The organism is Staphylococcus sp. T93 (assembly GCF_016743875.1).
Lineage (GTDB): Bacteria > Bacillota > Bacilli > Staphylococcales > Staphylococcaceae > Staphylococcus > Staphylococcus aureus.
Window position 1 is genome coordinate 2,133,844 of the sequence record NZ_CP068247.1, and the last position, 57,671, is coordinate 2,191,514.

At 33.2% G+C, this 57,671-nt stretch carries 52 protein-coding genes and 5 pseudogenes (1 of these 57 running past the window's edge); 22 read left to right on the forward strand and 35 right to left on the reverse strand.

The window, feature by feature from the left end:
- The 5 genes from asp2 to JG553_RS10590 form a co-directional block, all read right to left on the reverse strand.
- Positions 1–1,413, reverse strand: partial view of an accessory Sec system protein Asp2 gene (asp2, locus tag JG553_RS10570; RefSeq protein WP_001137474.1) — the 5' portion only. 156 nt of this gene lie to the left of the window's left edge; only the first 1,413 of its 1,569 coding nucleotides appear in the window; its start codon is at positions 1,411–1,413; its stop codon lies beyond the left edge, outside the window.
- Positions 1,403–2,956 carry an accessory Sec system protein Asp1 gene (gene asp1 / locus JG553_RS10575; RefSeq protein WP_000873197.1) on the reverse strand — a complete coding sequence of 518 codons (1,554 nt, stop codon included), beginning with the start codon at positions 2,954–2,956 and terminating at the stop codon, positions 1,403–1,405. Before asp1 ends, asp2 begins: the two co-directional genes overlap by 11 nt.
- A gap of 10 nt (positions 2,957–2,966) precedes the next feature.
- Entirely contained in the window at positions 2,967–4,178 is a 1,212-nt protein-coding gene (gene secY2, locus JG553_RS10580) for an accessory Sec system protein translocase subunit SecY2 (protein WP_000916119.1), read from the reverse strand.
- A gap of 129 nt (positions 4,179–4,307) precedes the next feature.
- Positions 4,308–11,123 (reverse strand): serine-rich repeat glycoprotein adhesin SasA, encoded by a 6,816-nt coding sequence (gene sasA / locus JG553_RS10585; RefSeq protein WP_000044533.1) that lies wholly within the window; start codon positions 11,121–11,123, stop codon positions 4,308–4,310.
- 544 nt (positions 11,124–11,667) lie between these two features.
- A complete protein-coding gene (locus tag JG553_RS10590) occupies positions 11,668–12,360 on the reverse strand; it encodes a flavin reductase family protein (RefSeq protein WP_001109879.1) in 693 nt (230 codons plus the stop codon).
- 235 nt (positions 12,361–12,595) lie between these two features.
- Here JG553_RS10590 and JG553_RS10595 point away from each other — a divergent pair.
- The 3 genes and pseudogenes from JG553_RS10595 to JG553_RS10605 form a co-directional block, all read left to right on the forward strand.
- A pseudogene (locus tag JG553_RS10595) lies at positions 12,596–13,054 on the forward strand (hypothetical protein); the annotation flags it as partial.
- The gene (locus JG553_RS10600; RefSeq protein ID WP_001260013.1) at positions 13,041–13,343 is read left to right on the forward strand and encodes a hypothetical protein; all 303 of its coding nucleotides are present in this window, start codon (positions 13,041–13,043) and stop codon (positions 13,341–13,343) included. The pseudogene JG553_RS10595 and the gene JG553_RS10600, both read left to right, overlap by 14 nt.
- Before the next feature lie 153 nt (positions 13,344–13,496).
- A complete protein-coding gene (locus tag JG553_RS10605) occupies positions 13,497–13,856 on the forward strand; it encodes a hypothetical protein (protein WP_000603480.1) in 360 nt (119 codons plus the stop codon).
- Positions 13,857–13,940: 84 nt separating this feature from the next.
- On the opposite strand, the gene JG553_RS10610 is transcribed toward JG553_RS10605, so the two are convergent.
- The 7 genes from JG553_RS10610 to icaR all read right to left on the reverse strand — a co-directional run bounded on the left by JG553_RS10610 (position 13,941) and on the right by icaR (position 19,389).
- Positions 13,941–14,552 carry a flavin reductase family protein gene (locus tag JG553_RS10610; protein WP_000287917.1) on the reverse strand — a complete coding sequence of 204 codons (612 nt, stop codon included), beginning with the start codon at positions 14,550–14,552 and terminating at the stop codon, positions 13,941–13,943.
- Positions 14,553–14,630: 78 nt separating this feature from the next.
- A complete protein-coding gene (locus tag JG553_RS10615) occupies positions 14,631–15,107 on the reverse strand; it encodes a peptide-methionine (S)-S-oxide reductase (RefSeq protein WP_000301926.1) in 477 nt (158 codons plus the stop codon).
- 2 nt (positions 15,108–15,109) lie between these two features.
- Positions 15,110–15,610, reverse strand: coding sequence for a GNAT family N-acetyltransferase (locus JG553_RS10620; protein WP_000244278.1), 501 nt, complete (start codon positions 15,608–15,610; stop codon positions 15,110–15,112).
- A 234-nt stretch (positions 15,611–15,844) separates the two neighbouring features.
- The gene (locus tag JG553_RS10625; RefSeq protein ID WP_000565310.1) at positions 15,845–16,612 is read right to left on the reverse strand and encodes a tyrosine-protein phosphatase; all 768 of its coding nucleotides are present in this window, start codon (positions 16,610–16,612) and stop codon (positions 15,845–15,847) included.
- Positions 16,609–17,301, reverse strand: a complete 693-nt coding sequence (locus JG553_RS10630; protein ID WP_000185864.1) for a polysaccharide biosynthesis tyrosine autokinase — start codon at positions 17,299–17,301, stop codon at positions 16,609–16,611. The genes JG553_RS10625 and JG553_RS10630 overlap by 4 nt, the downstream gene beginning before the upstream one ends.
- 16 nt (positions 17,302–17,317) lie before the next feature.
- Positions 17,318–17,980: a Wzz/FepE/Etk N-terminal domain-containing protein gene (locus tag JG553_RS10635; RefSeq protein ID WP_000659675.1), complete on the reverse strand. Its 663-nt coding sequence runs from the start codon at positions 17,978–17,980 to the stop codon at positions 17,318–17,320.
- A gap of 848 nt (positions 17,981–18,828) precedes the next feature.
- Positions 18,829–19,389, reverse strand: a complete 561-nt coding sequence (gene icaR / locus JG553_RS10640) for an ica operon transcriptional regulator IcaR (RefSeq protein ID WP_000653261.1) — start codon at positions 19,387–19,389, stop codon at positions 18,829–18,831.
- A gap of 163 nt (positions 19,390–19,552) precedes the next feature.
- On the opposite strand from icaR, the gene icaA reads away from it, so the two are divergent.
- The 4 genes from icaA to icaC are packed head-to-tail and all read left to right on the forward strand — an operon-like array spanning position 19,553 to position 22,968.
- The gene (gene icaA / locus JG553_RS10645) at positions 19,553–20,791 is read left to right on the forward strand and encodes a poly-beta-1,6 N-acetyl-D-glucosamine synthase IcaA (protein WP_001159430.1); all 1,239 of its coding nucleotides are present in this window, start codon (positions 19,553–19,555) and stop codon (positions 20,789–20,791) included.
- The gene (icaD, locus tag JG553_RS10650; protein WP_000240580.1) at positions 20,755–21,060 is read left to right on the forward strand and encodes an intracellular adhesion protein IcaD; all 306 of its coding nucleotides are present in this window, start codon (positions 20,755–20,757) and stop codon (positions 21,058–21,060) included. The genes icaA and icaD overlap by 37 nt, the downstream gene beginning before the upstream one ends.
- On the forward strand, positions 21,057–21,929 hold the full coding sequence (icaB, locus tag JG553_RS10655; RefSeq protein ID WP_000877317.1) for an intercellular adhesin biosynthesis polysaccharide N-deacetylase: 873 nt from the start codon (positions 21,057–21,059) through the stop codon (positions 21,927–21,929). Before icaD ends, icaB begins: the two co-directional genes overlap by 4 nt.
- Positions 21,916–22,968: a polysaccharide intercellular adhesin biosynthesis/export protein IcaC gene (icaC, locus tag JG553_RS10660; RefSeq protein WP_000723836.1), complete on the forward strand. Its 1,053-nt coding sequence runs from the start codon at positions 21,916–21,918 to the stop codon at positions 22,966–22,968. The genes icaB and icaC overlap by 14 nt, the downstream gene beginning before the upstream one ends.
- Positions 22,969–23,414: 446 nt before the next feature.
- Here icaC and lip1 read toward each other — a convergent pair whose 3' ends face one another.
- The 16 genes and pseudogenes from lip1 to JG553_RS10745 all read right to left on the reverse strand — a co-directional run bounded on the left by lip1 (position 23,415) and on the right by JG553_RS10745 (position 39,592).
- Entirely contained in the window at positions 23,415–25,457 is a 2,043-nt protein-coding gene (lip1, locus tag JG553_RS10665) for a YSIRK domain-containing triacylglycerol lipase Lip1 (RefSeq protein ID WP_000842036.1), read from the reverse strand.
- Between the two features lie 720 nt (positions 25,458–26,177).
- Positions 26,178–26,357 (reverse strand): hypothetical protein, encoded by a 180-nt coding sequence (locus JG553_RS10670; RefSeq protein WP_025175201.1) that lies wholly within the window; start codon positions 26,355–26,357, stop codon positions 26,178–26,180.
- A gap of 192 nt (positions 26,358–26,549) precedes the next feature.
- A pseudogene (hisF, locus tag JG553_RS13355) lies at positions 26,550–27,937 on the reverse strand (imidazole glycerol phosphate synthase subunit HisF).
- Positions 27,934–28,638, reverse strand: coding sequence for a 1-(5-phosphoribosyl)-5-((5-phosphoribosylamino)methylideneamino)imidazole-4-carboxamide isomerase (gene hisA / locus JG553_RS10685; protein ID WP_000571736.1), 705 nt, complete (start codon positions 28,636–28,638; stop codon positions 27,934–27,936). Before hisA ends, hisF begins: the two are co-directional and overlap by 4 nt.
- Complete coding sequence (hisH, locus tag JG553_RS10690) at positions 28,631–29,209, reverse strand: imidazole glycerol phosphate synthase subunit HisH (RefSeq protein WP_000635623.1); 579 nt, start codon at positions 29,207–29,209, stop codon at positions 28,631–28,633. Before hisH ends, hisA begins: the two co-directional genes overlap by 8 nt.
- Positions 29,206–29,784 (reverse strand): imidazoleglycerol-phosphate dehydratase HisB, encoded by a 579-nt coding sequence (hisB, locus tag JG553_RS10695; protein WP_000640266.1) that lies wholly within the window; start codon positions 29,782–29,784, stop codon positions 29,206–29,208. Before hisB ends, hisH begins: the two co-directional genes overlap by 4 nt.
- Complete coding sequence (locus JG553_RS10700; protein ID WP_000639183.1) at positions 29,753–30,766, reverse strand: pyridoxal phosphate-dependent aminotransferase; 1,014 nt, start codon at positions 30,764–30,766, stop codon at positions 29,753–29,755. The genes hisB and JG553_RS10700 overlap by 32 nt, the downstream gene beginning before the upstream one ends.
- Before the next feature lie 15 nt (positions 30,767–30,781).
- On the reverse strand, positions 30,782–32,032 hold the full coding sequence (gene hisD / locus JG553_RS10705) for a histidinol dehydrogenase (protein WP_000930643.1): 1,251 nt from the start codon (positions 32,030–32,032) through the stop codon (positions 30,782–30,784).
- Positions 32,025–32,639, reverse strand: a complete 615-nt coding sequence (hisG, locus tag JG553_RS10710) for an ATP phosphoribosyltransferase (protein ID WP_000944149.1) — start codon at positions 32,637–32,639, stop codon at positions 32,025–32,027. The genes hisD and hisG overlap by 8 nt, the downstream gene beginning before the upstream one ends.
- Before the next feature lie 17 nt (positions 32,640–32,656).
- A complete protein-coding gene (locus JG553_RS10715) occupies positions 32,657–33,475 on the reverse strand; it encodes an ATP phosphoribosyltransferase regulatory subunit (RefSeq protein WP_001065590.1) in 819 nt (272 codons plus the stop codon).
- A gap of 304 nt (positions 33,476–33,779) precedes the next feature.
- Positions 33,780–34,904, reverse strand: a complete 1,125-nt coding sequence (locus JG553_RS10720) for a polysaccharide deacetylase family protein (RefSeq protein WP_000549223.1) — start codon at positions 34,902–34,904, stop codon at positions 33,780–33,782.
- Between the two features lie 117 nt (positions 34,905–35,021).
- Positions 35,022–35,519, reverse strand: a complete 498-nt coding sequence (locus JG553_RS10725) for a GNAT family N-acetyltransferase (RefSeq protein ID WP_000610978.1) — start codon at positions 35,517–35,519, stop codon at positions 35,022–35,024.
- A 46-nt stretch (positions 35,520–35,565) separates the two neighbouring features.
- Positions 35,566–36,399, reverse strand: a complete 834-nt coding sequence (locus JG553_RS10730; RefSeq protein WP_001077826.1) for an energy-coupling factor transporter transmembrane component T family protein — start codon at positions 36,397–36,399, stop codon at positions 35,566–35,568.
- Positions 36,396–38,108: an ABC transporter ATP-binding protein gene (locus JG553_RS10735; RefSeq protein ID WP_000138650.1), complete on the reverse strand. Its 1,713-nt coding sequence runs from the start codon at positions 38,106–38,108 to the stop codon at positions 36,396–36,398. The genes JG553_RS10730 and JG553_RS10735 overlap by 4 nt, the downstream gene beginning before the upstream one ends.
- A 52-nt stretch (positions 38,109–38,160) precedes the next feature.
- The gene (locus JG553_RS10740) at positions 38,161–38,715 is read right to left on the reverse strand and encodes an ECF-type riboflavin transporter substrate-binding protein (protein ID WP_000743717.1); all 555 of its coding nucleotides are present in this window, start codon (positions 38,713–38,715) and stop codon (positions 38,161–38,163) included.
- 28 nt (positions 38,716–38,743) lie between these two features.
- A complete protein-coding gene (locus tag JG553_RS10745; protein ID WP_000528923.1) occupies positions 38,744–39,592 on the reverse strand; it encodes an SAM hydrolase/SAM-dependent halogenase family protein in 849 nt (282 codons plus the stop codon).
- 379 nt (positions 39,593–39,971) lie between these two features.
- Between JG553_RS10745 and JG553_RS10750 the strand changes: the two genes are divergently transcribed.
- The gene (locus tag JG553_RS10750; protein ID WP_000181129.1) at positions 39,972–40,487 is read left to right on the forward strand and encodes a YceI family protein; all 516 of its coding nucleotides are present in this window, start codon (positions 39,972–39,974) and stop codon (positions 40,485–40,487) included.
- 148 nt (positions 40,488–40,635) lie between these two features.
- On the opposite strand, the gene JG553_RS10755 is transcribed toward JG553_RS10750, so the two are convergent.
- Positions 40,636–41,607, reverse strand: coding sequence for an SMP-30/gluconolactonase/LRE family protein (locus JG553_RS10755; protein WP_000082559.1), 972 nt, complete (start codon positions 41,605–41,607; stop codon positions 40,636–40,638).
- Between the two features lie 243 nt (positions 41,608–41,850).
- Between JG553_RS10755 and trhO the strand changes: the two genes are divergently transcribed.
- The gene (gene trhO / locus JG553_RS10760) at positions 41,851–42,807 is read left to right on the forward strand and encodes an oxygen-dependent tRNA uridine(34) hydroxylase TrhO (RefSeq protein WP_001109273.1); all 957 of its coding nucleotides are present in this window, start codon (positions 41,851–41,853) and stop codon (positions 42,805–42,807) included.
- A 151-nt stretch (positions 42,808–42,958) separates the two neighbouring features.
- Positions 42,959–43,597, forward strand: a complete 639-nt coding sequence (pcp, locus tag JG553_RS10765) for a pyroglutamyl-peptidase I (RefSeq protein WP_000547833.1) — start codon at positions 42,959–42,961, stop codon at positions 43,595–43,597.
- 118 nt (positions 43,598–43,715) lie between these two features.
- Here pcp and JG553_RS10770 read toward each other — a convergent pair whose 3' ends face one another.
- The gene (locus JG553_RS10770) at positions 43,716–44,483 is read right to left on the reverse strand and encodes a hypothetical protein (RefSeq protein WP_000949560.1); all 768 of its coding nucleotides are present in this window, start codon (positions 44,481–44,483) and stop codon (positions 43,716–43,718) included.
- Entirely contained in the window at positions 44,473–44,811 is a 339-nt protein-coding gene (locus JG553_RS10775; RefSeq protein WP_000116417.1) for a PadR family transcriptional regulator, read from the reverse strand. The genes JG553_RS10770 and JG553_RS10775 overlap by 11 nt, the downstream gene beginning before the upstream one ends.
- Positions 44,812–44,977: 166 nt before the next feature.
- Here JG553_RS10775 and bstA point away from each other — a divergent pair, with 166 nt between their 5' ends.
- Positions 44,978–45,442 (forward strand): bacillithiol transferase BstA, encoded by a 465-nt coding sequence (gene bstA, locus JG553_RS10780; protein ID WP_000208915.1) that lies wholly within the window; start codon positions 44,978–44,980, stop codon positions 45,440–45,442.
- Positions 45,443–45,679: 237 nt separating this feature from the next.
- Positions 45,680–47,098: an anion permease gene (locus JG553_RS10785; RefSeq protein WP_000432356.1), complete on the forward strand. Its 1,419-nt coding sequence runs from the start codon at positions 45,680–45,682 to the stop codon at positions 47,096–47,098.
- A gap of 412 nt (positions 47,099–47,510) precedes the next feature.
- Here the strand turns inward: JG553_RS10785 and rarD are convergent, their stop codons facing one another.
- Positions 47,511–48,419, reverse strand: a complete 909-nt coding sequence (gene rarD / locus JG553_RS10790; protein ID WP_001083804.1) for an EamA family transporter RarD — start codon at positions 48,417–48,419, stop codon at positions 47,511–47,513.
- A gap of 224 nt (positions 48,420–48,643) precedes the next feature.
- On the opposite strand from rarD, the gene JG553_RS10795 reads away from it, so the two are divergent.
- The 3 genes from JG553_RS10795 (at position 48,644) to JG553_RS10805 (ending at position 51,437) form a co-directional block, all read left to right on the forward strand.
- Positions 48,644–49,219: a helix-hairpin-helix domain-containing protein gene (locus JG553_RS10795; protein WP_000174578.1), complete on the forward strand. Its 576-nt coding sequence runs from the start codon at positions 48,644–48,646 to the stop codon at positions 49,217–49,219.
- A 164-nt stretch (positions 49,220–49,383) separates the two neighbouring features.
- Positions 49,384–50,400 carry a HoxN/HupN/NixA family nickel/cobalt transporter gene (locus tag JG553_RS10800; protein WP_202106764.1) on the forward strand — a complete coding sequence of 339 codons (1,017 nt, stop codon included), beginning with the start codon at positions 49,384–49,386 and terminating at the stop codon, positions 50,398–50,400.
- 242 nt (positions 50,401–50,642) lie between these two features.
- Positions 50,643–51,437 (forward strand): arylamine N-acetyltransferase family protein, encoded by a 795-nt coding sequence (locus JG553_RS10805; RefSeq protein ID WP_001017423.1) that lies wholly within the window; start codon positions 50,643–50,645, stop codon positions 51,435–51,437.
- A gap of 133 nt (positions 51,438–51,570) precedes the next feature.
- Here JG553_RS10805 and JG553_RS10810 read toward each other — a convergent pair whose 3' ends face one another.
- Positions 51,571–52,083: an HdeD family acid-resistance protein gene (locus JG553_RS10810; protein WP_000410771.1), complete on the reverse strand. Its 513-nt coding sequence runs from the start codon at positions 52,081–52,083 to the stop codon at positions 51,571–51,573.
- Positions 52,084–52,365: 282 nt separating this feature from the next.
- Between JG553_RS10810 and vraD the strand changes: the two genes are divergently transcribed.
- The 4 genes and pseudogenes from vraD to JG553_RS10830 form a co-directional block, all read left to right on the forward strand.
- Positions 52,366–53,124, forward strand: a complete 759-nt coding sequence (gene vraD / locus JG553_RS10815; protein ID WP_000154162.1) for a peptide resistance ABC transporter ATP-binding subunit VraD — start codon at positions 52,366–52,368, stop codon at positions 53,122–53,124.
- Entirely contained in the window at positions 53,114–54,994 is a 1,881-nt protein-coding gene (vraE, locus tag JG553_RS10820; RefSeq protein ID WP_000143649.1) for a peptide resistance ABC transporter permease subunit VraE, read from the forward strand. Before vraD ends, vraE begins: the two co-directional genes overlap by 11 nt.
- Positions 54,995–55,086: 92 nt before the next feature.
- Entirely contained in the window at positions 55,087–55,278 is a 192-nt protein-coding gene (gene vraH / locus JG553_RS10825) for a peptide resistance ABC transporter activity modulator VraH (RefSeq protein ID WP_000672038.1), read from the forward strand.
- 35 nt (positions 55,279–55,313) lie between these two features.
- A pseudogene (locus tag JG553_RS10830) lies at positions 55,314–55,826 on the forward strand (IS30 family transposase); the annotation flags it as partial.
- A 59-nt stretch (positions 55,827–55,885) separates the two neighbouring features.
- On the opposite strand, the gene JG553_RS10835 reads toward JG553_RS10830, so the two are convergent.
- On the reverse strand, positions 55,886–56,383 hold the full coding sequence (locus tag JG553_RS10835) for a hypothetical protein (protein ID WP_000586232.1): 498 nt from the start codon (positions 56,381–56,383) through the stop codon (positions 55,886–55,888).
- A 1-nt stretch (position 56,384) separates the two neighbouring features.
- Positions 56,385–56,471: pseudogene (locus tag JG553_RS10840) on the reverse strand (toxin C-terminal domain-containing protein); the annotation flags it as partial.
- A gap of 14 nt (positions 56,472–56,485) precedes the next feature.
- Here JG553_RS10840 and JG553_RS10845 point away from each other — a divergent pair.
- The 3 genes and pseudogenes from JG553_RS10845 to JG553_RS10855 all read left to right on the forward strand — a co-directional run.
- Positions 56,486–56,812: pseudogene (locus JG553_RS10845) on the forward strand (IS30 family transposase); the annotation flags it as partial.
- A gap of 28 nt (positions 56,813–56,840) precedes the next feature.
- On the forward strand, positions 56,841–57,032 hold the full coding sequence (vraH, locus tag JG553_RS10850; protein WP_000672039.1) for a peptide resistance ABC transporter activity modulator VraH: 192 nt from the start codon (positions 56,841–56,843) through the stop codon (positions 57,030–57,032).
- A gap of 392 nt (positions 57,033–57,424) precedes the next feature.
- A complete protein-coding gene (locus JG553_RS10855; RefSeq protein WP_001059079.1) occupies positions 57,425–57,625 on the forward strand; it encodes a cold-shock protein in 201 nt (66 codons plus the stop codon).
- Positions 57,626–57,671: the final 46 nt, after the last annotated feature.

Sequence of the window (57,671 nt, forward strand, 5' to 3'; positions counted from 1 at the left end):
TACAGGTAATAGCTCTTGAAATGCATGTGGATCATAATCATCATGTTGCATATATGCTATGGCAAAAACAGTTTGTGACAATGATTTCTTTTGAAATGTTTGCCAAAATTTTTGATTTAATGCCTGTATCGACGCTTGAGATGTATCACCTTCATTAGACACCAGGACGTCTAATGCTGTACCGAACTCTTCTGGTCTAAGTAATCGCATATGTTCAGCAATCGTTCCAATATTAACAAGTGGTTTACCAACAATAATTGCCTGAGGATTTAACTGAGCACCATAATACAAGGCACCAAATGAACCCATAGATAAACCAGATAATATTAATTCATGTGATTTAAAATTCAGCTTTTCTAATGTCTCGTCAATAACATTGATAATACCTTGTTCATATTCAGATGAACCGATATAAAAACTACCACCTTCAACACGAGGATCGCCGATAAGTAAAAACGGTGCATTCATACGTTTCATCATATAATATCCTTCGAAACCTTCCGCTGTTCGATAACCACTAAAATATACGTTTAGTGGCGGTTTCATATCACCAGGGTGGAAATAATAAATAAATTCCTGTCGTTGACTATCTACGAAACGACTACCACCAAGTAAAAATTGACCCATGTCTAATCTAGACCATCGTTTGTGTATAGGTCCTAAATGTACCGTCCCGTTCCCACGCGCCTTAACAGTTACACTTATATAAGCATCAAATGGTTTCGCAGGTATCTCTAAAGGACTGTCTAACATATCATCAGTCAATACGATTTGTTCAATTAATGCACCATCAGCGCCAGTCTGAATCAATCTAAATGTATATTGCAACTCGACCGCACCATCAATATCAAATTCTGGCCATATTTGAATGACTTTATCTTTATCGTAAACGAGATTATTTTGCCAAGATGCGATAGGTTTAAATTCTTTCCCAAATTCTCCACTCAATGTGAGCTCTGAATTACCTTGGTAAACGACATCTCCTTTAAAATTCGGATGCACAAGTGCTAACTTAGGAGAAACCTTATCTCCATACTGTCCTGAGAAGCTAACTGCCTCTAATTTATTATTACGTTCTTCAATATTCCGGTAATGTAATGGTTGAACAACGTATTTTTGGACATTTTCGTCTTGTTCATATTCAACTGACCAAAATGATTCATCAACATACGTATTGTATGGTTCGCTTATCATTTGTAATAAATTCGTTAATGTCTCCGAGTATGGTGCTTGAATATAGATAAAATCAAAGCGCCCTTCTGCTTCAACAATCGCTTCAATAGCCTCTACATAACCACTATCAAATTCAAACAATCCAATATCGAAGTAATCCCAACTCACACCTTTTTTGTGTTGAAAAATAGGTTCTAAATCGTCTCCTCCAATTTGCAAAACTCTAAATTTACGTGGCATCATTTTCACCTTCTATTAACTCATCGAGCTGATTAATAATATTCTTAGAAGCATATGCATCTATTAATTTTAAAGAATAGGCGTACGCATAATTCCAATTTTTCAAATAAAATAAATAATAATTTAACGCATCATCTAATTCATCAACTGTATTTATAATACGGCCATTGTCATAATCAGAGACGTAATCTGTTTGTTGACCATTAATTTGTGGAATCCCAGCGCTAATTGCACTAATTTGTAAATACAAGTCAGGTTCTTTTGACATATCTATCACAAGTCGCAACGTCCGCAATGCTTCTACAACATCATGTTCAGCATGTATCGTCTTAACAGCAATGATGTCATCTTGATCTTCAGGTGTCATTAATGCTGAAACATTAACATCCGCATTCTGTTTAGCTTGGTATTCCTCATTTACCGACGTAATACATTCACGAAGCCACATCGGTATGTCATTTTGATGGCGCGATAATAAAATTAAACGGTAATAATCTTCCTGTGCGATATAATCCACAAGTCGTTGCATCATTTGTTGCAAATCAGCGTCACTCATACCATCTATCCATACACCTATAAATGTTTCCATCAATTGACTACTTATATTAGGTGATTGTCTCGTTTCAAATGGTGTGATTCGAATCATTGTATTCTCCCGCTGATACTTCTCTTGATGACTAATTAAATCACGTTCTAGTTGCACACTATCAACAATTAAATGGGCATTCTTTACGATAGATTGATATTCCTCATCTGACACAGTTTCATTTCTATTTTTAAAAAATGAATAACTTAATGATTTCGCTGGAATATGATTGGCTATTTGTCGATTGTGCCTAGCATCTGAAGCCACAATCACATGATCATCTTCATGTATTTGTTGTGCAATCATTGCTTGAAATTTTTCTTCAATTAGTTGAGCCATATTGTTATATTCTGTTTGTTGATAGTGATGTTGATATCTTTTTGAAACAGTGACTCTGCCATTTTTCAAATCTTCATGAAGTACACAATCTCCATTAATCGTTAAATATTCTTGGTAAGAAGCCTCTCCCTGATCATCAAAATAACGTATCGCTGATAAATAACCTCTGTCATCAAAAATATAACGCCGTTGTAACTGATCTCTTTCAAATTCTTCAAACCAAATTGAATACCCTTCTTGACTAAAATAAATATTTGTATAGGTCTGTTCACTCGTCACACATTTTAATAAATACGGTGTGTACACAAACTCAACATCATCCGGCCATTTTAAGTGATGATAATTAATCGCTTGTGGCGCATGGTGACTGAATCCTTGAATTTCATCAAACACAGACGAATACTTTGTCTCATATAAGTCATATCGATGTAAAAATGTTCTTAAATTTGGTGCATGATTGAGAACAATCAGTTGATAATCTAAGTCATTTTCAAGGTGCATTCCCATTAAACTAATCATATCGTCAAATTCCGTCTTATTTTGTAGTTGATAATACGGCACAGTCGTGTCTTGCCACCATCGTTGGTCATCGTACCAAGCTGGAATAAAGTATTTCATAATTACCTCCTTACCAATACTGGTTTAAAAATGGCTTATATTTATCAAAATATAAATATGTACGAATTGTTTCTGCAATATTAATACTGATGTAAACTAATACAATCAGTTGTACTGAGAAATAAATTTCAGTAGATAAATGCGGTACAAACAATGTGAAATAAAGCGGTATACCAATAATGACTGTAACTAATGCCAATCCAAACCAACATACGCGTCGTGCTTGATAATTTAAATAACGTTCTGTATCCTTACCAGGTTTAACTCCTGAAAAATAATTGCCACTCTTTAAGAAATCTTTGGATTTTTGTTTAGTATTGATTAAAAATCTCGATAAAAAATAACCCAATAACATTTGAATCACTAAATATACTGAAATACCTACTGGACTATCAAATGTCAGCATTGGCATGTCATCTGATATGCTTTTATTAAACATAGATAAAATAAAATGAATGCCACTTTTTAAGAAAACAAAAGCTGAAATACTCATCATTAAAGTAATACTGCCTGCAGGGTTAACTTTCCAAGATAAATAAGATTTCATATTTGTTGCGGAAACGTTCATTAAATCGATATATGGTATTCTCACTTCTACTAATTCAATAAATAATAAGATAAACAATGTGATTATCACAAGGATGATTAACAACGCAATCACAATATGACTTGCATCTATATATTCCATTTTTTGATGCATCATTGATTTAATAATACTAACCATTACAATCGGCATTGGTCCTGCGATGCCGTAGCGACTATTTTTGTCAGCTAACCAAACTAATAACATCGTTCCAGTAACCAAAATCAATATTGTTAAGTAAATATTGTCTTGATGAACACGTTCTTTCGAAACATATTCATGAATCACAAAATAACTTTGAATAACACTTAAAATTAATGTTAAGATGCGCTCTTTATAATGCTTCTCAAGACTTGTTTGTTTCATGTATTTATCCATATTCCGATAAGAAATCAGCATCAAGATAATCATTGATGTTAACCACGGACCTAATCCTAAAGTGAAAATGTTTAAAGTATTAACGTCTCCACCCATATTAGAAATAGCTATTTTAAAAAATGACTCATGTTTTACTTGCATATCGTTATAGGAAACGATGGAAATGTTTGTGCCTAATATATAAATAAACAAGATAAAACATGTGTATAGCATACGTTTATATATAATTTTATATTCGTATTGTTGTAAAAGTTTTAACATGTTGCACCTCTTTTATATCAAAAACATTAAAAAGACTAAGGGTTCATCACTAATTATTAAAATCCTATATCGATTTTTCTAGTGATTGGTGCCTCAGTCTTTTTAATTTTAGCCAGCTATAAATTCAATTTATGCTTGAGAATCATCTTGATCATTTTCATCTTTCTTTTTCTTTCTCTTCATTAAACCTAAACCAACTAATAATGTCATAACGCCACCTAGTAATCCATTTTGTTTTATTGAGTCACCTGTATCTGGCAATCTTTTTTCACTTTGTGCTGGTGTGCCATTATGTTTAGTCACTTCAGATGTTGCACTTAATGTAGACTGAGATTCACTCGTGCTCGTTGTTGCTTCACTTGATAAGCGAGATGTGCTCGTGCTGTGAGTATGATGCATACTCATTGAGTCTGACGGATGCATTGAGTTAGATTCAGATGTACTTGTTGAGCCGGACATACTTGTTGATGTTGAGTCAGAAATGCTTTGTGAACCAGACATAGATGTACTCAGTGATTCGGATGTGCTTGTCGAATCGGATGTGCTCAATGACGTTGATGTGCTTGTTGACACTGATTCTGAGTCACTAATTGATGTTGAGTCGGATTTGTCTTGTGACATTGAAACACTCGATGAATTAGATTCACTCATTGATGTTGAGTCAGATACGCTCGTTGAACCTGAACCAGACGTACTTAATGATTCAGATATGCTTGTTGAAGTTGAACCACTTGTTGAGTCCGATGTACTTGTCGATGTCGAGTCTGAATCTGATGTACTCAATGATTCTGAGTCACTGATAGAAGTTGAATCACTTGTAGATTCTGATTCTACTGTACTTTGTGAACCACTGATACTTATTGAAGTAGAATCACTGATACTGTCTGATGTTGATAATGATGTCGACACCGATGTGCTTTGTGATGACGATGTACTAGCACTCATTGACATTGATGTTGATATCGATGTACTTAAGGAACCAGATGCACTTGTACTTGTTGACTGGCTTTGTGACATTGAATCACTTAATGATGTAGATGTGCTTGTTGAGCTCGAGTCACTTACACTTGTTGAACCTGATATTGAGTCACTTAAACTTGTCGATGTTGAAACTGATACGCTTCCGCTCATTGAGTCAGATGTTGAAAGTGATGTACTCGTTGAATTTGATCCACTGATGCTAGACGAATCACTTGTAGACATTGAGTCGCTTTCTGATGCACTGATGCTCATAGAGTCAAATTGACTATTACTTGTTGAGCTTGACTGCGAATCGCTCACACTTGTTGACGTTGATTCTGATCCACTCATACTTTGCGAGCTACTCAATGATTTTGAATCACTTAATGAATCCGAAGTGCTAAGACTTGTGGAACCACTTAAAGATATTGATCCACTTAATGAGTCGGAGTCACTTGTACTAGTAGAATCACTCATTGATATTGAATCACTTAGCGAGGTAGACTCGCTTACGCTTTCTGAACCACTTAATGATGTTGAGGTACTCAATGAACCAGATGTACTTGTTGAAGTCGAACCACTTGTTGATTTTGAATCACTTAATGAATCAGATTCACTCACGCTTTCTGAACTTCTTAGTGACGTCGATACACTTAATGATGACGAATCGCTTGTGCTTACTGAATCGCTCATCGATTGTGAGCAACTCAATGAACTTGACTCGCTTACACTTTCTGATTTTCTTAATGACGTTGAGACGCTCAATGAGCCAGAATCACTGACACTTGTTGAGCCACTCATCGATTTAGAGTCACTTTCAGAATTAGATTCACTTACACTTTCTGAATCATTTACAGATTCTGACATACTTTGTGAATCAGATATGCTTGCGCTCATTACTTCACTAGCCGATGTTGATGTACTTGTCGAATCACTTAACGATATAGACACACTCATCGAACCAGATGTACTCGCACTTGTTGAGTCTGATGTTGAATCACTAACACTATCAGATAATGACGTTGAATCACTCATACTTGTTGATGTACTTGTCGAAAGCGACATACTTTGTGAATCACTAGTACTTGTACGCATCGAAGTACTAGTTGAAGCTGATGTACTACGAGAGTCACTTGTTGATGTTGATGTACTTGCTGATCCTGATGCACTTGTACTTCTTGATGTGCTTTGTGAATCGCTTAATGATGTTGATGTTGAATCGGATTCACTTGTACTTTCTGATGTTGAGCCAGACTCTGATGTACTTACCGATGTAGATAAACTTGCAATGGTCGACATGCGGTTTGAAGTTGATGTACTTAGCGAATCACTTAATGATGCTGATGTGCTTTGTGAATCGGATTCACTGCTTTGCATTGACGCAGATGTTGAATCACTTAAAGATGTTGACGACAAATCGGATTCACTTGCGCTTGCTGAGTTACTGAGCGATGTTGACGTACTTGCTGATCCTGAGTTACTTGTACTTGTTGAGTCACTGAGTGATGTTGACGCACTTTCTGATGTTGACTCACTTGCACTTGTTGAGATACTTTGTGAATCAGATTCACTCTCTGAACCACTTAATGACGCTGATGTGCTTACCGAACCTGATTGACTCGTACTTTTAGATATACTTGTTGAATCGCTTAGTGACGTTGATGTCGATGTGGATTCACTTTGGCTTGTTGACTGACTTGTATATGATGATGTGCTTTGTGAATCGGATTCGCTCGTGCTTGTACTTGTTGAGTTTGAGGCACTTTGGCTTGCTGAGTTTGAGTCTACTCCGCTTTGATTCATTGAGGCACTTAGTGACAATGATGTACTCGTTGAGTCAGACAAACTTGTACTCGTTGACGTACTTGTACTTCCTGATGTTGATTGAGACATACTTATGCTCATTGATGTTGAATCGGATTTACTTTCACTTGATGATGTTGAGTCGGATTCACTTTCACTTGTAGAACCACTTAATGATGTGGATGTACTAATGGAATCAGATTTACTTGTACTGATTGAATCACTTGTCGACATTGATGTACTTAATGAATCAGACTTACTATCACTTGTGGAATCACTTAATGATGTTGACAAACTTGTAGAGTCAGACAAACTTGTACTCGTTGACATACTCAGTGATGTTGAAACACTCTCGCTCTTAAACGTTGACGTTGATTCACTGATACTTGTCGATGTTGAAATGGACGTACTACCACTTGTTGAATTACTTAATGATGTTGATGTGCTACCAGATTCTGATGTACTGTCTGATAATGACGTACTCTCACTTGTCGAACTACTCACTGACTCTGATGTTGATTCAGACGTACTTTCACTTAATGATTCACTTAAAAAGGCAGATGCACTTTGTGATTCTGAATCGCTAGTACTATTTGATTCACTTAATGATATAAACGTGCTCTCTGAAGCAGATATTGCTTCACTTATAGAGTCGCTCGTTGACGTTGATTCACTTATTGAATCAGACTCTGATGTACTTAAGCTTGTGGAATCACTCATAGATGTTGATGTACGTTCTGAATTACTTGTACTTAACGATGTCGAAGTACTTACCGAACCAGATGTGCTCGTAGAAGCACTTTGTGATATTGATTCACTTGATGCAGTTGATGCTGATTTGCTATCACTCGTTGAATCACTAAACGACGTTGATATGCTCATTGAATCGGATTGACTTGCACTCATTGAACCAGACGTACTTTGTGATTCCGAAGTACGTACTGAAGCACTTGTCGACGTTGATGTACTTGTTGAACCTGATTGACTAGTACTTTGTGATAATGACTTACTATCAGAATCAGATGTACTTTGTGAATCACTTAATGATTCTGATGTACTACCTGACTGAGACGTGCTCATTGAACTACTTACGGACATTGATTTACTGTCTGATGCAGATAATGACCCACTTGTACTGATAGAGTCACTTACTATCTCTGAAGTACTCATCGAGTCTGATGTACTTGTTGAGACACTTTGTGATGCTGCTATGCTTAGTGATCCAGAAACAGAACCACTTGTGCTCGTCGAATCGCTCAATGATTCTGATGTACTCATCGATTTTGAATCACTTGTACTTAATGATATTGATGTACTTTGTGAATCTGATTTGCTTGTTGACGCACTTTGAGAGTTGGCTATGCTATTTGAAATACTGATAGAGTCCGAGGTGCTAGCTGACTCGCTCAATGATGTTGATGTACTAATTGCATTCGATGTACTGTCACTTAATGATGCTGATGTACTAGACGACCCTGATATACTCGTTGATAAGCTTTGTGACTTAGACAAGCTTCCTGATGTACTCATACTTAATGAGTCACTGAGTGATGTTGATGTACGCAATGAATCAGATGTACTTGTTGATAGACTTTCGGATTTTTCAGTACTGCTAGAGTTTGAAATAGAATCGCTTAATGATGTTGATTTACTAGCTGAATCCGACATGCTTGATGATACACTTTGTGAATTCACTAAACTTGTGCTTGTTGAGCTTGATACACTATTACTTTCAGATGTGCTTAATGACTTAGATGCACTCACAGAATCAGATAGGCTTACACTTGTCGATTTCGAGGTACTAGCTGATGTAGATACCACAATCGATCCTGATGTACTCGTTGATGCACTTTGTGAGTCAGCTTTACTTGTTGACACACTTTGAGATTGTTGTGTACTTCCTGATGTTGATACGGAATCACTCATGCTATTTCTTGTTACTTCATATTTAAAAGTTGTCGTCGTTTTGTTACCGCTCGCATCTGTAGAAACGATTGATATAGTACTTGTACCAATGTTTGTTGGTGTACCACTAATAGTATTATTTGTACTATCAAATGTTAGTCCGGATGGCAATCCAGTCACTGTATTCGTCACCGCATTTCCACTGTTATCTTGCGTAGCAATTTTAATCGGGGATATTGGTGAATACACTTCTGATGATTGATCTCCTATTGGTGTCACTGTTGGTGCTGTCGTATCCACAACATTTATTGTAAAAGTTGTCGTCGATTTGTTATTTGCTTGGTCAGTAGACACAACTGTCACTGTTGATTGACCAATTTTTGTTGGTGTCCCAATGATTGAATTCGTTGCACTATCGTAACTTAATCCGCTTGGTAATCCTGTAACTGTATTTGTCACAGTCCCAGTACCATTATCCGTTGTAGTCAATACAATAGGATTCATTGTTTTACCCACTTCTATGGTTTGATTGCCTACAGTTACAGTTGGTGCTTTTACATCAGTAAAATAATATGTCACTGATTGTCCAGCATTCGTCATTTTTACAGTTTTATTTGTATCATTATAAGTTGACGCATATGAACTATCGACGGACGTGTAGTTATATCCTTTAGCAGTCAATGCAGATTGCTGATTATCGATTGTCACGACTTGATCAACATTTCCTGAATATGTTTTTGGTGGAATAATATCTTTACCTGTTGTTACATCAACGTATCTCACTTGTGTAACAGCAGACTCTGTATATTCGAATGTTCCAAATTGTACTTGTTGTAAATTTGTCGCGCCACCTGTTGAGGCTGTCATTGATAATGAAAAGTTGGTCGTACCACTTTTCGCAATCCAATCTGAAATATTACGTGTCCATGTTTGACCTGCATATTTGACAGTCATAACCTTTGTATCACCATTATAGTTAATATCAAAATCTTGGAACGTGTTATTTGTAGGTTGAACATTTAACTTCGCAGCATTATCAGCTGTTGAACTTGATGTATACGTTGTCGCAACACCATAACTATCTGTTGTTACAAATGCACCAAACGCACCTCCACCAGCTACATTAGATGGGTCAGCATTCGCCTTTGCAGCTGAATTTGGTTTAGATGTATTGTGATACGTATCCAATTTGAAGCCAAATGCGTTACTTAAGCCACCAATACCTACTGCGGCACCGTTTAACCCTGTTTCACCTAATACACCTGGTGAAAAGGCAAAACCGATACCATCTCCACCATTTCCATGCCCTTCATATTTGTTACCTAAATTTACTTTTCCAGAAAAATGAAAACTCTTATTAGAGTCAATACGTGTTCCTAATGTAATAGCACCTTTTTGGCTGTATGCATCCTGTGTTAACGTCACAATACCGGTACTTTGATCATAGGTAGCATTACCTGACGTTGTCATATATTGTTTTAAGTTATCTTTATTAACTGTAATTGTATTAGCAGTTACTGCGGTTGTCGTCGCTGCTGACGCAAATGTTGACATAGCTAAGCGACTGAAAGTTCGAAGTTTTACTGGTGCGGTGCTAGTTGACGTTGTGCTAGTTTTGTTTAAGTTGACCGAAGATGGCGTTGTGCTTTGTGAAGTGTTATTTGATGCAGTACTTTGATTTGTTGATGTATTAATTGGTTGTTCTGTACTTGAAGTTGAAGCTACAGATTTAGTATCAGAACTTGATGTAGTATTCTTTGAGGATGTTGATTCTGATGTAGATGTCAATTTCTCTTGTTGATTGCTTGTACTATTAGTTGTCGAAGTGACCTTTTCAGACTTTTCACTTGAGACTGTGTCACTATTTGATGTTTGTACCGAACTACTATTTTTCGTTACACTTGTGGAATCGGCTGTTGATGTTGATGCTTCGATTGTCGTTGAGTTTTGATTACCTACTGTTTCACTTTGTGTGTTTAATTCAGAAGTTAATGGTGCATCAGAAGCCGCAAAAGCTTGCTGGTCATGCAACATATTTACCGTGAATGCACCACCAATAACCGCCGTAGTTTTCAGTCCGTATCCCGTCATTTTTTTACTAATGCTTTGATTATCTTGACTCACTAAACTATGACTAATAAATGGTAGCCCCATAATTTTGAACATTTCTATTTCTTTAATTCCGGATTTTACCCAATTTTTTCCAGATTTATAAAGTCTTACTCTTGTTTTTTCGTTTGCTAAGCTGTCATGAAATGCTTTCTGTCTTTTACTCATGTAATAACTCCTTGTATTATCTTTACATTCATTAGATTATAATATATGCCACTATTCAATTTAATACAACTCTTTTTTGATACAAAAATACTCATTTTGTTAAAATTTGTAAAAATTCATTTTTATTCGTCTAAATGTAATCGTTTTCATATTTTTAAAATTACTTTTTCTCGTTTATGCGTATAATCTTTTTTTATATAAATTTGGCTAATTGGCTTTATGTTTAATCATTATAATTGTTTCGTTTTTAAAATAATTATTGTATTAATATATCTATACCATCCACCTTTTATTTATAAATAGTTAATTTACAACTAAACGATAAATATTATATGCAAAATACATCTTTAATATTAAAGTAATACCAATATTTTTTCAATAAACCTAGTGTAATATATGTGTAATTCTAAAAGATTCTTCTTTAAAAATATAAATACCACGACATATTGCTTTAACATTTTCATTTATAAAGCGAAAAAATGCATCGCTACTAAGTTGAATGTTTAGTAAGGATGCATTGAATTCACTAAAATGATTAAATTACTTATATCTTTTCATCTGATTGATTATCGAAATTTCTTCCTTCTAAACCTGCTAACTCTTCTTTAGAAGCTGCAGGTGCTTTCATTTCAAATATCTCATTCACTACTGTGTAATCGTAATATCCTAATCTGGCAATAGGTTTAATCGACTTAATGTCCAATTTACCATTATCAAGAATAACCTTATCGTCAATATGAACTTGGGCAACTCTTCCTATAACAATATCTACGGTAGATACTGGATCTCCAGTTGGAATACGAATCGTTTGAACGTACTCACATTCAAAATGAACTGGCGATTCTTTTACACGATATCCTGGAGCTTCTATACATTTTTCCTTTGTTACACCTGCAAAATTAAATTCATCCTCTTCTGGTGGCAATGCTTTCGATGATAAATTAACTGCTTCTCTTAAATCATACGTTGCCATATTCCACACAAACCAACCTGTCTCTTCAGCATTTTTCACTGTATCTTTACGTTCGTGATCACCAAGAACGGATTGATTTGCTGCGAACATAACCATAGGCGGATCCCAAGTTAAGTTTTGATACTGACTATAAGGCGCTAAATTATCTTTCCCATCTTTCGATACAGTAGAGATCCACCCTATTGGACGTGGTACTGTACTACTTTTAAATGGGTCGTGCGGTAAACCATGACTTCTTACACCTTGTTTTGGCGAATAATTCATACTATCTTCACCCCTTATAAGTAATTACATTTAAGGTTACGCCCTCTTTACATAAGCGTCTAATATAAATAAACAATTTATTTATAAGTAGAAACTATATATGACGTGGTTGCTTATAATTTGCGTTCTTGATTCGAAAAATTCAGATAAGGATTTATACAATTAATATTTATGATATCTTTTGTAAATTTAATTAATTATAGTTACTTCAATCATGATTAGTTTATAATAATAAAGTGAAATTGAAAAAGACAGCTATTATGCGATGAGCGAAAAACTTCAAGTAAAACAAGAATTTAACGGCGTTACAAGGCAATACTTGAATTTCAGAACAGATAGTATCGATGATCTGGATAAGTTCAAAAAAGAATTCAAACCTGTTATGCACTTAAAAGGTGATGCATTCAATCAACAGTTACAATCTTTGATTAACAAATATCCACAAATACAAAAAAATATGAAATCAGAGTTCATTGCTTATTATGATAAAGAAAAAAATAGAGAAACAGTAAAAAACTATGCTTGGAACCTTCAAAAATCTATAAATGACATTATGCAATCATATCCTAGCACAAAATTTGTACAGTTTTATAAAGATGATGTTTCCCCGTCAATGGTAGATGGAAATGGCCGTTTAAAATCGGATACTAATGTAATTTCCATCGAGGGAGGAAAGTATGATGAGAACAAATGATCATATAACCGATTTAGATGCTATTGAGTTAAGTAGCGGTTGGAATTACAATTCGAAATTGGAGACTGGCAAAAATGCACTACTATCAGATAGCCTTTTAAGAGATATTAAAGTATTAAGTTCTAATGCTAAAGGCGACGCTGACATACTAGAAACAGAACTTCGTGCTGTAATAAACTCAATGTCTCAAAACGAAGGTAAATCTGTTGATGCACTTAAAAATAGTACCGCTTCTCTAAAAAACAATCTAACCAAATTAAAAGAGCAACTCGACAAAACTACACATTAATTTCATACATTTTGAGTGAACAGAATTATATTTCCATAGCAAACATTCCTAAACTACACATACGTTACATAATTGATTCATTTTTATAGAAACGGGTAAAAATGATAAAGTAATCATCTTTCACAAAAAATCAAATATTGGGAGGAATTAAATATGATTTTGCGTTACGCAACGAATTTAAAACTTGCGAAAGAGCTATACCAAGCCAGTAAACCTAAATTGCAAGAAGATAAGGGTATGATTGAACTGTTTGAACATACTTTTGGCTTGCAAAAAGAACTTGTAAAATACGTCGGCATTGCAGAAGCAACTACTGCTGCTTTATACTCAGCTAGCTTTATCAATAAAAACATTTCTCGCCTTGCATCACTATCAACGATAGGCATTTTAAGTGTAGCTGCTTACAAACATTTCGAAGCTGGCCAAGGTAAAAAAGGTGCACAACATGCATTAAATTTATTAGGTCTTGCTACTTTAAGTTTACTAGATACATTTTCTTGTAATAAAAAATAGTCTTCATTTTAGAAGCACATACTTTAGCACCTGTGTACTTTTGATTCAATTCATAAACGGTATACCGCTATAGCATGTGTTTTATTATTTTTCTGGTCTCTTTATCGTAAATATTCCCCCTAATTTAGCATAATCATTTCCGGCTAAACGAGAAACAGCCTGTAATGCGTGTGGATTGATTTTAAAATCACCCTCATAAATACTGTCATCAATATGATAAGTTACAATTTCACCTATTATTAAATCAGCCCCATCTAATACATCTCCAAGCAATATCATTTGCGATAGTTTACATTCGAATCTCATTTTCGCATCTTTAATTCCTGGCGTCTTAATCGTTGTAGATGTTAAAAGTGATAATTCTGTACGACTCAACTCACTGTCACCATATGCTAACGGCGCTGCAGTCTCATTAATATCTTGAACATTATCTTCGTCTGTAATATGCACAACAAAGTCTCCAGTCCGTTCTATATTTAATGCAGTATCTTTTCTCTTACCTCCTGCACGTTGAACTGCAATAGCAATCATTGGCGGATGATTATTAACAATATTAAAAAAGCTAAATGGTGCTGCATTTACTGATGCATCTTGATTTAATGTTGTAACAAAAGCTATAGGTCGTGGAATAATTGAACCAATTAATAATTTATAGTTTTCTCTAGCAGTTAATGATTGTGCATCAAACGTATACATAATACCTACCTCTTTTCTAAGTATATCTAGGTATTTCTCCGATTTTGGTTAATTTAAACATCTATTCTCCTCTGAAAATCACTTGTATTTATTTAGCAAATCTTTTGAAATATGACACATATGCATATCTTCTGGATATTTTTCTAAATGTTGCTGATGTTCTTCAGCACTTTTAATGTAGTTAGACAGCGGTAAGACTTCCACTGCAATTTGATCTCTGTCTTTACGTCGTTCAATGAACTGACGCGCTTCAATTAAGTGGTCATCTACACAACTATATAAACCCGTTCGATACTTTTGTCCAATATCATTTCCTTGTTGATTCACACTGTAAGGATCAATGATTTCAAATAAATAATTCATAATGTCTGTAATTGTTAACATACGATCATCGAAATGAAGTTTGACACATTCAGCATAACCATCATACGGACCGTCTAATTTAGAGCTTCTTCCATTTGCTCTTCCTGCTTCTGTATGTATAATTCCAGGTATTGTTGCAAAAAATGCTTCAACACCCCATAAACATCCTCCTGCTACATAAACAACTGCCATATTTACACCTCATCATCCTTTTTTATATTTTTAACAAGGTTATACCATTTAATACCGCCATGACATGATTCTGATACACCTTCATTACGATACCCATATTTTTCATAAAATGAAATTAATGATTCTCGACATGTTAACGTTACACCATGTCGATGATGATTCTTAGCAAGAGTTTCAAAATAGTTTAGTAAGCGACCTGCAATACCCTGACCTTGATAATTTGGTGCTACAACAAGACCTAACACACTAATATAGCCACCTTCACTATTATTTGTGGAGACATTTTTAAATAAATCATCGCTAATGTAACGCTCTTTTATGACTGGACCGTTGATGTATCCAATTACTTCATCATTCTTTTCAGCTACAATAAAAGTTTCTTGAATTTGTTCAATTCTCAATTTCAATGCCTCTCGTGTTGCAGCTTCTTCCGGTGAAAAACCAATATTTTCAAGTGCAATAATTTGATCTAAGTCCTGCATGATTACTTTTCTTAATACCATAAAAACACTTCCTTAGCCCTATATATCAAAAGTAATACCTTCATCTTTATATTCATTATTTTCAAACTACCTTCACTATAAAAAACGAGTCTTTTTATTGAAAGCCATTCGCCTTAATCAATTAGACAAGTTGTATTATACGAATTAGTAAATAATCATGATTATAATTCATTTTAAGCATACTCAAAAAGACTGGTACATGTATACCAGTCTAATTCGAAAAAATATATTTAGTTAAAACCATTTCAAAAACGACTTCACTTTTCCTGGCTTAGTCGGTCTGTCTAAATAAACAAAATTATCATTGATTACTGAACTGGCATTTCGAAGTAATGCTTCAATATCATTCGAATATTTCTTCAATTTATGATTGTGAAATAATTCTTGCATCAAAAATGGTCTTTGGTCACATGAATGTGCATCTGAAGCTACAAAATGAGCCAAATTACATTCTATAAATTGTAATGATAACTTTTGAATGTTTTTACCAAATCCACCAACTAAAGAACTCGATGTTAATTGACTCAGTGCCCCATTTGCAACCAATTCATATAATATTTCCGGATTTTTGGCGATACTTCTATTTCTTTCAGGATGTGCAATGATTGGTATGTAACCTCTCGATTGTATTTCAAAAAACAATTGTTTTGTATAATGTGGTACTTCGCCCGTTGGAAATTCAATTAATAAATATTTCGAACGATTAATACCTTGAATACTACCATTATCTAAGCCTTTCAGAATCGAATCTGTAATTCTAATTTCTTGCCCGGGAAATAATTTAATATCCAATGCTTGAACTTCTGGATGCGTTCTTAACTCCGCCAATTTCACAAGCACTTGTTGAAATGTATTATCATATCTCGGATGCAAATGATGAGGTGTCGCTACAATACTTGTTACACCTTCATCCTTAGCTTGCTTTAATAGTGCAATACTCTTTTCAATTGTTTTAGGACCATCATCTATATCAACTAATATATGGTTATGAATATCAATCATGATTCATCAGTCCCATAATATGCATAGTAACTAGCACTTTTATCTTTAGGCATTCTATTTAAGACTACACCTAATAATTTAGCACCTGTTGCTTCAATAAGTTCTTTTCCTTTTTTAACTTCATCTCTATTATTATTTTCCGAATTAACTACGTAGACAACATTGCCGGTAAACTTTGAAAATAATTGCGCATCTGTAACTGTGTTCACTGGTGGCGTATCGATAATTACAAAGTTATAATTCATCAATAATGTGTCATACAAATTTGCAAATGCCCTTGATGTAATTAACTCTGACGGATTCGGTGGGATTGGCCCAGACGTCAAGACGTCTAAATCTTGAATTTCAGTTGAGATAATACTGTCTTGATAAGTTGACCAATTTAGCAATAAACTTGATAGGCCTTCATTGTTTGGCAAATTAAAAATATAATGCTGCGTAGGTTTACGCATATCCCCGTCTACGATTAGTGTTTTATAACCTGCTTGCGCATATGCAACTGCTAAATTTGCTGCAATTGTAGACTTACCTGCGCCTGGTGCCTCTGAAGTGATTACAATGCTTTGAACTGCACTGTCAGGATTTGCAAACATAATATTTGATCTTATGCCTCGAAATTTCTCGCTAATAGGTGACTTTGGTTGTTCATGGACAATTAAACTTGATGTACTTCTTCGTGTATTCGTCATGGTAATTCCTCGTAAATTAAAATTTTTGTATTGAACCTAAAATAGGTAATCCTAGTTGCGATTCAACATCTTCTTCTGTCTTAATACGCTTATCTAATAATTCTTTTAAGAAAATAATCAATATTGCTAAAACAATACCAACAATAATGCTGATAACTAAGTTGACAGATACTATTGGAGATACTTTTACAGCATTATCATGTGCTGAGGAAAGTATCGTAACATTATCAACACTCATAATTTTAGGCATGTCATGAGCAAAAACTTTAGATATTTTATTAACAATTTTGTCAGATTCAGATTTATTCCCAGTGGTAACTGATACAGTAATAATTTGAGAGTTTGTTTGATTGGTTACTTTTAAAAATGAATTCAACTCAGCTGTTGAATACTGACCATCAAATTCTCTAGATACTTTATCTAGAATTCTAGGACTTTTGATAATTTCCGTATATGTATTAACAGACTGCAAACTACTTTGAACATTTTGGAAAGCTAAATCACTTGAGGACTTTTTCATGTTCACTAATATTTGAGTAGAAGCAGTATATTTGTCAGGCATAACAAAAAAGGTTAATGCCGCACTTACTACAAGACATATTGCCGGTAAAATAAGCAATAATTTAATATTCTTCTTTAGAATATTTAATAGTTTTACTAAATCAAACTTTTCTTTCATGGTTTCCTCCACATAATCAATCATTGTATTCATTATGTATGTTTTATAAATCGGACAATTATATCTAGTTTAACGACCACAAAACATACACAACTACATTTTCTCTAATTATTTATATAAATATTTTATCGTTTAAAATTATATCATGATTCTCTACCATTATGTATAACTTATTTATATTTTTGCACAAGATATAATATTGTCCAACTTTAAATATCCAAACCTATTAATAATAAAACTAGATACCATCGTACTCTATCATGGCTTTCTTATAATCGAGTAGAAGCATCATCATTACTTGATTATTTGCTCTTTACAACACCGAGCGTGCCCGTACTCGGTAATTCAATACCTTGCGTAACCCGTCACTGTGAGTTGGGTTAATGATAATAAAGCCCACACCTTTTAAAAAGATGTGGGTAATTTATATAATTTTTATTTACATTTTTAACTTATAAAAAAAAGCGCCTATGTCATGATTTACCATCACATAGGCGCTTATCAATAAATTATTACTTATTACTTTCCATTTCATCTAATTTATGCGGATTTCCTGTAATTAGATGACAACTTATTCTTTTCAGGGGAACATTACACTTTTATAATATGTTCAAAGACAAACTTAACCATTCACAAATATAAAGAATAATATTATCAAATCATTGAACAAATCGTATTTTGCAACAATTGATATTTATATTAATGTATTGCATTTAATTTATAAAATTCATATACATCTTAATATTCTCAATATCGATTTGTATTGTCAACTTTATATAGATTTAAAAAAATAATCTCATGTCTTTTTTTACAAAAGTAAGTTAATTATTACAAACTAGTAACAAAAATTATTTCTTCAAAAATATATTTAGTAGCGAATACACTTCATCTTTGAATTGACTTTTACTTTCTTCCACTGCTCCAAATTTTTGCGAAAAGGATGCTTTCAAATACCAACTTTCAAGAAACAGCAATATTAAATTCTGAAAGTCTTCTTTTGTCATCTTTATCTTTGATTCATCATAGAATTTTGCTATCTCTTTACTTAATGATTGATTTAAATCTTGTATTTGTCCGTAAATATTTCCAGAAAATTCCTCAGGCGTATTAGATAATTGAACGTACATTCTAATATACCTTTCTTCGATGTCGAAAATAAACTCAAATAAGAATTGATATAAAGCATCAATTGAATAGTTCGATTTATTTTGATTCATCATAATAATATTATTAAGGTAATCAAAACAACATTTAACACTTTGTTCGTAAATACTTTTTTTCGAGTCAAAATGGTAATATAAACTCGCTTTCTTTATATTTACACTTTTAGCTATATCATCAAGTGTTGTACCGTCATACCCCTTCTCTGAAAATAAGGTTATTGCGTTATCAATAATCTTATCCTTCAATTTTTATAACCCCCTACTGAAAATTAATCACACTATGTTACAGGAAAATTAAGTTGCAATTACAAATATTTCCGTTTAATTATAACAACAATCTATTGCAAATTAAAATACTATCAATTACCATATGGCTTACAACCTAACTAACGAAAGGTAGGTAAAGAAATTGCAATTTTTTAACTTTTTGCTTTTTTATCCTGTATTTATGTCTATTTACTGGATTGTCGGTTCAATTTATTTCTATTTTACCAGAGAAATTAGATATTCATTGAACAAGAAGCCTGACATAAATGTGGATGAATTAGAAGGCATTACATTTTTACTTGCCTGTTATAACGAAAGTGAAACGATTGAAGATACGTTGTCTAATGTTCTTGCACTCAAATACGAGAAGAAAGAAATTATTATCATTAATGATGGAAGTTCAGATAATACAGCAGAACTCATCTATAAAATCAAAGAAAATAATGACTTTATTTTCGTCGATTTACAAGAAAACAGAGGTAAAGCCAACGCACTCAATCAAGGCATTAAACAGGCTTCATATGATTATGTAATGTGCTTGGATGCAGATACTATCGTTGATCAAGATGCACCATATTATATGATTGAGAATTTCAAACATGATCCAAAACTTGGTGCAGTTACAGGTAATCCTAGAATTCGAAATAAGAGTTCTATTTTAGGTAAAATTCAAACGATAGAATATGCAAGTTTAATTGGCTGTATTAAGCGAAGTCAGACACTTGCTGGCGCAGTCAATACTATTTCGGGTGTCTTCACTCTATTTAAAAAAAGTGCAGTTGTCGACGTTGGCTACTGGGATACTGATATGATTACCGAAGATATTGCAGTTTCTTGGAAATTGCATTTACGTGGATATCGTATTAAGTATGAACCGCTTGCCATGTGTTGGATGTTGGTTCCAGAAACATTGGGAGGTCTTTGGAAGCAACGCGTGAGATGGGCTCAAGGGGGACACGAAGTATTACTACGAGACTTTTTTAGCACAATGAAAACGAAAAGGTTTCCTTTATATATTTTGATGTTTGAGCAAATCATCTCGATTTTATGGGTATATATAGTGCTTCTATATTTAGGCTATTTGTTCATAACAGCAAACTTCTTAGACTATACATTTATGACATATAGTTTTTCAATATTTCTACTATCATCATTTACTATGACTTTTATAAACGTTATTCAATTTACAGTCGCACTCTTTATTGATAGTCGCTACGAGAAAAAGAATATGGCTGGACTCATATTTGTAAGTTGGTATCCGACAGTATACTGGATTATTAACGCAGCAGTAGTTCTTGTCGCATTTCCAAAAGCATTAAAACGTAAGAAAGGTGGTTACGCAACATGGTCAAGCCCAGACAGAGGGAATACCCAACGCTAAAATCATCGCTAAATATTGTAAGAGAAACAGCACTTATCGCTATATCTTGTGTCTTTTGGATATATTGTTTAGTTGTTCTACTCGTTTATATTGGTACTATATTTGAAATTCATGACGAAAGTATCAATACAATACGTGTTGCTTTAAACATTGAAAATACTGAAATTTTAGATATATTTGAAACTATGGGCATTTTCGCGATTATCATTTTTGTATTTTTTACAATTAGCATATTGATTCAAAAATGGCAGAGAGGAAGAGAATCGTGAAGTATAGAAAATTTATAATTTTAGTGTTGAGTATCTTGATCATATTGCCTGTAAGCACACTGGATGGTCATCATATTGCAAATGCAGATGACGATTCACCTAAAAAACTGAAATATAAAGAAAATAGTGCTCTGGCATTAAATTATCACCGTGTAAGAAAAGCGAATTTTCTGAATAATTTTATTTACTTCTTTTCTAGTAGTAAAGAAATTAAAAATTATAGTGTTAGTCAATCACAATTTGAATCTCAAATAAAATGGCTAAAATCACATGATGCTAAATTTTTAACCTTGAAAGAATTTTTATATTACAAGAAAAAAGGTAAGTTTCCAAAACGAAGTGTATGGATTAACTTTGATGATATGGATGAAACTATTTATGAAAATGCTTATCCAATCTTAAAAAAATATAAAATACCGGCAACTGGGTTTATTATCACAGGTCATGTTGGGGAAGAAAACTTTCACAACCTCGATATGATTAGTAAAAAAGAACTAAAAGAAATGTATAAAACTGGGTTATGGGAATTTGAAACACATACCCACGATTTGCATAACTTATCTAAAAATAATAAGTCAAAATTAATGAAAGCTTCTGAAGCTACAATCATAAAAGATTTAAACAAAAGTGAAAAATATCTAACTAAAAACTTTAAAAAGTCGCAGAAAACTATAGCCTATCCTTATGGCTTGATGAATGACGATAAATTACCGGTAATCAAAAAAGCTGGGTTAAAATACGGTTTTTCATTAGAGGAAAAAGCAGTCACTCCGAACTCCAATGATTATTACATCCCTAGAATATTAATTAGTGATGATGCTTTTGAGCATTTAATTAAGAGATGGGACGGATTCCATGAAAAAGATTAGACTTGAACTCGTATATTTACGTGCTATTATATGTGCAATTATTATTATCACACATTTACTTACACAAATTACTTTAAAACATGAAAATATGGAGGGTGGATCCTTAGTGTTACAATTTTACATTCGTAATATTGTGATTTTTGGTACACCTTGCTTTATTATCTTGTCACAGTTACTGACAACCTTGAATTACCAAAAAGTCACCTATAGATACTTAACTACACGCGTAAAATATATACTTATTCCTTACATATTAATGGGATTGTTTTACAGTTATAGTGAATCATTATTAACAGATTCAAGTTTCAATAAACAATTCATTGAAAATGTCCTATTAGGTCAATGGTATGGCTATTTTATCGTTGTTATCATGCAATTCTTTATTTTGAGTTATATCATTTTTAAAATTAACTATAACCTATTCAACAGTAAAATATTATTATTGTTATCTTTTATTTTACAGCAATCATTTTTATATTACTTTACGAACAACACAGCGTTTCACGATACCGTGCTACACTATTATCCATTAAGTGAAAATACTATAATATTCGGATGGATTTTTTATTTCTTCTTAGGTGCATATATGGGTTATAACTACGAACGTGTATTAAATTTCTTAGAACGTTATTTAGTTATTATGATTGTATTAGCTGTAGCTACTTATTTTGTGTTTATTGCGTTAGCAAATGGAGACTATTGGAACGTTACCAGCTTTTCATATTCATTAACACCATATAATAGTATTATGTTTATTGTTATCTTGGGTATTTGCACGCATTTTAAAACAATGTTATTTAATACGATTCAAATGATTAGTGCTTTCTCATTCTTTATTTATTTATTACATCCAATCATTCTAGACTCATTGTTTGCATATACAAATATATTTGAGGATAATACAATGGTCTTTCTAGCGATATCACTACTATTCATTTTAGGATTATGTATAGGTGTCGGCATGATATTGCGTGAATTCTATATCTTTAGGTTTATTATTGGAAAACAACCATATAAATTGAACATTAATGCTTATTAATTATTAAGCTATGTTAAAAACACGCGGTGGGCGAAATCAGTTTGAATTGACTGACTTCGTTTTACCGCGTGTTTAATATTGTTATACATATATTCTAATTGCACATTTAAACTTCGTAAATGCCAATGGGAGTGGGACAGAAATGATATTTTCGCAAAATTTATTTCGTCGTCCCACCCCAACTTGCACATTATTGTAACCTGACTTTCCGCCAGCTTCTATGTTGGGGCCCCGCCAACTTGCACATTATTGTAAGCTGACTTTCCGCCAGCTTCTTTGTTGGGGCCCCGCCAACTTGCATTGTTTGTAGAATTTCTTTTCGAAATTCTTTATGTTGGGGCCTCGCCAATGTTTTACTTGAATAATTCTTTTAGAATTCTAAATAATGATCCGATTAATTGAAAGAAGTCTGCAGTCATTATTAATTCCTCCCTTTACTTTATAAATTATGCTTGCTTAGTATCAGTCAGCTTTTCAGTTTTCACTAAATCGTCTGCTAAATGATGCCAAAAATCTTGTAATTCTTCTCTTGTGCGCACTGTATCAGAACTGTCTTGTCCTACAAAGTCAACATGATCCCAATCATGTTTTGTAGGCGTCACTTGCCAAATGCCTTTTTGAATTTTATCTGTCGCTTTTGTATAAGCTTGATTAAATGGATGTTGAGAAGAAATAACGGATACTAAACCATCGTTTTCTCGCCATTCTTTTTCAGTAGCTTTACCGATTAAGTTACCAGTAATCACAAATGGGAAAAACATATTTAAGTCTGCTTTTTGTCTATCGCTATTTAATGCTTTGTGCGTTGCTTCACCAGTGTATGTTTTATACACAATGTTAGGGTTCAACGACGTTTTACGATTTAAATCTGTTGCACCCTCACGCGTCAGATCGTAAAATCCATTATCTTTTGATTTCCATAAATTAGATTGTTTAACGCGTTTGACATAATCAATATATGATTCATTTGGCTTCTGTTTTAGACCCCATTGAGCCAACCCGAAGTCTACTCTTGAATTTTTATTACCAAACATTTTACCGATATCAAATACGATTTGTCTCACTAAAGCTTCATTACCAGCTAAATCTGATGCGTGTGTACCATTATGTGGTGTTCCTAAAGTAGTAATTGATGAAATCATATTGTCATGATTACCTTTGAATAGTGGAGAAATTTCGCCACCATGTTTCTTTTGATACTCTATTTCTTCACGATTACCATTACGCAGTAATTCTTCTAGTTGACGTATCGTTTGACCGCCCATACTATGTCCAACTAGGTGTACCTTCTGTCCTGGTTTCCAGTCTTTGTAAATTCCTTCGTATGTTTTTCCATAACGTTCATGTCCATATTTTGCTGCATGTGCTGCACCATAATCTACACGACCGCCTTTGATATAATAATAAAGTTCAACTGCGCGGTCATAGTTACTTCCAAAAGCACTTATACTTGCTTCATAAGCTTTGTAACCATTTTCTTCTAAATCTTGGCGAATGTTCATTTTATTACCGCCCCAATAATGAGCTAACACTGAAGGATTAATATCATCTGTAAACCCATTGAAACCATGCACTAAAACGATAGGATCCTGATTTTTATACTGCCCTTGTTTGGCAACTTTATTCGTTTGATCATCTTTCGCTTTTGCAGTAAGTTCCTTTGTCCCTTTGTTTGGTAACGTTGCTACTGCACTACTTTTTAATAAATTTAATCCATTTTTCTTGTCATTGTCCTTTGTTGGTTCTACTGGTGATTTTTGATTGTTTTTTAAATCTGAAACTGATAGTGTTTTTTCGTCTTTTTGAGGTTTCACTTCTTGTTCATTGTTAAAATTGTAGTTAGTAATTTTATCATTCGCTTGATTATTTTGTTGTGGTTGTACTTTCTCTATTTCTGTCTCATTAACAATTTCTCGTTGACTTGTTTGATCTAACTTATTTAATGATGGTGCTTCCTTTATTCGACTTTGTGAAGGTAGATTGTTATTAGCGTTTGAATCTTGACTATTATCTGCCTCTTTTGACTGTTGCTGTGACGCCACTTTACTTTGTTTACCATCATTAATAGCCTGTTCTAACCCTTGATTTACATCGCTAGGATTAGCATTGTTATTTTTTGTTGTATCACGTTGAATATTTTTATTATTAAGCGATGATTTTTTATCATCCTTTAGTTGATCTTTATTCAAATCATCTGTTTTACGATGATTTTCTTCTGATATTGTTTTATCATTATGCAAGTTCTTAGTTAAATTTTCAGTATGTTGCTGTTCGTCAACACCGTTTTCACGTTGATAATTAGCATTTTCCCTAGTTTGTTGATCCCCAATAGATTGTGCTGTAACTGTATCCTCCTGTGAATTTCCCATATTCACTTGCTTCTCAGCTGCTTGTGCTTGTCCACCACTTAAAAATAGTAATGTAGCTATTAAAATGGAAGATGCACCTACACTAAATTTACGAATACTATACTTATTTTGACTTTTCATCATTGTCAGCACCTCTATTTTTTTATTTTAGATAAACAAATTGATAATTATTCGAGGAATAAACTCAAATAATTTACTTAACCAAGCACTCATAATGACCATCCTTTCTATTGTTTAATTTGACGAGAAAGCGTTTACATTTGTATTTAAAAAATATATTCTCCAAAGAGAATTTAAAGTGTATACGCTAATCATTTCAAATTATTAATTAATATTATATTTGGCAAAATTTAATTAGTCAATAATTAGACACAATTTAATTATGCAAATTGTAACTTTTTTACATATATCTTTTTTGATTTTTAATATTTACATGCTTGGGGCTTAATTCCAATGATGTATTATTTTTTTAGATTAGCTATATGGGGAGATTTATGAGCTATTACAGTTATTATGTTTGCTGGTGTCGTATTTTAAACCTAAAAATATCATCCCATCCACAATAATTGTATCAGGATAAACCGTAATACTTGTTCCTAAACTAAATATATACAGTTAATTTTCTTCCCTCAAAGTAAGTATCCTACTATTTTTAATTTATTGTTTAATTACTCTTGAACTACCTTTAACTTAATCTCGAATTTATGATGATTAGCATAAAAATACATCCCATAAAGTTAGTTTTTTAGTCTAACTTTCGGGATGCATATCTTAGTTCTAATGGAGATTGTCTTTTAAATAGGCTATGACATTTCTATTTCAGGCTAGATATATTTGTATTTATAGTATAAATACAAAGAATGTAAAGACAACTATGATATTAATAGGTAGTAACGACAAACATAACTCTTTAGCTTTTTCGCCATTTTTTCCCTTCATAACTTCATTATATCGATTCATATACTTTTCGACATCTTTAACAGTGACATCTATTCCTGAGTTGCTCAATTTACTTTTTATAATTATTTTTGATTTCGTATTGTGATTATCCACTACTTATCTATAACGAGTTCGCAACTTTAGTACCATCACAGCATTCATAGTTAAAATATGTTGGTGTCGTATTTTAAACTTGAAAATGTCACGTTTTCCACAATATTTGTAAGTGTATAAGCCATGATCCTTTTCCTTATATCTTAGTCCATACTTGCTTTACCACTGTTCGATATTTTGTCGTTCACCTTTAAAGTTATTGCGCTTATGATGTCTACGCGCTAATTCCGCCTCAATTTCTGAAAAATCGACGCCAAGCGCATGCATCAAGACAAATAAATGATAAAGTTCATCTGCTACTTCACTTACAAATGCTTTTTTGTCACCTTTAATTGCTTCAATTACGACTTCAAAAGCTTCTTCACCGTATTTTTTTGTAATCTTTTCTATACCTTCTGTTAATAAATATTTTGTATATGACTTTTCATTATTGGATTGGGCACTATCTTGAACTGTCTGCGCTAATGTTTGCACTGAAAATGGAACTTCTGTGTTGAAACAACTTTGACTGCCTGTATGACATGTTGGTCCATTTGGTATGACATCAATTAAAATAGTGTCATTGTCGCAATCTACATGAATATCTTTAACACGTTGCGTATGACCAGATGTTTCACCTTTTGTCCATAGCCGTTGTTTCGACCGCGAATAGAAACATACCACACCATCTTCTATCGTTTTATCAAAAGCTTCTTGGTTCATATAACCCAACATCAATACTTGTTTTGTTTGATTATCTTGTAAAATTGCTGGCACTAAACCTTTGCTAAAATCAATTTTATATTTGGTCATCTTACTGCTATACCCCCTTGCCGTATCACTTCTTTAATAGATTGAACCGTCGTTTCTCGATCATGTAATATACTTGCAGCTAAACCTGCAGAAACATCCGTCTGATCAAATAATTCTACAAAGTGTTGTGCATTGCCACCACCACCAGAAGCAATGATTGGAATATTTACAAGAGACTTAATATTTGCTAGGTGTTCAATATCAAAGCCTTGTTTCATACCATCATGTCCCATACTTGTAACGAGGAGCTCACCTGCACCTAACTGTTCTACTTGCTGTACCCAGTCATATACTTTAATATTTGTCATTTTTTTACCACCAGTCGTACAACAATAATGTGCTTTTCTTTCAGGATCATAATAGCTATCAATTGCTATGCAGATGCATTGTCTACCGAATTTATCACTCGCTTGTTTAATGAGCTGTGGATTTTTTAAAGCACTTGAATTTAATGATACTTTATCTGCACCATGATTTAGCAATTGGGTAATATCATCGAGACTTTGAATCCCACCCCCTACAGTAAGAGGGATAAACAAGCGTGACGCTGTCTGTTCAATCACTTCTAGCATTAAGCTATGACCCTCTTCCGTCTTAGAGATGTCTAAAAATACTAATTCATCAGCACCCGCTTCATTGTAATACATTGCTAAATCAACAGGATTCCCAATATCCCTTAATCCTTTAAATTGAATCCCTTTAACGACACGACCATCTTTGACATCTAAACATGGAATGATACGTTTTTTAATCATTTTAGCCCCTCCCAAAAAGATGCTTGATGTGCAGCCTTTCCTATAATAGCAGCGTGAACATTTAGCGACGCTAATCGTTGAATATCTTGCTGATGTCTAATACCACCGGAAGCAATGACAGGAATCGTCGTTGCCTTTACTAATTGACCAGTTAATTCAAAGTTAGGTCCGGACATTTTGCCATCTTTAGCAATATCAGTATATATAATGCCGCCAAGAGGTATATCCGATAACCGTCTCACAAAACTAAATAAATTTAACTCTGTGTCCTCTTCCCATCCGTTCACTTTAATATCTTCTCCATAGGCATCAACAGATAAATAAATGCGACCTGGAAATGTATGTGCCATCTCTTTAAGCCAATCAGTATCTTGAATACCTTTCGTTCCAACTATGCAATAATTAATCCCTGCGGCAAAGTAGTCCATGATTTGTGACTTCGTACGAATGCCACCACCTACTTCAATATCTTTGGTTGTTAATCTCCTCAATGACTTAATATAATCAAACTCTCGGGCATGCTGTGCCTTAGCACCTATCAAGTCGACGATATGAATACGATTCACACATTCAAATTGACTATAGTAAGCAATACTTTCTTCAGCCGAGCGTGACATTTTTTCTTCACTATCATATTTACCCTCTGTTAACCTCACACTTGTTGACCCAATCAAATCAATCGCTGGCCATAATTCAATCATTTATAAATCCCCCTTGTATTGCCTGACGCAAAATTTGTAACCCATATGTACCGCTTTTTTCAGGATGGAATTGAATACCAATATAATTGTTAAATTGAACAATTGCCGGAATATCAGCCCCATACTGCGCATATGCAATTACATTTTCTGACATCGGCGCTTGATAAGAATGTACGAAATAAACATCTTGATTTAACATAGGGTGCTTACTCACTAAATTATTCCAGCCTAAGTGTGGCACTGGGTATTCTGTTTGGATACGCGAAATATTTCCTGGGATAAACCCTAATCCAGATGCATCGCCTTCATCACTATGCTCATACATTAATTGCATGCCTAAACAAATACCAATCATCTTCTTATCAGTATTCTTAGCCAATATTGCATTGAGATTTAATCGTTTTATCTCTGACATCGCATCTTTAAAATGGCCGACACCGGGCAATATGATTGTTTCTGCTTGATCGATTATTTTTGAGGTATTTGAGACAACCACCTCATACCCTAAATGTTCAATAGCGCGTTTTACATTACTAATATTCCCTAATCCATAATCAACGATGACAATCATTCAATCACACCTTTCGATGACGGCACACGCTGATCATCAGTTGCAGTTAGCGCTATGCCTAATGCACGGGAAAACGCTTTGAATATAGCTTCAATTTCATGGTGTGTATTACCTCCACGAATTAAATCAATATGCGTTGTTAATCTTGCATTGATTACGACCGCTCTAAAAAATTCTTCTACTAACTCCGTATCAAACGTACCAACTTTTTCTTTACTTAATGATGCATTGAATGATAGGTATGGGCGCCCACTTATATCCACAACGACACGTGCTAATGTTTCATCCATTGGAATGTACATCGTTCCATAACGAACGAAATGCTTTTTATCTTTAATCATTTCAAGTAACAATTGGCCAATGACAATGCCGATATCTTCAGTTACGTGGTGATCATCTACGTCAATATCACCTTGTGCCTCAATGTTTAATGACAGACCGCTATGAAATGTAAACAAGGTTAACATATGATTTAAAAAGCCCACACCTGTATTAATATGCGATGGTGACTGATCATCAGATATTGAAATATTTAGTTGCGTTTCAGCTGTGTTTCGTTGTTTTTGATAAATCATATTTTGCACTCCATTCTTTAACAATTTCTTCTAATTGCTTTAACTGTGATGCTGTTGCAATTGAGTATCTTACATAGCCCTTCATCACCGGCTCATCATAAAAGCGAGGTTTAAATCCTTGTTCATATACGTATTGTCCTAATTGTTGCGCTGCTGAGCCTTTAGTAAGTACAAAATTAGCATTTGATGGGAACACTGACATTTTATCTGCAACATGTGTATCAAATATTTGTTTTAACTGCTCAGCTAACTGTCGTTGCATCGTTAAAAATTGTCTTGTCTCTTCTCTATGTCTAAAAATATAAGTCGCAATATTTAGCGTAAATACATTTAATGGATATGGATGTTCTATTTTTTGAATATGCTTTATCGTTCCAGCAGTACTAATTAAGACACCTAATCTTAAGCCGGCAATTCCAAACGCCTTTGATAATGTACGCATTCTTAAGATGTGTGGTGCCAGTTCCACGTCATATGCCGTACCATAATCTAAATATGCTTCATCAATGACAAAGTATCCGTTTAATGCTTTCATCTTATCTGCAATAGCTGTTAAAAATGCCGTATCAAATTGCTTGCCTGAAGGGTTATGTGGATTACTCATAATAAAAAATGATGGTTGTACTTCATCGATTTTCGTTAAAATGGTTTCCAAATCAAACGTTAAATCTGATCCTGCATCTACAAATGCAATTTCACGATTTACTTGTGCCGCATATGCTTGATACATAAAAAAATCAGGATTTAGCGTTAATGCCGGACCTTCTGGCATGATCAGCATTAACTTTTGAATCAATTCATCAGATCCATTTCCTGCAATAATTTGTTCAGGCGATAATCCGTAAAACTTAGCATAAGCTTCCTTGAATTGTTCATATGCTGCATCAGGATATAAATTATATGGCGTTGCACTAATAATAGACGTCATTGTTTTTTCATCCAACGGCGTAACTGGACTTTCATTTTTATCAATATAAATCATTTCAATTACACTCCCCTAAGACTGACGTATTAAAATAGACTGCTGGTGATTGTATAATGCTTCAACATGAGCAATATGTTGTGCTGAATCAGCAATTTGTTCAAACGTATCTTTTGATAAATGGATGACCGTGTTCCGTGTTAAGAAATCATTGACCGATAACCCATTGGTAAATCTAGCTGTTCTATTTGTAGGTAATACATGACTTGGACCTGCAACGTAATCTCCTATGACCTCTGGCGAATAATGTCCAATAAACAATGCACCCACATATTTCACTTTTTCAATATATGGTTGAGGATTTACTGTTTGAATCGACGCATGTTCAGGCGCGATTGTATTCATGACATGGCATGCTTCATCAAAATTACTAGCATGGATAAGGTAGTGTTGATTAGCGATACTTTTAGAAACAATGTCGTATCTGTCCACATTAGGCAATGCTTTAGCAATACGTGATTCTAAATCTTTAAGGACTTGCGCATCTTCACTAATGGCATATGTACGTGCTAATTCATCATGTTCTGCTTGTGCAAAAACATCATATACGATGGCATCTAAATCTGCTGTTTCATCAATAATAAGTGCTATTTCTGTTGGTCCAGCTATTTGGTCAATACCTACTTGTCCAAATAAATATTTCTTGGCATATGCAACAAATTGATTGCCTGGACCTACAATCTTATCAACTTTAGGTATCGTTTCTGTGCCATAAGTTAACGCAGCAATACTTTGAGCACCACCAACTTGAAATACTTGATCAACTTGCGTAATATAGCATGCTGCTAATACTTCTTGAGACACACCATTAGGTTGAGGTGGTGTCACAACGACAATATTTTCCACACCTGCTACTTGTGCTAACGTCGCTGTCATTAATACCGTTGAAGGATAACTTGCTTTACCACCAGGCACATAAATACCGACACTTTCTAGTGGATGGTATATTTCATAACACTCCACTGATTCTTCTAACTGTTGATTCGTCTGTTTAATACTTTCTTGATATGCTTTAATTCTTTCATAACTTTGTTGTAATGCTTGTTTTGTTTTTTCATCTAATGTGTCAAATGCTGCTTTAATTTGTTCATGACTAATTTCTAAATGATCTGTTTTCGTATGATCGAATGTTAGATTATACATTTTCAAAGCCTTATCTCCATGAACTTTAACTTCCTGACAAATATCGCGAATAATTGGATACAATGACTCATCTAATGGTGCTTCTAATGAAAATTGATTTAAAAATTGTTGTGCATTAAGCATTGGCAATAGACACCTCCAAAGAGCGAATAAATTGCTCTATTAATTGTGATTTTTTAAAATAAGCTGCTTTATTAGTTATTAATCTTGCATTGATATCACTAATATGTTGCTTTTCAACCAGTCCGTTCGCTTTTAGCGTAGTACCTGTTTGAACGATGTCGACAATTCCGTCTACCATATCTACAACACAGGCCAATTCAACAGAGCCATTCAATTTAATCAATTCGACATCAATACCTTTTGATTTAAAATATGTTTCAGCAGTATGAACATAACTCGTTGCGATTTTACGATAATTGGTCGTTTCAGGTTTCGCTGCAACCGCAAAATGACATGCTCCAAAAGGCATATTCAACAAATTATTAACATTATATTGGCGCTCATCTAATATGTCGCTACCAACAATGCCTATGTCTGCCATTCCTTGTTCCACATAGATTGGCACGTCACTTCCTTTTACTAAAATGCATTCAATATTATCTACACTTAATAATAATTGGCGTTCTCTATTTTTTAATGTTTCTGATAATGTCGTATATTCAATTACATCTAAATAGTTAATTAAACTATCCATTAGACGTCCTTTGGCTATGGCGATTCTTAACATTGTGCATACTCCCTTACTTAAAGTGTTAATCCTAATCCAAACCCTTCGATGCTTCCTTTGTAATAACCACCTGTTAAAACTCGAGATTCATTTTCAGCAAAATGACATTGAATAAATAAACCTGTGTAATAGGATCTAGGTGGCTGCGCAGTAATATCTAAATGGATGTCTTTGTAACCTTGTTTATGTAACCAACGTTCCCATATTTTTAATTCAACGAGTGCTGGATGGTCATTTGGAATATAGTGTTCCAATACATTTAATTGTTGTTGCGTATTCTCTTTCAAGATTTGCACGATTGGATGTTCAGTCGACAAATATGTAACCAGTCCCGATAAATTACGTTCCTCAATCATTGATAGTATGTCTGGTGTTTGTAACGATTTATCGAGTAAGGCATCAAGCAATTGATAATGTCCCAATACAACAAAATGCACGTTGTCTCTCAACTGCTGTTGAATAAACTGAATAAAGAGCTTTAAGCTCTGTTGCACATTCGCTAATGATGGTGCATAGTTTTCCAAACCAACTTGTACAGCCGCTTCATTATTCCGAATGATTAAACCTGTGTATGCCACTTTTGTTGCTGCAGTTGGATACATTGAGTAATAACGCAATAATTGATCTGTAAAATCATTTCGAAGTGCATAAATTTGATGCTCATGTTGCCAAAAATTTCGCTCACCCATCTGCTGCAAATCCTCATGGTTCAATTGTTTCCAGTCCAACTTTTCAACCACACTAAAATCAACTAACTCATAATCCGCTTTATTAAAATATTTTAAAAATGCTGTTTCCGATTCTTTTAACGCAATTAATTGTTCTGAATTATTCACTCGACCACCCTTTACTTTCAATACTGTATTTAAAATCACTTGGTATTTTCGTTGTTTGCTTTACTTCTCTACCACGCTAAAGTGTAATATGATTAATAACTTATCATTTTTAGCAATACATTACAACCTTTTTCAGAAAATTCGGTGTATTGATTTTAAAATTTTTTAAAATAAAAAAGGCAAGACATTTGTGCCTATAAAAATGCTTAACCAAGATTTTTATATTGAAGTTGTACTTCTTGCACATATTGTCCTTGCCTTATTATGTAAAGTTATTTTCTTTCTATCTTTTTATTAAATTTAACTATTCTTCATAATCCCGATTCCCTTTAAAGTAACGTCTATCTTGTTTACTATATACATTTTCAGGATTAAAAAACGGTTTGAGTTTATATTTAAATTCAAATAAGTTTAGACCATCAATCGCAACCCTATCTTGGTAAACGTTCGTTGCTGATATATCTGTAAAATTGTTTGGACCGACACCTGCAATAAACTTAAACTCTGCTTCATCTACCAAATAATCATACGCTTGTGTATGTCTATCCTGTGCGCCATGTGGAAATACAAACATATCTGTTTTACCTACAATTGGTTCAACTTCATCTTTCCATCTTTTAGTATCACGTTTAATACCTTCTAAAGATGTTTTTTCAAAATTAATGTGACCATATGAATGACTCGCAAATGACCATCCATCCCGTTTCATTGCGCGAACAACTTCCTCAGCTGCCTTTTTATTCTTTGTATAATCTTTACTCGTTAATTCATTCGTGCGATAACCTAATACGCCCTCATAACCGGTTAAAGCAACAACACCTTTTTCACCATTTAAAGAAAAATCTGGATGCTCTTTTACAAATTTATTTAAAATTGGCACGATATCATTGTCATCAGAATAAGTAGCATGGCCTTTTTTGTCTGTAGTTTCAGAAACAACATGTTTATTTTTATCGAGTACTAAACGGTCAGCATAACCATGGTGTCTCATGTAACTATAGTAATTCATATCATCAATTGAGATGATTAGTGGCTTTTTACCTTTCGGCAATTTTATTTTTTTGGCTTTTACATGATGAGATGATAAGTCGTATACATCATGTGGATTAACGATGATGTAATTATTTTTATATAATTCGTTCAATGATTTTTTAAATTCACTTACAGTAATCATCCAATCATTGTTGCCCTTAGCTTGGTGTGTATCTCCTGTAAACGCAACTTTTGGGTCTGTAATTAATGGGTGATAAAACACATGATAAACTTGGCCGTGATATGTTTCCCAATGTTCATCCATTTTCGATTTATGCTTTGCATACTCATTTGGATTAACAGATTTATTTTGAGCTTTCTCATTTTGCTTGGAACAGCTATATAACAATGCAACTGATAATAACAGAAAAAATAGCAATAAATATTTTTTATGCATTAAACATTCTCCCTATGTTTTATTATGCACAATTATAACATTTTTATTATGTGGCTCATAACTTTTTAAGAAACTGTTGGGATTTTAATTTTATTTTTTAGATAATGTCATAGTATTTTATTTATAAAACACAATATCTCCTTGATTGATAATGTCGTCCATAGTATCGTCTCGCTTGAATTTAAGCCTTTCTGCTAAATTTATTGAACGTTGGTTACACTTATTTGTCCTGATAACTTTTACTGTTTCTTGATCGATATAATTCACAAAATTTGTGATTGCTGTAATAGCCTCACATGCGTACCCTTGTCCTTCAAAACTTGGATGTAATTTATAAAATAAATTTAATACTGTTTCTTGCTTTAATTGTCGATATTCATATCCACAAATACCAATAACACTACAATCTATTTTTTTTACCAATACAAAGTAACCAAATTGATATTGTTGCCAATGGTTTCGCCATTTTTCAATCCACCGTTGTGTGTCTAATTTGGAATTATGTAAACCTTTGGGAGTGTATATATTTGCTTGTGGATGACTACAAATATTATAAAGTTCAATTAAATGCGAGGAACTTGGAATCATTAAATTTAATCTTTCAGTATTTATCATTAAATGTCTCCCTCCTATTTCTATTTAAAGACTATTTATATGAATACTAATGCCACGGGTTGAAATATCGACTATTATTTAAAAAGAATAATGTAACTACTAACATCAGAAGTATTAACGTCAAACACAAAACAACATAATCATCTTTTTTTAATTGTTTTTTGACGTACCAGGTTCTCCTTTTATACTGTCCGAATTGTCTTAACTCCATAGCAGTACTAATAGTGTCAATTCTTTCGATACTAGAAAATATTAAAGGTAACACAATGCGTTTGATACCTTTAACACGGCTAGTAAATTTTGCTTTTTTCGAATTATCATATCCTCTTGCTTGTTGCGCTTGTGAAATATTAAAATATGTTTCTTGAATATCTGGAATATACCTTAATGCTAGTGAGACTGCGTAACTGATTTTATAATTCACACCTAGCTGATTTAAACTTGCAGCAAAATGACTCGGATTCGTTGTGAATAAAAATATTAACGCTAAAGGAACTGTACTAATATATTTTAATATTAGATTAAAAAGATAGAATAATTCCTGTGATGTTAGCGTAAATCGACCAATACCATTGACTAACTCTGTACGCTGATTATAAATCTTCACACCATATTCAGGGTCAAATATGTACACGGCAATAATATTTAATATTGTGAAAAACAGAATGAATTTAACAACAAAGCGAACTTGTTTCCATTCAATATGAGCATATTTGACCAATAAAATAGATGAAGCACTAATTAAAATTAAATATCTTGTGTCATAAGTCACCATTGCAGAAATAGAAACAACTAATAAGAATAAAAGTTTAACAGTCGCATTTAATTGATGAATACGACTATTTCCCGGGTGAAAACCTATAGTATTATATTGATTCATTGGCGTCTCACCTTCCTATCATGGTTAATAAATAATTGTACTAATTTCTGTGGCTCGCTAATCCCTATATATTCGGCCATTTCAAATAGCGATGTTTGTCTCAATGATGCAATCTCACAGATTTTTTTATCATTTAAAACCAATACTGGCGTGGTATCAGCAACGACTTGACCTTTTGATAATACAACTGTTCTTGAACTATACTCAGACAATAAATGCATATCATGCGTAATCATAATAATCGTCTTCCCCTGTCTGTTTAGTTCAATTAAAAATGACATTATCTCATTATAATGATAGAAATCTTGACCAGCAGTCGGTTCATCCAATATGATTATTTCCGGATTTAAGACTAAAACAGATGCTATAGTGACCCTCTTTTTTTGACCATAGCTTAAAGCTGCAATTGGCCAATTCCGAAATGCATAAAGTCCGCATATTTTGAGCACATTCTCTACTCGTATCTTTATATCTGATTCTTTCATACCTCGTGCTCTTAACCCTAATGCTACTTCATCGTAAATCATTTTTTCAGAAATCATATGATTTGGATTTTGCATCACATAACCTACGAATTCAGATCGTTCGCTAATTGACAATTGATTAAATCCCCTATTACAAAATTGGATATTACCTGTTATATCTAAAAATCCACAAATTGCTTTAGCAAGTGTTGATTTGCCGGCACCATTGTGACCAACTATACTAAGCATTTCTTTTCTATAAACATTTAATTGAACATTATTAAGTACACTATTACTATAGTCACTATATTGAACACATACCTCATTTAATTCTAATAGCGGTTCAGATTTGTACTTATTATCATTATTTGCAGATGTTTCATCTATCCATTTTTTCACTTTAAATTTAACATGTTCACTCATACAAACGTCACGTAAATTCGCTAAGTTATCAATGGATTCGACATCTACTTCTGCATATTTAAGCGCTGTACAGTATAATGGTTCACGTATGCCTGCTTCTTTAAGCTTAGATGATTTTAGCAAATCACTAGGCGTTGTATTAGCGATGATTTTTCCATCTTTAAAAAGAAGAACTCTATCAAACGTATCATCTAATGATTCTTCTAATCGATGTTCGACAATAATCATCGTTGACTTTGTTTCTTCATGAATATTGTTTAACAATCTCAGCGTTTCATGTCCTGTCGCAGGATCTAAATTGGCCAGTGGCTCATCCAATATTAAAATAGGCGTACGATGGATTAATATACCACCTAATGAAACGCGTTGTTTTTGACCTCCAGATAAATCTTGCGGTCGGTGATTTAAATGTTCTATCATGCCAACTTTTTCAGCCCAATAACTTACATTTTTCTTCATATCATCTTGTTCAACACAATTATTTTCTAATAAAAAGGCCATATCTTCAGCTGCTGTTAAGCCTATGAACTGTCCATCTGTATCTTGTAAAACTGTACCAACAACATTAGATCTATCATGTAAACAACTAACGGTTGCATCTTGATTATTTATATATAGTTCCCCAGTTATGTTACCTTTAGTTTTAAATGGAATTAATCCGTTTATGCAATTTGCAAAAGTCGATTTACCACTACCCGAAGCACCAACTACTAATACTTTTTCTCCTGGATAAATATCAACATTTATATTCTGTAATGTAGGTGTTGCTTGACTATGATATTGAAAACTAAAGTCTTTGAACGAGATAATTGGTTCAGTCATGATATATCATTACCTTTCTATATTCATTTACATATCTGATTCAACAAAATAACTATTCCTTACGTAAACTACCTTTTTTAATTTGAGATGAAGCATATGCTTTTAATAATATTGTCCCAATAATGCCAACTGAAATAATATTTAATACTGCAGAGATAACACCTTGTGTATAAACCTTGTTAGCTGGTTCGTTATAAATCAAAATATCTAATGTTGGTGCAATAAGTGCCCAGCAAATAATATTCGCAATAATTTGACCGATATTAAAATAAACCATCGATTTCCTAGAAAATCGGCCTGAAGAAAGATTTAATTTTAGTCCAATCCAGCCATATAAACAGCCTATAATTCCCGAGCAAATAACCCAACTCCACCAGGCACTACCGTATGTCGTAAAATCTTTAATAGCATGTCCAACTAATCCAGTCATTAAACCAGCAAAAGGTCCAAATATTGCAGATATTAATGCTAAAAATGCATATGATGTTTCTATATTCGTATTAGGAAAACCTGTTGGTATTACAACAAAACGCCCTAAAATTACAAATACCGCTGCTCCTATACCAATTGCAACAACAGTTTTAACTGAAATATCTTGTTTTTTCATCTTCATTACTCCTTACATAAAAAATTCATTATATTGATGGTGCTTTAGATAAATGAATCGTCCAATCATTTCCAGTACCAATATGATATAAATCTGAAAATGAGTCTTGATTGACTGCTACACCAATATTTACTAGCGAGTTAACATACACAAGAGGTTCACCCACATTAACATCTGCAAACGATCGCGCAAATTTAATAATATTTTGATAGACTTTCTTATCTTGATGATAAATTGTTACCACCAAATTATTACCATGAACAATTTCCAAGGATTTTAAGAATGCCAATGGAATATTTGTCCATAATGACCCAAATCTGATATCTAAAATATCAATGCTTCCTGTAACAGAATCCTCATTTTTTGTCACTTCTCTTATTTCTAATGCCTCAATACTATCAACATTAATTGCCTGACCGAGACGTTCAAACGCTATCTTATTTGCAGCTAATCTCGCACCATTGTATGCATAAACATCTCTACCATGAAAAGTATGACTTTCTTCCGAATGAGGCAATCGGCTTTTCACTTCATCAATTTCGATAACTTTTTTAATACCTTCGTAATGTTTAATATGACTTAAAGAACCATTATCAGGTGTAATAATGTAATGACCTGAATATGTTAAGCAAGCAATGCTCCGCCTATCACTACCTACACCCGGGTCTACCACTGATACAAAAACTGTGCCTTTAGGCCAGTATTTTACAGTTTGATATAAACGATATGACGCTACCCAAATGTCATACGGTGGTATATCATGCGTTAAGTTTTCAACACGTATATCATCACTTACAGTATATGCAACTCCATACATTGCACTTACAGCGCCATCACTAAGTCCAAAATCTGATTGCAATACCAAATAATTTCCCATAAAATGCCTCCTTTTTTTAAAACTTCAAAAAAATATTATCTACATATTTAATGTTCTATATTTTGAATTTTCAGAATTATATTAAAATAGTACGAGTCACTTGATGCAAAGTCAATAGTAGTGACTATAAAAATGATAATAATAGTCAGATTTATCTCATTAACTAAATTTCACGGACTTGTAATCACTTCTTTATGTTTGAATTAATTGACTAGGGTATAACAATAGTGTGGTGTTTTATAGGTCATTCTTTAAATACATCACAGAAAATATTCGAATTCGAAATAAAATGCTTGCATCTTTGTTTTTTAGGTGGTATTGTATGTATATCAAGTATAAAAAATATATCTAAGAGATAAAAATATGGAGGTTTTATATTATGACTAACTTTACTTTTGATGGTGCACACAGTAGTTTAGAATTCCAAATTAAACATTTAATGGTTTCTAAAGTGAAAGGTTCATTTGATCAATTTGATGTAGCTGTTGAAGGAGATATTAATGACTTCAGTACTTTGAAAGCTACTGCAACAATTATTCCAAGCTCAATTAACACTAAAAACGAAGCACGTGATAACCACTTAAAATCTGGTGATTTCTTTGGTACTGACGAATTTGATAAAATTACATTTGTGACAAAATCAGTATCTGAAAGCAAAGTTGTTGGTGATTTAACAATTAAAGGCATCACTAACGAAGAAACATTCGATGTTGAATTCAACGGAGTAAGTAAGAATCCTATGGATGGTTCTCAAGTAACAGGTATTATTGTTACTGGTACAATCAATAGAGAAAAATATGGCATTAACTTTAACCAAGCACTTGAAACTGGTGGCGTAATGCTAGGCAAAGATGTTAAATTCGAAGCATCAGCTGAATTCTCAATCTCAGAATAATCTCATTACACAATCCTCATTGTTTTAATATATATACGAAATGCCAACTATATCATCCCTAGGTATAGTTGGCATTTTTCGTTTAACTCATGTGTAACAAGCACTAACTGTTCACCCTAATTTTAGACGCCTTTCATTCAGGTAGGTCTTATTGAAACTGAAAACTTTGATGACCTTTTGCAAAGCCATTAACTGTATAAAGCATAGATCCTCCGCCCATTTCTATATCATTGGAACAAATGATGAGTTGATTTGTTCCAGGTATAAATTGCGGATGAGTAGAACGTAACATATGCCCTTCATCTCGGCCTGGTATCAATATTTGTCCTATTGGATAACCCCTTTTATTAAAAACTAACACTCGACCTTGACCATACATTGCTACGTATAAATTATCGTCACTATCAATACAACATGAGTCTGGTCCTTCATGACCTGTAAAATAGTACGGTATGGTAGCTCCAAATGGTTGTATCGTCACACCATCATCTTCAAGTGCAATGCGATGTAATCGATTGGCTGTTGTTTCTGTTACCCATAGTACTTTTTCATCTGTACTTAAAGCAATACCATTTGCTACGCTAATATTTTGAATGATAGGCGTCACTGTTCTAAAGTCCGGCGAAACATAATAAACGCCTCCTAGTGGATTGGTAGAGTATCCTCTAAAATCTGTAAAATAAAATCCACCTTTAGAATCAAATACCATGTCATCAATACAATATGCTGTTGAAAGATCTTCAATAATATCTTGTAAGTTGTCACCATTTTCTGTAGCTGCAAAAATGCCTCCTGTAGATTTAAAATCTCCTAAATAACAAACGAATAATCGGCCATCTTTATGTATTTTGATTGCTGCAGGATTCGCTTTGTGACTTACAAAAGGTCGTTTGATTTCCTTCGTTTCAGGATTGATTTTGAAAATATTGCCTTCGAATACATCCAATAAAAAGAGTTGTCCCTGCCGATCAAAGTTCAATCCTTCTAGTTGCAATCCTTTTTTGGAAATTTCAAGCCATGGTTCAGCTGTAATTGTTTGTAATTCACTTTCAGATATAATTGGAACAGCACTATTGGACTTCCCGCTATAAAATAATGTAGGTAAATCTTGTTGTGACATCATGATCATTCCTTTCATTTCATTCGTTTTAACTATCAATTTTATTTTAAACAAGATAACTATCAAATAAAATGATAACGGTTTCATCTATCTATTTTATCGGTCTAGTGGCTGATTTCAAGCTAGAAATATTGAATGACAATACAACTCTGTTAAAATGATGGACGTAGACAAATATGCGTATTGACGCTTTATTTTAAAAATTAACATGCTTATAACATGTTTATAGAAGGAGATTAACCTATGAACTATCAAGTTCTTTTATATTATAAATATATGACGATTGATGACCCTGAACAGTTTGCTCAGGATCACTTAGCCTTTTGTAAAGCACACCATTTAAAAGGTAGAATTCTTGTTTCTACAGAAGGTATTAACGGCACATTATCTGGTACAAAAGAAGAAACCGAACAATATATGGCACATATGCATGCCGATGAACGATTCAAAGATATGGTGTTTAAAATTGATGAAGCTGAAGGACATGCTTTTAAGAAAATGCATGTACGTCCTCGAAAAGAAATCGTTGCTTTAGATTTAGAAGATGACGTCGATCCAAGACACACAACTGGCCAATATTTATCACCTGTAGAATTTAGAAAAGCTCTTGAAGATGATGACACAGTCATTATTGATGCACGTAATGATTATGAATTTGATTTAGGTCATTTCCGAGGTGCAATTCGTCCAAATATCACACGTTTTAGAGATTTGCCTGACTGGATTAAAGAGAATAAAGCGTTATTTGCAGATAAAAAAGTGGTTACGTACTGTACTGGTGGCATTCGATGCGAAAAATTTTCTGGATGGCTTTTAAAAGAAGGTTTCGAAGATGTAGCTCAACTTCATGGCGGTATTGCTACATATGGTAAAGATCCTGAAACAAAAGGTGAATATTGGGACGGTAAAATGTACGTATTTGATGACCGTATCAGTGTTGATATCAACCAAGTTGAAAAAACAATTATTGGTAAGGATTGGTTTGATGGCAAACCATGTGAACGTTATATTAATTGCGCTAACCCAGAATGTAATAAACAAATATTAGTTTCTGAAGAAAACGAAACTAAATATTTAGGTGCATGCTCTTATGAATGTGCTAAACATGAGCGTAATCGTTATGTTCAAGCAAATAATATTAGTGATAATGAGTGGCAACAACGTTTAACAAACTTTGATGATTTACATCAACATGCTTAGTTTTAATTAAATACCTTTCAAAACACGCTTTGAAAATCCGATTTATAAAGGTTTTTCAAGGCTGTTTTTTATGCGCATACATAACCTGATATGTTTTTAATTATGCGCGTGTTATACTAAATTAAATTTTAATACTGCGGGGTGTCTTAAAATGCACATTTTAGTAACAGGGTTTGCGCCTTTTGACAATCAAAATATCAATCCCTCATGGGAAGCTGTGACTCAACTAGAAGATATTATTGGCACACATACAATCGATAAATTAAAACTACCAACCTCTTTTAAGAAAGTAGATAATATTATAAATAAAACGTTGGCATCTAATCATTATGATGTTGTACTAGCTATAGGACAAGCTGGTGGTAGAAATGCCATTACCCCAGAACGTGTCGCCATTAATATTGATGATGCACGTATTCCAGATAATGATGATTTTCAACCTATTGATCAAGCCATTCACTTAGACGGTGCGCCAGCTTATTTTTCAAATTTACCAGTTAAAGCAATGACTCAAAGTATTATTAATCAAGGACTTCCTGGAGCACTTTCAAATAGCGCAGGTACATTTGTTTGTAATCACACACTTTATCACTTAGGTTATTTACAAGATAAGCATTACCCTCACCTACGATTCGGATTTATTCATGTGCCATACATACCAGAGCAGGTCATTGGTAAACCCGATACACCATCTATGCCATTAGAAAAGATAGTTGCAGGTTTGACTGCAGCCATTGAAGCTATTTCTAATGATGAGGATTTACACCTAGCCCTGGGCACAACGGAATAGTTATAAGTGCACAAACAAAAGCACCCTAATTTGTTAGTTTAAGTCTAACTTTAGGGTGCTTTTGGATGATTGGTATACAGTTTTACTATAATGATGTATTTTAGCTAAACGACATTGTTTAGTCTTCTTTTTTTAACTTCCTAAAATTTACAAATGTATAAATAATAAATGCTATATTTAGAATGATGAGTATACTTACTGAAACTAAATTAAAAGTGTCTGGTTCTTTACTAAAGATAGCTGCTATCCTTGCTATCAAACTTGGCAATGAAATTACCAACACGATGAGCGCATAAATTTTCTGTTTAATTAAAATACAAGTTCCAATGAGCGCAATTAAAAGTACTAACCCAACGATGAAACTCTGTTTGTCACTTAACTCAAAGAAACTATAGATAGGATATTTTTTAATAATCAAGCCACCTAAAATCATCCATAAAAATACGATAATTCCATAAGTCACATTTATAACATACGTTATTTTTTGGTCACCAAATCGGACTAATGTATTTCGTAGAATCAGCATACCAATGACAACACCTAAAATAACGATACTAGCTATATAAAGTAAAAATGCAATTGTCACATCAAATGTACCCAAATCTAAAAACCTAGGAATTATAATGACTGCTAAAATAAAAGCGAAGTACAAAGTAATATATTTATACAAACCGGTAGTAAGACTTATCTCAGGTGATAATTGATCAGCCATTGACTTAATCGGTGTATTAATAATTGAACTTGTATCTTCGTTATTTTTTTCAGCCATAGTTAAATGATCTTCGAGCTCTTCCAATAACTCTTCTACTTCTGCTTCAGTCTTACCTCTAAATAACAATTCAACACGTAATTTTTCTAAAAAATCTTGAGATTGTTTACTTAACATCGTTTTCCCCTCCAAACAAGTTAATCATCCCTTTATTCAAAACTTGCCATTTCGATTTAAATACTTTTAGTTCCTTTAAACCTGAATCGGTAATCGTATAGTATTTCCGCCTCGGGCCGCCATTACTAGATTTTTTTATTGTCGTATCAACGTATCCTTTTTTGTTTAAACGCATTAAAACTGGATAAATACTACCCTCACTTATCTCTGGAAACTCTTGATTCTTAAGTTTCGTCATAATTTCATATCCATACGTTTCGCCTTGGGCAATGAGACCTAATATCGCCCCATCTAAGAGACCTTTCATAATCTGATCTGACACTGACATTTTAATCACCTACTATCTTACATAATAAGATAGTACATTGAGAACTTTTCGTCAACTATCTTTTATTGTAAGGTAGTTGTTGTACACATTCCTTAAATGACTAACAACTTTGTTAATAGGGTAATACTTACGGAAGTATATTTTATTTATGGGGGAGGAATTAATAATGACTACAAAAACAGTATTTGATGTCATTGATATGGGGTTAGGATATTTAGTAAATGTGTATGATGCTTGGAAAGTTGAAAAGGTACTTGATGATTATCATAAGCCTTTTTCTAATACCATTCATTGGCAATTTGGTCATGTATTAACAATTTTTGAATCGGCCTTAGCTGTTGCTGGTAAAGAGAATATTGATTTAAATATCTATAGACCTTTATTCGGAAATGGTTCGTCTCCAGATGAATGGAAGGATGAAGTACCGAGTATTGAAAGGATTTTAGAAGGTCTCCAAACTTTACCTGAACGTGCACGAAATCTAACTGAAGATGATTTAGCAATTGAATTGAAACAGCCAATTGTCGGTTGTAATAACTTAGAAGAGTTATTAGTATTAAATGCCATTCACATCCCACTTCATGCTGGTAAAATTGAAGAGATGTCTCGTATATTAAAAAATTTAAAATAAATATGTGCTTATTAACCGTTAACAACACGTTAACGGGTTTTTTATTTGTTTAAAAGGTCACTTTTTTGAATTTAATAAACACCATCTATACCAGTTCTTCACCGATTCTCGAAAAATAATTATATTAATGATTTCGTTAATTTAATTTTATATTTAATTATTACTGTACATCTTTTGTAGTTAGCTTTATTCTTAAATTGAAATATGTATAAAACATAGAAAGAAGGACGTTTTAACATGGAAAACACGGTTAAATATCGTAAGTTTATACTCCCTATCGTTGTAGGTCTCCTTATTTGGGCACTTACACCTTTTAAACCGGATGCTGTGGATCCAACAGCATGGTATATGTTCGCAATATTCGTCGCGACAATCATTGCTTGTATTACACAACCGATGCCAATTGGGGCCGTCTCTATAATTGGATTTACAATCATGGTACTCGTTGGCATTGTTGACATGAAAACGGCTGTCGCTGGTTTTGGTAATAATAGCATTTGGTTAATTGCTATGGCATTTTTCATTTCGAGAGGATTTGTGAAAACAGGTCTTGGTAGACGTATCGCACTTCATTTCGTCAAATTATTTGGTAAAAAAACATTAGGATTAGCATATTCTATCGTCGGTGTAGATTTAATTCTAGCGCCTGCTACACCAAGTAATACCGCGCGTGCTGGTGGAATCATGTTCCCAATTATCAAATCACTTTCTGAATCATTTGGTTCGAAACCGAAAGACGGATCAGCACGCAAAATGGGTGCATTTCTTGTTTTCACAGAATTCCAAGGTAATTTAATTACTGCGGCTATGTTTTTAACTGCAATGGCCGGTAACCCCCTTGCACAAAATTTAGCATCTAGCACATCTAATGTTCACATTACATGGATGAATTGGTTTCTAGCTGCTTTAGTTCCTGGACTTGTTTCCTTAATTGTTGTACCTTTTATTATTTATAAAATTTATCCACCAACTGTTAAAGAAACACCAAATGCTAAGAGTTGGGCTGAAAATGAATTAGCGACTATGGGTAAAATCGCTTTAGCTGAAAAATTTATGATTGGTATTTTTGTCGTTGCGTTAACACTATGGATTGTCGGAAGTTTCATTCATATTGATGCAACTTTAACGGCCTTTATTGCGCTAGCATTGTTATTATTGACAGGCGTCTTAACATGGCAAGACATTTTAAACGAAACAGGTGCTTGGAACACATTAGTATGGTTCTCAGTATTAGTGTTAATGGCCGACCAATTAAACAAGCTTGGATTTATTCCTTGGTTAAGTAAATCCATTGCTACAAGTCTTGGTGGCTTAAGCTGGCCTATAGTCCTGGTCATTTTAATATTGTTCTACTTCTATTCACATTACTTATTTGCAAGTTCTACAGCACATATCAGTGCGATGTATGCAGCATTACTAGGCGTTGCCATCGCAGCCGGTGCACCACCATTATTCAGTGCATTAATGTTAGGTTTCTTCGGTAACCTATTAGCTTCAACAACACACTATAGTAGTGGTCCAGCGCCGATTCTATTCTCTTCAGGTTACGTGACTCAAAAACGTTGGTGGACAATGAACTTAATATTAGGTTTCGTCTACTTTATTATCTGGATTGGTTTAGGATCACTTTGGATGAAAGTAATTGGTATATTTTAAAATATTTAAATTAGCGCTCGAATCTCATTGATTTGGGCGCTTTTTAATTTGTATTTAAAATCAACCTTTGCTAAATCAAGACTCCCTTTTTAAAATACGTTTATCCTTTAAATCATTGCGTGCTTCACTGAAAATTTGTATAAAGATTTAAGTCATTACGTAACATCACATAAAATACATTTCTATACTATTCCGCTTCATTGATTAACATTACGTATGCCCTCATAAATCATCATACAAAAAACACCTTCGTTTAAATTCATTTTAATTGCGAATTCAACGAAAGTGCCTTATTTCATATTTAATGTTTCAAATTTATACGTCTGTCACTGTTACTGCACACATACCTCAGTCTCACCTCATCATGACACAAAGGATATTGAAAACACGTATAATTATCTTTCCTCGTATTTTATAGGGTTTTTGCGACCGGATGTTTCTTCAATTTAATGTATTGAGAAAGACTATATAACACAATACCTGTCCAAATAAATATAAACGTAATTAATTGATCTATACTAAAAGGCTCTTTGAAAACAAATATGCCGAGTACAAACATTATTGTTGGTCCAACGTATTGAATAAATCCTATTAGCGAAAGTGGAATACGTTTTGCCCCGGCTGAGAATAGGATTAGTGGTATTGCCGTAATAGCACCAGAAAATAACAACCAAAATGATGACATGTTCAATCCAAATGACATCTGATGTTGCTGCCATAAATAAATAACGTATATTAGTCCAGCAGGTGCGGTAACAATACATTCAATCGTAATACTGCTGATGGCATCAATATGTACTACTTTTTTCAATAATCCGTATGTACCAAAGGATAACGCTAATATAATAGAGACGATTGGGAATTCTCCAATCTTGAGCGTCATATATAATACACCGATGAATGCGAATAAAATGGCTAGCCATTCAAATTTATTGAATCTTTCTTTTAAAAAGATAAGTGCGAGCAAAATGCTAACAAGTGGATTTATATAATAACCTAAACTTGTTTGTAGGACGTGACCGTTCGTTACAGCCCAAATAAATGTACCCCAATTTAATGTAATGACATAGCCTGCTACGACAATCGCTAATAGCTGAATGGGCTTGCCTAACAATTGATTCATATCTCGTTGAAATGCATTGCGTTGTTTTTGTCCAACCGCGAGTATGAAAATCATGAATATTGCTGAAAATATAATACGAAAGGCTAAAATTTCAAATGCGCCTATTGCATCAACGAACTGCCAATATATAGGTAGTATTCCCCACAGAATGTATGCACTGAGTGCTAAAAATATGCCTTTTTTATACTCTGAATTCACCTTCAAACCTCCTTACTTTCCTAATTTTTAATTTACTGCATACGCTCACTTGGTTATGCTAATATAACGATTTTACTAATAATATTTCGATAAAGATATCATTTTGTTTATATTTCCCACATTTATTCACCAACCACTAAACAATATTAATTTTATAAATAATTCTGTACAAATCAGGGTATATTGCCAGAAAGACTACCATACAACATAAAGGATGGATACAAATGACTTTACCTAAAATTGGAAAGCCTGCAACACGCGCGCTAAATTCACAAGGTATATACACATTAGAAGCAGTATCACAATATACGAAGTCATCTCTAATGGAGATGCATGGCGTTGGTCCTAAAGCTATATCAATATTGGAACAAGCTTTATTTCAGCACCAACTACATTTTAAAACGGAAGTTCAGTCATCATTACCTTTTAAGTTAACAGGAGATGTGTCATGCAATCATGCGCCTAAACGTCAACAAATGATAGATTTTATAGTTGTTACAGCAGCATTAGATATTGAATTATTACGTTCACTGGTTACAACAGAATTTATTTGGTCTGTCCCTGGCCGCTTTGACATATACGGACCTCAAATATTAATTCAAGAACTATCTAATCATTACAATCAGGTTGCTAGTCTCAATATCCATTCCAGCATCACACATGGGTGCTTAGGTTCCATGCATGGTATTGAAATATTAAAAACTGGTAAAGAGATTCATTTTGCTCATTTTTTTGAATTTGAAAATCATAAAAAGGATGCCAAGTTAAGCAAAGTGACATCTTACATTGTTGTTGGTTAATTTATCAAATTATATATATCGCAAAAAATCTTTTGTGGTTACATGTATATTTTTATATAACAAATAATTTGGCATAACATTTTTGTTATATGAACACTTATTACTAGAGTGCCCATTGAACATACAGTATGATTAAATATCATGTTATGAAAGAAGGATATATTTTGACTGTTTTTAAAAATGAGCGCTTAAGCTGGTTACCATACATAGCTATTGTCATTTTGTTACACGTTATTGGGTTTAGTTTTTTATGGATTGCTGGAAAAGACCATCATATCTTATTTGGTATGGGGATTCTTGCATATACATTAGGTTTGCGTCATGCATTTGATGCAGATCACATTGCTGCAATAGATAATACGGTTCGCAAATTATTACAGCAACGCAAAGATCCATCTGGTGTGGGTTTCTATTTTTCAATTGGACATTCATCTGTCGTATTTTTAATGGCTGTTTTTTTAGGGGTATCTGTAAAATGGGCTAAAGATGAATTACCGCATTTCCAAGATATTGGTGGAACGATTGGTACACTAGTTTCAGGTTTCTTTTTAGTGCTTATCGGTGTGTTGAATCTAATTATTTTAATCTCTTTAATTAACTTGTTCGCTAAATTACGTCGTGAACACATTGAAGAAGCTGAAGTCGATGCATTACTTGAATCTAGAGGATTGGTTTCTCGATTTGTAGGACCTTATTTCAAATTAATCACGCGTAGTTGGCACGTATTGCCACTTGGCTTTTTATTTGTACTTGGTTTTGATACAGCTAGTGAAATTGCGTTACTCGCTCTTTCTTCAGGCGCATCACAACAAGCCATTTCATTTATCGGAATCTTATCTTTACCAATTTTATTCGCATCAGGTATGAGTTTATTGGATACATTAGATGGTGTTGTAATGAAGTATGCCTATAATTGGGCATTCTTCAATCCTATTCGCAAAATCTATTACAATATAACGATTACTGCGATATCAGTCATGGCAGCATTAGTGATTGGGATGATTGAATTGCTACAAATTCTTGCTGATAAGTTAGATTTACATGGTGCGTTTTGGGCATTCATTGGTTCGATCGAATTTGATTATTTAGGCTATATTTTAGTTGCATTATTTTTAATTACTTGGCTTATTTCAAGTTTAATTTGGAAGTTTGGTCGCATAGAACACAAATGGTCTAGATAAGGCAACTTGTCTTGCAACTACCTTTGTATTGTTGCATTTTTAGACACCCTGCACACTTCTTCCATTATGCTACGCTCTCAGTAGTCATCTTTAAATCGTTTCTTTTAGAGATGACTTCATTTTGAGAGCGTATTTTTCTATTTAAAATGTATTTATCCAAAATTCAATGCTTTCGAATTTAAAATTTCAGTATTTCTGTTTAAAATTTAATTATAATCTTTAATACAGGAGGCGCTATGCTTATGAATATTGCGAAGTTAGAGAATTATTTACAAATTGATTCATCTCGTTATAATCGACCGAGTATTGAAGCATTAAATTATTATGCAACACGTTTTATGTTAACTGTACCTTTTGAAAATATTGATGTTCAAAATAGTAAGCCGATATCTATAAATATCGATGCACTTTTTAATAAAATTGTTCATGATAAACGTGGTGGTTTTTGTTATGAATTAAATACATTTTTCAAAGCCTATTTACAACAAAAAGGATTTAATCCTGAATTAATGTCAGCTACTATTCACACACCCGGTGGCGGTCGTAGTCTGAACGGTTCACATGCTTCACTTGTTGTTTCTATAAATGATGTATTCTATGTAACTGATGTTGGCTTTGGAGACTTACCTCTACATGCCATTCCTATTACTTCATCTGAGCATACACAACCAATTACTGATATCAGTGGTACATTCCGCGCTATTTTTAACAACGAAGACAAGGATATTTTCTATGTTCAAAAATTCGAAAATGATCATTGGCATACAAAATATGAAGCTGAATTCAAACCTAAACAAATAGAAGATTTTAATAGCAACATCGAATATAATCAAACGCATCCAGATTCAATATTTGTACAGCATTTATTAATTACAATGCCACAATCATTTGGCCGTGCTACAATGTCTGAAAATCATTTAACTTTAACAAGGAATGGTAGCTCAGAAAAATTTGATGTCACTAAAGATAACTATAAACATTTTTTAGAAAAATATTTTGGACTAAATGTAACTATTAATCGTATTGAAAAACAATAATAGTAAAATATAAAAATATGGGCGTATCTTACTTATTGTAGGTAGCGCCCCTTTTTTATGCTTCATAAACACAACAAAAAGGATATGACACAAACTTCATGTCACACCCTTCTTTTGAACCGCTTCATTTTACTTAAGCAAGTGCATCTACAACATAAATGACACCTACGAATACAAATGCAATAGCAATCATCGTCGAAATAAAGACGATACCCATTAATGGATTAAATAATAAAATGACACCGAAAACAATACCTAATAAATTAAAAATCACTGAAATTAGTTTTAAGCTACCACTACCCGAAAACGTAAATAATCCAGAGATAGAACTAAAAATAAACCAAAAAGCAAACATATAAATAAAGAATGCTGAACTTGCGCCAACATTAAAAATAACTAATAGACCAAATAGAATATCTACAATCCCCATAAACAGAATCCAATTTTGGTTACCACCTACTAAAGCTTTTGCTTTTCTACGGTAAACGATTTGAATCACACCGTTAATTAATACAAACAGTCCAATCAACCAGGTAATAGCATAAAAATTTTCAATTGGAAATGTAAAAATAACGACTGCCAACATTAATAATAATACACCCATTATTAAACTAGACCATTTAATACCTTGATTTCCTTTTTCCATAACAATCAATTCCTTTCAAATAAAACCCTCTTTTAATTTTTACAAAAAATTTATTATACAATAATTAAATTCCCTTTTCTCAATTTACACAAACATCATCACTTAGAAAGCACCATTGCTTTTGTCTAATATGTACGATGAATCTGTATCCTCACTCAAAAATCTACTAAGTAGCGATAGCTTTCAACTCTGTAAGGTTCATTCATTGAATTGTAAGTTTAGATAAAGGCTACTACTCCAAACATTATTTAAAATGAAATTAAATACAAAAGGAGTGAGACTATGACGATATTATCAGTGCAACATGTTTCAAAAACATACGGTAAAAAGCACACATTTCAAGCACTTAAAGATATTAACTTTGACATACAAAAAGGCGAATTCGTTGCGATTATGGGGCCTTCTGGATCAGGTAAGACAACCTTATTAAATGTACTAAGTTCAATTGACCAAATTTCTAGCGGTAGCGTGATTGCTAACGGACAAGAGCTTAATAAACTTAATCAAAAAGCACTTGCCAAATTCCGCAAAGAATCATTAGGTTTCATCTTCCAAGATTACAGTATTCTGCCGACATTAACCGTTAAAGAAAACATTATGTTACCTTTATCTGTTCAAAAAATGTCGAAGGCAACAATGGAAGAAAATTATAAAGCGATCACGACAGCATTAGGTATTTATGACCTAGGAAATAAATACCCTAGCGAATTATCTGGTGGTCAACAACAAAGAACTGCAGCAGCGAGAGCATTTGTTCACAAACCACAAATCATATTTGCAGATGAGCCAACAGGCGCACTCGACTCGAAAAGTGCAAATGACCTATTACAACGTTTGGAAGAAATGAATAAATCGTTTGATACAACTATTGTCATGGTTACACATGATCCGGTTGCAGCAAGTTTTGCAGAACGTGTCATCATGCTAAAAGATGGCCAAATTCATACACAACTTTATCAGGAAGGACGTTCTAAACAGGCCTTTTATGAAGACATTGTACATCTTCAATCAGTATTAGGTGGTGTCTCAAATGACATTTAACCATATCGTTTTCAAAAACTTACGACAAAACTTAAAACATTATGCAATGTATTTATTTTCATTATTTTTTAGCATCGTCTTATATTTCAGTTTTACAACCTTACAGTTTACTAAAGGTGTAAATAATGACGACTCGATGGCCATCATTAAGAAAGGTGCTTTAGTCGGATCAATATTTTTATTTATCATTATTGTCATCTTTTTAATGTATGCCAATCATTTATTCGTAAAACGCCGTACACGTGAATTTGCGCTATTTCAGTTGATTGGTTTAACACGACAAAACATTTTGAAAATGTTAGCACTTGAACAAATGATCGTATTTTTAATCACAGGTGTTGTCGGTGTATTATGTGGCATTGCAGGTGCACAATTATTGCTTTCCATAGTATCTAAATTGATGTCGTTATCGATTAACTTATCGATACATTTCGAACCTATGGCCCTTGTTTTAACTATTTTCATGCTAATTATTGCGTATGTACTGATTTTATTTCAAAGTGCTTTATTTCTAAAAAGACGTAGTATCTTATCAATGATGAAAGATTCAATTAAAACTGATGCCACAACTGCTAAAGTAACGACTGCAGAGGTTATTTCAGGCGTATTAGGTATTGCTATGATTGCACTAGGCTATTATATGGCGACAGAAATGTTTGGTACGTTCAAAGCACTAACTATGGCTATGACATCACCGTTTATCATTTTATTTTTAACGGTTGTAGGCGCCTATTTATTCTTCAGAAGTTCCGTGTCACTTATTTTTAAAACATTGAAAAAATCAAAAAATGGACGCGTATCTATTACCGATGTTGTATTCACATCGTCTATTATGTACAGAATGAAGAAAAATGCCATGTCTTTAACTATCATTGCAATTATTTCTGCAGTTACAGTAACTGTATTGTGTTTTGCGGCATTATCTAAATCAAATACAGATCAAACCCTTACATCTATGGCACCAAATGAATTTAACGTGGTCGCTACTCAAGATGCTAAACAATTTGAAACTAAACTAAGCCAACAACAAATTACATTTTCTAAAAATGCTTACGAAACTATTACTGTAGATAATGTTAATGATCAGGTTATTACTTTGGAAAATGGTAGTGATTCAGGTCGCACGAATTCTATTTTAAGTGCAAATAACAAGTTAACAGGCAACAATGCCATCATTACAAATACAAAATCGCTGCCTAACATTATTAATATCCATTTAAACAAAGATTTAGTAGTAAAAGGTACTAAGAATGAAACTTTCCGTGTTACACAAGAAGACAAAGGTAAGGTTTATCCTTTAAATCTAAGCTTCAACTCACCTGTCATCGAAGTAAGTCCTGAAAAGTATCAGCAGTTGAAAACACAAAATAACGTTCATACTTTTTATGGATATGATATTAAACAAACATCACAAAAGGAAAAAGCTCAAGCAATTGCAAAACAGTTTGGAGACAAAGTCATCACGTATGATGAAATGAAAAAAGAGGTCGATGCTACTAACGGTATTCTAATATTTGTTACATCATTTTTAGGATTAGCATTTTTAGTAGCAGCTGGATGTATTATTTATATTAAACAAATGGATGAAACTGAGGATGAACTAAGTAACTTCAGAATATTAAAACGCATAGGCTTTACGCATACAGATATGCTTAAGGGATTATTATTAAAAATTACTTTCAACTTCGGTTTACCATTATTGATTGCTATATTACATGCAGTATTCGCCGCAATAGCATTTATGAAATTGATGGGTAATATTTCCTTCATGCCGGTTATTGTAGTAATTGTTGTATACACCCTCATTTACATTACTTTTGCTTTAATTGCTTTTATACATTCAAACAAATTGATTAAGAAAACCATTTAACACTTACGATTAAAAGATGCTTCATTAGATATTTTGATTTTAAGCAATGCAGTATAACTATTAATTGATTTAAGAAAAGGAGAGATTGAATCATGAAATTTAGAGAATTAGTAAAACAATCATATGAGGATTTGAAAAATTTGACTGTAACTTGGTATAACGTCATTGCTTTAACAATACTTGTTATTGTATTAAGCTCATTCACAACACCAATGATAGGCATTCCAGCTGGTTTATTAGGTGGCGCCTATTATTTAAAACGTCGTGAAGAAAAAGGTAAATAAATAAGCCTTATGTGCTAAACTCAATATGTATTTCCTACCAAAGAAAACATAAGGAGTTTGGACATCTTGAAGGAGATACTATTGTTGGTCGTCGTCATGGTAGTGCAATCATTACTTTGGTAGAAAGAGTATCCAAGATGATTATCACCTTACGACCCTTAGGTCGTAAGGCAACTGATATAGAAAACGCTCTACACTCAATGTTTTCATCTTTACCTTCTCATATATTTAAATCAATTACTTTTGATTGTGGTAAGGAGTTCTCAAACTGGAAAACATTATGTAACTGTCACGATATATCTATATTTTTTGCTGATCCAGGCACGCCATCACAGCGAGGTTTAAATGAACATTCTAACGGAATACTTAGACGCAGTGGATTAGATAAAGAACTAGATTTCAATTTAGTAACAGACGATCATATCATCAGTGTTGCTCAAAAAATCAATCATCGTCCTAGAAAATCTTTAGGTTATAGAACACCATTGGAAGTATTTATGAGTTTCATCGAAGATGATAAACTTGTCCAGCTTAATTTGACAATCTAAAGATTTATAAAAAAGCCGTTGGTCTCTTCGAAACTACGGCTTTTCTCTGTGCTATAAAATCAGTATGGCGAAGCACAGTGATCATTGAATTCTGACTTTATATAATCAAGAGTATCTTTGGATACACTGATGATATCTATAACAGCATTGCTAATGTAGAATATATTTTCTTGATTATAGAATACAATAAATGGCTCCACTAAACCTTTTTTAATATATAAAGAATAATCAATTAAGTCTTTGTTTTTTATATTTTTAATAGTTGCAATAACATACTTCTCATCGGTAGAATGGATTTCTTCGTACCAGTTAGTAATATTAAAAAAACGACCAATTCTTGTTTTTTCTCTAAATTTAACAGGATATAAGTATTCAGACAAAAATGTACATTTCGTCTTTGATTGGTTATTAAATATAACATTAATAATATTAGAAATTTGCTTTTTATTGAGAACATCAATATCTAAGCGTATCCTATTTTTCTCAGGTGCTTGAAAATAGGGAATTTCATGTTCTAAATCAAAATGTATTTGTTGTGTTTCAAGGTTAATAATCATTTTAATCTCCAATTCTTTTTAGGTTAGCATCGTATGTACCACTTCTTGTTTTCTTGCTACCTAAATTCTTAATACTGCTTGCACCTTTTCATTTTATCTTCTCATATATTTAAATCAATTACTTTTGATTGTGGTAAGGAGTTCTCAAACTGGAAAACAATATGTAACTGTCACGATATATCTATATTTTTTGCTGATCCAGGCACGCCATCACAGCGAGGTTTAAATGAACATTCTAACGGAATAATTAGACGCAGTGGATTAGATAAAGAACTAGATTTCAATTTAGTAACGGATGATCATATCATCAGTGTTGCTCAAAAAATCAATCATCATCCTAGAAAATCTTTAGGTTATAGAACACCATTGGAAGTATTTATGAGTTTCATCGAAGATGATAAACTTGTCCAGCTTAATTTGACAATCTAAAGATTTATAAAAAAGGAGAGATTGAATCATGAAATTTAGAGAATTAGTAAAACAATCATATGAGGATTTGAAAAATTTGACTGTAACTTGGTATAACGTCATTGCTTTAACAATACTTGTTATTGTATTAAGCTCATTCACAACACCAATGATAGGCATTCCAGCTGGTTTATTAGGTGGCTCTTATTATTTAAAACGTCGTGAAGAAAAAGGCAAGTAAGCACATTCCATCGGTATAGAACATTGCTATGACCTTTCAAGTCAGATTTTAATATCAACAAGTAGCGTTTATCGCTGCTTGTTTTTTATGGATTGCTTATAAAATCATCATGTTTAAACGATATGTCACTTTGAAAACTAGCAAACACCATAAAAGACTACAATTTTTTTATTTTTATAAACCCCTTTAAATCAACGTTTCTAAGGTTTTTAAAAATCTTTTTTAATTTATTTTCAAAAAACACTGTACATTATGCCAATATGAGCGTATAGTTGGTCTTACGTAATAAAAGCTCGTGAATTAAATTGTAGTGTATTTGTTTAGAATATCCTCTTTTTTAGTTATGAATTTGTTACAAATATTAAGTGCAAAAGCACACGGAGGTTTTCTATATGAATAACGGTACAGTAAAATGGTTTAACGCAGAAAAAGGTTTTGGTTTCATCGAACAAGAAAATGGCGGAGACGTATTCGTACATTTCTCAGGTATCGCTAGCGATGGCTACAAAACTTTAGAAGAAGGTCAAAAAGTTACTTTCGAAATCACTGAAGGTCAACGTGGAGACCAAGCAGTTAACGTACAAACTGTTTAATCTTACAACATAAAACGACTCATTATAAATGAATCGCTTTGATTAC

Bases quoted from the DNA above. Each gene is read 5' to 3' on its own strand.
- JG553_RS10750 (WP_000181129.1), top strand. From the start codon at position 39,972: ATGACTAACTTTACTTTTGATGGTGCACACAGTAGTTTAGAATTCCAA.
- hisB (WP_000640266.1), bottom strand. From the start codon at position 29,784: ATGATTTATCAAAAACAACGAAACACAGCTGAAACGCAACTAAATATT.
- JG553_RS10610 (WP_000287917.1), bottom strand. From the start codon at position 14,552: ATGTATACGTTTGATGCACAATCATTAACTGCTAGAGAAAACTATAAA.
- vraH (WP_000672039.1), top strand. From the start codon at position 56,841: ATGAAATTTAGAGAATTAGTAAAACAATCATATGAGGATTTGAAAAAT.
- JG553_RS10590 (WP_001109879.1), bottom strand. From the start codon at position 12,360: ATGAATTATTCGCCAAAACAAGGTGTAAGAAGTCATGGTTTACCGCAC.
- secY2 (WP_000916119.1), bottom strand. From the start codon at position 4,178: ATGTTAAAACTTTTACAACAATACGAATATAAAATTATATATAAACGT.
- JG553_RS10725 (WP_000610978.1), bottom strand. From the start codon at position 35,519: ATGATAAATACTGAAAGATTAAATTTAATGATTCCAAGTTCCTCGCAT.
- hisD (WP_000930643.1), bottom strand. From the start codon at position 32,032: ATGCTTAATGCACAACAATTTTTAAATCAATTTTCATTAGAAGCACCA.
- JG553_RS10700 (WP_000639183.1), bottom strand. From the start codon at position 30,766: ATGATTTATATTGATAAAAATGAAAGTCCAGTTACGCCGTTGGATGAA.
- icaD (WP_000240580.1), top strand. From the start codon at position 20,755: ATGGTCAAGCCCAGACAGAGGGAATACCCAACGCTAAAATCATCGCTA.
- JG553_RS10805 (WP_001017423.1), top strand. From the start codon at position 50,643: ATGAATATTGCGAAGTTAGAGAATTATTTACAAATTGATTCATCTCGT.
- lip1 (WP_000842036.1), bottom strand. From the start codon at position 25,457: ATGAAAAGTCAAAATAAGTATAGTATTCGTAAATTTAGTGTAGGTGCA.
- JG553_RS10745 (WP_000528923.1), bottom strand. From the start codon at position 39,592: ATGGGAAATTATTTGGTATTGCAATCAGATTTTGGACTTAGTGATGGC.
- JG553_RS10810 (WP_000410771.1), bottom strand. From the start codon at position 52,083: ATGGAAAAAGGAAATCAAGGTATTAAATGGTCTAGTTTAATAATGGGT.
- JG553_RS10735 (WP_000138650.1), bottom strand. From the start codon at position 38,108: ATGACTGAACCAATTATCTCGTTCAAAGACTTTAGTTTTCAATATCAT.
- trhO (WP_001109273.1), top strand. From the start codon at position 41,851: ATGAACTATCAAGTTCTTTTATATTATAAATATATGACGATTGATGAC.
- asp1 (WP_000873197.1), bottom strand. From the start codon at position 2,956: ATGAAATACTTTATTCCAGCTTGGTACGATGACCAACGATGGTGGCAA.
- vraH (WP_000672038.1), top strand. From the start codon at position 55,087: ATGAAATTTAGAGAATTAGTAAAACAATCATATGAGGATTTGAAAAAT.
- JG553_RS10770 (WP_000949560.1), bottom strand. From the start codon at position 44,483: ATGTTAAGTAAACAATCTCAAGATTTTTTAGAAAAATTACGTGTTGAA.
- JG553_RS10740 (WP_000743717.1), bottom strand. From the start codon at position 38,715: ATGAAAAAACAAGATATTTCAGTTAAAACTGTTGTTGCAATTGGTATA.
- vraE (WP_000143649.1), top strand. From the start codon at position 53,114: ATGACATTTAACCATATCGTTTTCAAAAACTTACGACAAAACTTAAAA.
- JG553_RS10795 (WP_000174578.1), top strand. From the start codon at position 48,644: ATGACTTTACCTAAAATTGGAAAGCCTGCAACACGCGCGCTAAATTCA.
- JG553_RS10605 (WP_000603480.1), top strand. From the start codon at position 13,497: ATGATTTTGCGTTACGCAACGAATTTAAAACTTGCGAAAGAGCTATAC.
- JG553_RS10855 (WP_001059079.1), top strand. From the start codon at position 57,425: ATGAATAACGGTACAGTAAAATGGTTTAACGCAGAAAAAGGTTTTGGT.
- hisA (WP_000571736.1), bottom strand. From the start codon at position 28,638: ATGATTGAATTATGGCCAGCGATTGATTTGATTGGGTCAACAAGTGTG.
- JG553_RS10730 (WP_001077826.1), bottom strand. From the start codon at position 36,399: ATGAATCAATATAATACTATAGGTTTTCACCCGGGAAATAGTCGTATT.
- sasA (WP_000044533.1), bottom strand. From the start codon at position 11,123: ATGAGTAAAAGACAGAAAGCATTTCATGACAGCTTAGCAAACGAAAAA.
- hisG (WP_000944149.1), bottom strand. From the start codon at position 32,639: ATGTTAAGAATCGCCATAGCCAAAGGACGTCTAATGGATAGTTTAATT.
- JG553_RS10785 (WP_000432356.1), top strand. From the start codon at position 45,680: ATGGAAAACACGGTTAAATATCGTAAGTTTATACTCCCTATCGTTGTA.
- JG553_RS10615 (WP_000301926.1), bottom strand. From the start codon at position 15,107: ATGGCAGTTGTTTATGTAGCAGGAGGATGTTTATGGGGTGTTGAAGCA.
- JG553_RS10625 (WP_000565310.1), bottom strand. From the start codon at position 16,612: ATGATTGATATTCATAACCATATATTAGTTGATATAGATGATGGTCCT.
- JG553_RS10600 (WP_001260013.1), top strand. From the start codon at position 13,041: ATGAGAACAAATGATCATATAACCGATTTAGATGCTATTGAGTTAAGT.
- icaC (WP_000723836.1), top strand. From the start codon at position 21,916: ATGAAAAAGATTAGACTTGAACTCGTATATTTACGTGCTATTATATGT.
- JG553_RS10755 (WP_000082559.1), bottom strand. From the start codon at position 41,607: ATGTCACAACAAGATTTACCTACATTATTTTATAGCGGGAAGTCCAAT.
- vraD (WP_000154162.1), top strand. From the start codon at position 52,366: ATGACGATATTATCAGTGCAACATGTTTCAAAAACATACGGTAAAAAG.
- JG553_RS10835 (WP_000586232.1), bottom strand. From the start codon at position 56,383: ATGATTATTAACCTTGAAACACAACAAATACATTTTGATTTAGAACAT.
- JG553_RS10620 (WP_000244278.1), bottom strand. From the start codon at position 15,610: ATGGTATTAAGAAAAGTAATCATGCAGGACTTAGATCAAATTATTGCA.
- JG553_RS10775 (WP_000116417.1), bottom strand. From the start codon at position 44,811: ATGTCAGTGTCAGATCAGATTATGAAAGGTCTCTTAGATGGGGCGATA.
- bstA (WP_000208915.1), top strand. From the start codon at position 44,978: ATGACTACAAAAACAGTATTTGATGTCATTGATATGGGGTTAGGATAT.
- JG553_RS10720 (WP_000549223.1), bottom strand. From the start codon at position 34,904: ATGCATAAAAAATATTTATTGCTATTTTTTCTGTTATTATCAGTTGCA.
- JG553_RS10635 (WP_000659675.1), bottom strand. From the start codon at position 17,980: ATGAAAGAAAAGTTTGATTTAGTAAAACTATTAAATATTCTAAAGAAG.
- hisH (WP_000635623.1), bottom strand. From the start codon at position 29,209: ATGATTGTCATCGTTGATTATGGATTAGGGAATATTAGTAATGTAAAA.
- JG553_RS10630 (WP_000185864.1), bottom strand. From the start codon at position 17,301: ATGACGAATACACGAAGAAGTACATCAAGTTTAATTGTCCATGAACAA.
- pcp (WP_000547833.1), top strand. From the start codon at position 42,959: ATGCACATTTTAGTAACAGGGTTTGCGCCTTTTGACAATCAAAATATC.